The organism is Acinetobacter sp. ANC_7513 (assembly GCF_056779915.1).
The window spans coordinates 743,482-785,567 of sequence record NZ_JBWYIW010000001.1 but is presented as its reverse complement, the minus strand read 5'-3'; the positions used below and the strand labels follow the sequence as shown (position 1 = coordinate 785,567).

The window sequence follows — 42,086 nt, the reverse complement described above, 5'->3', positions numbered from 1 at the left end:
AGTTGGAAGAGTCAGCAAGATATACTGATGAAACACGTGATGCACTTCAACAAGAAATTAATGAAGCTTTACAACTCGTTGCTGATGGTCGTGATCCATCAAAAAATGTAACTAAAGAAGAAGTTAAAAAAGCAACTGATGAATTAGACGCTGCAGATGCTGCATTAAAAACCAATGCACAACAAGAAGCAGCTGAAAATGAGAAATTATTAGCAGAATCAATTGAAGATCTTGAAAAACTCGTTGAACAAGCAGAAAACAAGGTTGTTCAAAACGAAACAGCTCGTGATAAGTATACTGAAAACTCTTTAAGTGAATTAACTAAAGAGATTGCAGATGCTAAGGCTGTAATTTCGCAATATAAAGATCCTAATCAACCGAATCCAAGTCTTGAAGGATCTGTATTGCCAGCGCAAAAAGAACTTCAATCAGCGATTGATGGCTTAGTAACTGTAGTTGAAATTCTAGCTGTTGATAATGATGTGAATATAGTGGCAACAGTTGATCCATCAGTTATATCATTTATTGAGTTGGTTGAAGGTCAACCAGTATTAAAGACAGATGTCGTTCAATTATTTGAAGATACAGGATTCGATGGTAATTCAGCAACAGGATTTGGAGTAGCAAAAGTTGGTATTGGTGGTGCTGCCGATGTCAGTGCGCTAGATTTTGATCAATATTTGTCATTCAATATTAAAGAAAATAACACTGCTGATATTAGTTTAAAAGCTGTTAGCGGTGGGATAAGTCTTGGCAATAAATTTAATCTAATTGTATTGAAAGAAGTAGCACCAGATGTTTGGGAAGTCGATCAGCTGTACACAGATTGGTTAGAAGTTGTTGCATTTGGTGGTTCAAAAACAGGCTCTATAACTTTAGATGAAGGTAATTATCGCGTACTAATCCAAAGTAATAGTGGTGTTGCAATTGCTTCAGGTAATCGTCTCGAAGTTCAAGAGCTTAAAATAAACGACGGCAATAACCCAACGAATCTTAGTGGATCAATTTCAGGTAATATTTTATCTGATGTTAATCAGGTTGAAGGCCAATCTGGTCATGATATGTATTACTTAAATACACAAATTGCTGTAAAACCACAGGATTCAACTTCGCAATTTGTTGAAGTTGGACTTAATGGGACTAAAGAATACGCTGGGCAGTATGGAACGTTGACTGTAAAATTCGATGGTTCATATACTTACGTGATTGACAGCTCGAAGAAACCTTCAATTGGTGCAGTTGAAACTTTCATTTACCAAATAAAGGATCCTGAAACAGGTAAGACATCTGAAGCTAAATTGAATATTACTATCAACAATAAAGATGTTGACTACACCGTTATTGATGAAAATTTTATCGTAGATTTGGTCCCTACAGAATTACCTATTCCTGAAGGTGAAGTACTGTCTAAGATTGATCAAGTTATCGTTGCGAGTGTTGGACTTGGTGGTGTAGCCTCAGTAAATGTTGCTAATTTTGAAGATGCCATTGAAATAAATGTTAGTGAAGGTAATTTAAGAGAAGTAAGTTTTAAAGCCGCAGGTGGTGCCCCAATCGGCTTAGGTGCAATTCCTGTATCGCTTGAAATTTATAGACTTAACGAAGATACTGGGCTTTGGGAGCTCTATTCAAATACTCCTGATTGGTTCACGATCGTTGGTGCTGTAGTTGCTTATGGTGAATCTCAGCAAAATGTTGACGTAGTTTTAGAACCAGGCCAATATAAAGCCATTACGACTGGTAGTACAGTTGGTATTGCTGTTTTACCTACCATTACATTAACACCAGTATCGGATAAGATTATTTCTTACGAAACTGTCGTTGAAGGTCAAAAAATAAATGGCGATGTGACTACTGAAAATTTAGATGATTTCATTGTCATCAAAGTAAATGGTTTCAATACTTCTCAAGATTCAGAAGTTCAAGGAAAGTTTGGTAAGCTAACGGTCAATCCTGACGGCACTTATGTATATACATTGAATAAAGATGTTAAAGTAAGTCAATTAGATGTAGAAACATTCTCAATTCATTTGAAAAATCCTAATACAGGTGAGTTAGCAACTACTACATTAAATATTCGTTTAGATTCATTTTTATCAAACGACGACATTAATGATGTGATTAATGTAGAGGCAGAAATCGCTGAGCGTACTTATAGTGAAAATCTTGGTGCAACTAGTGGCTCATCTGTTTCGAAAGCATTTAAAGTCGAAGGAATAAAATCAGGTGATGTTGTCTACTATGAGAAAGATCTTACAGCTGACGTTACATTCACTGTTGGAACAACATTAGCAATTAATGGTGATGGTCGTAAAATGACTTACATCGTCAAAGATAAAGCTGGGAATCCAGTGGCAAGTGGCGATGTAGAAGTGTCTAAAACTACAACAAACACAATCAAAGTTAATAATCTTCCTGCAGGATCTTATACTTTGGAGTTGAATGTTACAGGTTCTTCATATTTCTCTGGTTCTGTTAAAATGGAACAAGTTATTACTGAATATCTACCTACAGACTCACAATCACTTGAACCTGTTACTGGTAACATTTTCGATAATGATCTTGGTTCTGATTCAGTAACTTCAATTCAAGTTCAAAACCAAACTGCTTATACGAAATTTGGTAATGATAAGATCAAAATTCAAGGTGAGCACGGCGTACTTGAAATAGATCATACCGGCAATTATACATACACACCATCTAAGAATTCTTTTGGTGAGGACAAGTTTACTTATGTGACTACTTCGGTTAATGGAAGTCAAGATACGGCTGAACTTGTCTTTGGCTATACTCAAACTATAAATGGCGATGAAAATGCGAATGTAGTAAGCAGTGGTGGGTTAAATGATACTTTCAACCTTGTTTCTGGTGCGGATAAATTAATCTTCAACTTACTTGATGAAGCCGATGCAACGGGTGGAAATGGTTTTGATACGTGGTCAGATTTCGAAGCAGGTGTCGATGTAATTGATGTATCTCAACTATTTGTTGATGCTAATACTTCAACTACATTCTCAACTGATTCGACTGATCAAGTTGCGGATATCTTAAGTAAATACATCACTGTTAAAGATTCTGTAATTTCAATCGATCGCGATGGTGAAGGTACACAATTTGAAGCTACTCAATTGCTGAATATTGGTCCTCAAAATGCAGATCTGACGTTGGAGCAGTTACTTCAAAACGGTCAAATCATTTATTAATTATTTAAAAACGCATACTTCGGTATGCGTTTTACAAAAAAAAGGCGAAACATTGTTTCGCCTTTTTTATACCAATTTAATCTTTTAATTCAGGAGGGAAACCATCTTCAGTCAAAACTTCAGCGATTTTTTCAAAGCTATATGTTGTACGAATATCTGCAATTTTGTTGGCAACATCTACATTGACGCTTGCATTAGGATCAAGTGAAATTACTGAAGCAGTGACACCTTTAGCACAACCAGAACAACTAATATTTTCAATATATAATTTCATAAAAATCTTACCTTAGTTAATACCAATCATCGTTATGATCTAATTAATATACTCAATTTTATTCAGAATACTGCAGTTTGAAGTCGAATCATTTGAGCACATTTGACTTGCAGCCTTTAATTTTAAAATCATTGATTGCATCGAATGAATTTGTTCTGTCAAAAAGTGGATATGTTGATCTGTAATTTTTTTCACATCAGCACTTTTTCTGTCAGGATTTTTCCAAAGCTCAACTAAACTCTTGATTTGAACGATCGAAAAACCAAGATCTTTAGCATGTTTAATAAAACTTAAAGTCGAAAGGTCTTGCTCTGTGTAAACACGATAACCGCTAGTGCTTCTGGTCGGAACAGAAATGAGATCGATTTTCTCGTAATATCGAATCATTTTAGCAGTTAAGCCTGAACGTCGTGCTAATTCGCCAATATTCATGATCTTTCCTTTGCTTTAAGCGTCTAATTTAGTTTCAAAGTTTTGAGTCTTAAAGCATTCGCTAATACAAATATCGAAGAAAGTGCCATTGCGATCGCAGCCAAAACAGGTGAGAGCAGGATACCTGTTAAGGGATAAAGGATACCTGCAGCAATTGGAATCAGACAAATATTGTATAAAAAAGCCCAGAACAGATTTTGATGAATATTTCTAATAGTTATTTCGCTTAATTTGATGGCTTTAGATAAGTTATTCAAATTTGATGACATTAAAATAAGGTCAGCCGTTTCAATGGCGACATCCGTACCTGAACCTATCGCAATACCGACTTGAGCTTGCGCAAGTGCTGGAGCATCATTAATCCCATCACCAACAAAAGCAACATTTCCATATCGCGTTTGAAGGGTCTCAACAATGTTTAACTTTTCATGTGGTTTGACCTGTGCATAAACTGCATTGATATTAAGTTGATTCGCCACATATTGCGCTGAATTTTGATGATCGCCAGTAATCAAAGCAATGTGCTTGTCGTTCTTTTTAAGTTGAGTCATAACCTCGTAGGTTTCAGGTCTTAATTGATCCGTGATTAAAATAATTGATGCAAGCTCACCATCGATGGAGACCGCGATTGGTGTTTGAGCTTCATCTAGTAATCTTTGATGGTGAGAGAGTGCATGAGAAATCTTAGCATTTTCTCGAGTAATGAACTCTACAGATCCAATTTTAATATCCTGACCATTCAATTGTGCTTGGATTCCGAATCCTGAAATACTCTTAAATTCTGAAATTTCGATCATCTTTACACGATGATCGGATGCATATTGAACAATCGCTTTAGCAATTGGGTGCTCGGAATGATATTCAACAGATGCAACAGTTTGTAGAACCTGTTGATGTGTAAATGGTGCGAAAATCTCGATATGACTAATCGCAGGTTGACCTATTGTTAGGGTTCCAGTTTTATCAAATGCAAATGTTGAAATTTCTCGAAGTTTTTGAAGTGAAGTCGCATTTTTAAATAAAATTCCGTGTTCAGCAGCACGTCCCGTCGCAACCATAATCGACATCGGGGTTGCAAGTCCCATCGCACAAGGGCATGCAATAATCAAAACAGAAACGGCGTTAATCATAGCATAGCTGAGATTAGGTTCAGGTCCAATCACCAGCCACGCGATGAAAGTAATCATCGAAATAAAGAGGATAAATGGAACAAACCATAAGGTGACTTTATCGACTAAAGATTGTATGGGGAGCTTTTGTGTCTGAGCATTTTCAACCAACTGAATAATTGACGATAAAATGCTACTTTCAGTAGTATGTTTGGTTTCAATGACAAGAAATCCATTTTGATTGAGGGTTCCACCAACAACTTCTGAACCCATCAATTTTTGGATTGGAAAAGATTCTCCACTGATCATTGACTCATCTACAAAGCCTTCACCTGAAATAACCACGCCATCTACAGGAATTTTTTCACCAGGCCGCACTTCAACCTGCATACCGATTGTAATTTTATCAATCGAGATATCTTCAGTCTGGAGGTCAGATACTCTAACCCGCGCTGTTTTAGGTTGTAAGCCAATCAGATGTTGTATCGCTGCGGAAGTTCGACCTTTAGCTCGTGCTTCTAGAAATTTTCCTAATAAAATAAATGTAATAATGAGTGTTGCAGGTTCGTAATAGACATGCACTGACTGTTGTGGCAATAAATTTGGGAAGAACGTAGCAACAATAGAATATAAATAGGCAGCTCCTGATCCTAAACTCACCAAAGAATTCATGTCAGGATGTAAATTTATCAGTGACTTGATACCTTGTGAGAAAAAATGCCGTCCAGGTATAAAAATAACTAAAGTCGCAAGAATAAATTGGAATAACCAACTCTGATTTTGACTGATGTAAGTACCTATAAAATGATGAAATGAAGGCAAGATGTGCGACCCCATTTCAATGATAAATATAGGTATACTGAGTACAAGTGCGATAATAAAATGCTTGAGAATTTTTTTTGATTCAAGTTCGCGATTTGGAAGTGCTGTGATCGTTTGCTGTTCAAGTACAGCTTCAAACCCTGATCTTTCAATACGCTCAATAACTTGATCAACAGGAACTTGATAAAGTAGATCAATGCTTGCTGTCTCAGTCGCCAAACTTACTTGTGCTGCTAATACACCGGGTATTTTTAGTAAAGAACGTTCAACTCGACTCACACATGCAGCACAAGTCATGCCTAAAATTTTTAATTTTATTGTTGCCCATTTTTTAGTGTTAAAACCTGTTTTATTTACGGCTTGAATGATTTGTTGATCTGTTACGTCTGTTGTTAACACAATTTGAGCTATTTCAGTGGCGAGGTTCACACTGGCATCTTGAATACCATCGACTTTTTTTAATGAGTTTTCAACTCGGCTTACACAAGCAGCACAGGTCATTCCTTCAATTTTGATTTGAATAGATTTAGTTGAAGTAGATGACATACTTAACTCCATATGCTGATTGAAATAAGGTCACGATCATTCTAAACCTTCCCATTGTGGTAAGGTCAATAAGATTTGTTTCTTGTTTCATCATTACTGATTGGAATCCAAATTAGGCGTATGTTCTTTCCTCACTTAAATTAAAAACAATATTCCAAAAATCCATTTAAATTGAATAAATTTTCTTAAATAAAAAATCATCAAAACAAATCAGAATAAAAAATAACCAACAAAAAGAATTATCGATATGATCTAAAGCATTCAATTTAATTGATTAACAATCTTCAAAATTTCAGATATTTATAAAAAATGGGTAATGATATGAATGATAAATTAAGTTTTGGTTTATTCGCGATTTTATTGAGTACCATGGCATTAAGTTCTAATGCGCACAGCGCAGATTATAAATGGAAGATAAGAGGTGCGATTAGCAATATTGATCCCACATCTTCTCCAGGTAGTATTTTTAATCAAACAGCACCCGTCACAATAGATGATGCTTGGGGAGTCACTGGCACGATCTCTTATTTTTATACACCAAATATTGCATTTGATGTATTAGTCGGTTTGCCACCAGAGCATAAAATTAATGTTGCTGGTAATGAAGTCGCAAAAACAAAACATTTACCTCCAATTTTCAGTGTGCAATATCACTTCTTACCCAATGAAAAGTTACAACCTTATGTGGGTCTGGGCTTAAATTATACCTATTTTTTTAATGACCGATTATATAGTGGTGATAAGTTCGATCTCTCAGATTCTTTTGGTTGGGCTGGTCAAATAGGCGTAGATTACCAATTTAACCCTCAATGGAGTGTTGGTGCTGATATCCGATATGCGGATATCAAAACTGATGTAAAAGTAAATGGAGAAAAGGTAGGAAGTGTGGACGTAGATCCAACGGTGTATAGTTTAAATATCGGATATAGATTCTAAATATTAGGGTTTAAAAAAAAGGAGTCAATGATAAGACTCCTTTTTTATAAATATCAACAACAACCTTCAATTAGCCATTGATGATCCCAGTAACACCAGTCACGATCATATCAATGGCAATCGTACCGATAAGCAATGCAGCAACACGACCCACGATATCTACATATAAGTCGATATAATTAGAATATTTATGCTGTAAATTATCATGCAAATATTTCATTAATATCAAAAGACTACAGGTTAAGAATAAGGTCATAAAGATGACTGTGATCGTCTGCCATAAACTTAATTGAATGCCAGTGATTACAGATGCAGAGATTGTTCCTGGACCGATCATAAAAGGCATGGCGATCGTACCAGCCAAATGGTTTGGTGCTCCACGCATGACCCCAATCGTATCAGCACCTTCAAATACATAACGATAACCAATCACCAAGAAAATGATTCCACCAAAAATTTGGAAAGATTCAAATCGTGCATGAAGTACATCATTAAAAAAAGCTTCACCTGTTTTAGCAAAAATGACAAAAACCACAAAGCTAATCAAACTACCTTGGATCAGGGCCATATTAAAAACTTTTGCATCTGAATTTCGAATAATCCCAAGCATATAAATGCTCATTAAAAAGGGATTAAGCAACGAAAAAAATAGAGCAAAGGCGTTTAGACTTTCTGACATGGTCATTTTCCTTGTTTAGATGAGCTACTACTAACTAAATGTCACGATCCGGAAATTGTGGACGTTTACCTGGACTGATTCGGTTAATATGAAGGTACATCATATGACGTTCATATTTGTCCAAAATGTCGTTAATCACTTGTTCTTTGTTGTATCCGACCAAATCATTACCTTGCGAACCTTCAAACAAGTAACTTTCTAAACGATAGTAATAACGCTTTGTTCGTTTAGCACGGGTACTAAAGTTAGGGGTGTCATAACGAACGGGCCAAATCTCATATACGAAATTTTCTTCTTCATTCAAGTGAATAATGAGGTCCAAATGATAAAGCTCAGCATTATCTTCAAGAGGCTTAGTATTCACATCGACTTTGACACCTTTGGATAAAAGTTCCTGTGCCACGGCATCCATTGCAGGTTTACACACGTCATCTAACATTTTTAATGTTTGTTCATGGCTTGGGTGCAGCATTACGCGACTGAGTCGCTTTTTCCAATTGAGAATATCCACATTGCCCACGACTGGCGCAGCATTTAAGCTAGTACTGGCTTGTCTGAAATCTTCCAATCTCAAGGATTTGTACAAACCCGCCATCACAAAGAATATGACAAAGCTAAAAGGCAGACCCATGATGATGGTTGTGTTCTGTAAGGCAGTAATACCATTTGCCATCAGCATCGCCAAGGTGAGTAAACCAATGGCTATAGCCCAAAATACGCTAAGCCATCTTGGAGAGTCATGCTCAATATTGGTGAATTTTGTTGTGAAATTACCCAAAACAAGAGCGCCTGAGTCTGCAGAAGTAACGTAAAATAATAATCCTGTAATTGTTGCTATACCTGCTAAGAACGTAAAACCAGGATATTGTGCAAGTAGGTCATAGAAACCATGCGCTGGATTTTCTAAAACGGTAGTTGCGAGTTGCGCATTGCCATCAAAAATTACATTGTGAAGCGCACTATTTCCAAAGATGGATAGCCAAGTCAGTGTAAATAGTAGCGGAATAATCAACGTACCAAATACAAATTCACGAATGGTACGACCACGAGAAATACGTGCTAAAAACAGACCAACAAATGGCGACCATGCAATCCACCAAGCCCAAAAGAAAAGCGTCCAACTGTTCATCCATTCTTTAGGTTGTTCGAATGGAAAACTCATTAAACTCAATTTTGGGAATTGACTGAGGTAATCACCTAAATTTTGGATTAAGCCTGCGAGCAAGAATTCTGTATTGCCAATCAAAAGAATAAAGAGGAGTAACCCAATAGAGACATAGATATTGATTTCAGAAAGTACGCGAATCCCTTTATTCACACCTGCCGTTACTGAAATTACAGTAATGACCACCGCGATCCCGATTAGACCAGCTTGAATCCACAAATTTTCAGGTAGATCGAAAAGAACATGAAGACCATAATTGAGTTGTACGACACCAATACCACAGGTAGTCGCGATACCAAAAATTGTACCTAAGACGGCTGCTGTATCTACAGTATGACCTATAGGGCCGTTAATTTTTTTTCCAAAAATAGGGTAGAGAGCTGAACGGATCGTAAGGGGAAGGTTATAACGATAACTGAAGTAACCTAAGGCTACACCAACCAATGCATACATGCTCCAACCAGTTAAACCATAATGAAACAAGGTCCATACCATGGACTGACGTGCTGCTTCAAAGGTTTGTCCTTCACCCACAGGTGGGTTCATGTAATGCGATAAAGGTTCAGCCACGGAAAAGAACATGAGATCAATACCAATACCCGCAGAAAAGAGCATTGCAGACCAACTTAGTAAACTAAATTCAGGCTTAGAGTGTTTAGGTCCTAATTTAATTTCGCCATATCGAGAGCATGCGATAAATACAATAAAGACAAAATAGAGTGTCGCAGCCAACAGGTAATACCAACTAAAGGTTCTGCTTACCCAATTGAGGGTTTGTGTAATGACGTTATTAGCAGCTTCATTAAACAAAATTGTGGTGATCGAAAACAAAAGTATCAATGATGCTGATACATAGAACACGACCTTATTCAAACTATCCTGCGTTTGATCATTTTTGTTATGCATAAATTCGTGACCATTCAATGTGTAATGAAATGATCTACAGCGCAGTTCGATTTATATCCTGATAGAAGCTTGCTTGATCCACAATTACAAACTTTTGCAAATACAAAACAAACTGAGCTGTACATCATGGAAGTAATAGCACTATAATTTTTATTGATTGAACGTTCAATTAAAAAAACGTTTACTAATGTTACAGCGTTCTTATTGATAAACGCTAATTATAATCTCCTGTAAGTTTAGGTCATCTTATGCCAAAAGTTGGTATGCAACCCATTCGTCGTCAACAATTGATTGATGCCACTCTCTCCACTGTAAATGAGCTCGGTTTTGCTGATGCATCCATTCAACAGATCGCGCAAAGAGCAGGTGTCTCCACGGGTATTATTAGTCATTATTTTGGTGGCAAGAATGGATTGATTGAGGCAACCATGCGCTATTTACTACAGCAACTTGGAGAAAGTGTAAGGGATCTAAAATCAGAGGTTGGACATTCTCCAGAAGATCGTTTAATGGCGATTGTTAAAGCGAATTTTGCTACTCCTCAGACCAATCAAGCCGCGATGAAAGTATGGCTAGCGTTTTGGGCTATTAGTTTGCATCAACCCGATCTACACCGATTACAGCAAGTGAATCACTGTCGTCTACATTCAAATTTAAAACATGAGTTTTTAAAACGTTTAAGCCCCCTAAAAGCTGAGCAAGCAGCTCAAGGGTTGGCTGCATTAATTGATGGGTTCTGGTTAAGGGGCGCATTAACAAGAAGTGAGATTGATACTGATCTTTCTATCCGTCTTTGCCATGCCTTTATCCAGCAGCAACTTACACAATAATTTTTAATATTTACTATATCTGAGGCTAATCGTATGAATAAATTCCCATTACAACGTCCTTATATTCATGGACAATTCGTCGATGCTCAATCAGGTCAAACTTTTGATTCGATTAATCCAGCCACGGGGCAAGTTCTCGCGACCATTCAAGCATGTTCTCAACAGGATGTGGATCAAGCCATTCTATCTGCCAAACAAGGACAGAAAGTTTGGGCTGAAATGACTTATATGCAGCGTTCAAGAATTTTAAATAAAGCTGTAGCTATTTTACGTGAAAGAAATGATGAACTTGCCACCATTGAGTCCTTAGATAGTGGGAAAGCCTATAGTGAAACATCGACTGTAGATATTGTGACAGGTGCTGATGTACTCGAATACTACGCTGGAATTTTACCTGTACTCGAGGGTCAACAGATTCCTTTAAGAACAGATTCATTTGTCTATACACGCCGTGAACCTTTGGGAATTGTAGCTGGTATAGGAGCATGGAATTATCCAATTCAAATTGCCTTATGGAAGTCAGCACCTGCTTTGGCGGCGGGGAATGCAATGATTTTCAAAGCCAGCGAGATTACCCCATTAACAGCCTTTAAATTGGCAGAAATTTATACCGAAGCTGGAGTGCCAGATGGGGTATTCAATGTTGTAACAGGGGGCGGTGATATTGGTGCCTATTTAAGCCAGCATGTAGATATTGCGAAAATTTCATTTACTGGTGGTGTGAGCACTGGAAAAAAAGTGATGGCTCAAGCTGCTGAATCGAGTCTTAAAGAAGTCACGATGGAGTTGGGTGGGAAGTCACCATTAATTATTTGTGAAGATGCTGATTTAGACTTAGCTGCAGATATTGCAATGATGGCAAATTTCTATAGTTCTGGACAGGTATGTACGAATGGGACACGAGTGTTTATTCCAGAATCATTACAACTAAAATTTGAAGAAAAGCTATTAGAACGTATTCCTTATATCCGCTTAGGTAATCCGCTCGATTCAGAAACAAATTTTGGACCATTATCTAGCTTTGCGCATATGAATAAAATTTTGGCATTCATCGATTCTGCTAAAAGCGAGGGAGCACGTTTAGTGTGTGGTGGTTCTAGAGCAACAGATGATCATTTAAAAAATGGTGCTTTTGTACTGCCTACAATCTTCAGTGATTGTCGAGATGAGATGACCATTGTTCAAGAGGAAATCTTCGGTCCTGTGATGAGTATTTTGACATATACATCAGAAGAAGAAGTGATTCGTCGCGCTAATAATACTTCTTATGGATTGGCTGCTGGCGTGGTTACCCCTGATATTGTCAAAGCACATCGAATCATCCACCAAATTGAAGCAGGTATATGTTGGATCAATACGTGGGGTGAATCGCCAGCTGAAATGCCAGTCGGTGGCTATAAGCATTCTGGTGTAGGAAGAGAGAATGGTTTAACGACTTTACAACACTACACGCAAATCAAATCGGTACAAGTGGAATTAAGTCCATTTCAATCTGTATTTAAAGCCTAAGGAGAACACTATGACATATGATTACATTATCATAGGTGCAGGTTCTGCTGGGAATGTACTTGCAGCGAGACTCACCGAAGATCCAGATATTAAAGTTCTGCTCCTTGAAGCGGGTGGCCCTGACTACCGTTTAGATTTTAGAACTCAAATGCCTGCTGCTTTGGCTTATCCTTTACAAGGTCGACGTTATAATTGGGCATATTTGACCGATCCAGAACCACATATGAATAACCGCCGTATGGAATGTGGACGTGGTAAAGGTTTAGGTGGTTCATCATTAATTAACGGTATGTGTTATATCCGTGGGAATGCCATGGATTTAGAGCAATGGTCTCAAATAAAAGGACTCAGTCATTGGCGTTATGCTGAATGTTTACCTTACTATAAAAAAGCAGAGTCTAGAGATATTGGTGCAAATGAATATCACGGTGATCAAGGCCCAGTTAGTGTTGCTACGCCAAAGTCAGACAATAATGAGTTATTTCATGCAATGGTTGAAGCGGGTGTGCAAGCTGGATATCCACGTACGGATGATTTAAATGGATACCAACAAGAAGGCTTTGGTCCAATGGATCGTACGGTGACACCTCAAGGCAGACGTTCCAGTACCGCTCGTGGCTATTTAGATATAGCTAAAGGTCGTCAGAATCTAACGATTATTACGCATGCCACAACCAATCGAATCTTATTTGAAAAAAAACAAGCTATCGGTATTGAATACATTCTTGGTCAAGATGCAACAAATTTACACAAGGTCTATGCTGAGCGAGAAGTATTGCTGTGCGCAGGTGCTATTGCATCACCTCAAATTTTACAGCGTTCAGGGGTAGGAGCTAAGTCATTATTAGAGTCACTGGATGTAAAGGTTGTGCAAGATTTACCGGGAGTGGGTGAAAATTTGCAAGATCATTTAGAAATGTATCTTCAATACCAATGTAAGAAGCCCGTCAGTCTTTACCCTGCATTAAAATGGTATAACCAACCTAAAATTGGCGCTGAATGGCTGTTTTTGGGTAAAGGAATTGGTGCAAGCAATCAGTTTGAAGCAGGTGGATTCATTCGCTCTAGTGATGAGTTTGAGTGGCCGAATCTCCAGTATCACTTTTTACCAATTGCAATTAACTACAATGGTACCAATGCAATCAATGAACATGGTTTTCAAGCACATGTTGGATCTATGCGATCGCCGTCAAGAGGAAGAATTCGCTTAACCTCGAAAAATCCTTTTGATCATCCGAGCATTTTATTTAACTACATGAGCACTGAACAAGATTGGCGCGAATTCCGTGATGCAGTGAGAATTACACGAGAAATTATGCATCAGCCTGCATTAGATCAGTATCGAGGTAGAGAAATTAGTCCAGGTTCAGCATTAAAAACAGATCAGCAAATTGATGAATTTGTAAAAAATCATGCAGAAACAGCGTATCATCCTTCGTGTAGCTGTAAAATGGGCGAAGATGATTTAGCTGTTGTGGATGGTTACGGTCGTGTCCATGAAATAGATGGGTTGCGAGTGGTCGATGCTTCTATCATGCCGCTGATTATTACTGGTAACCTCAATGCAACGACGATCATGATGGCCGAGAAGATTGCAGATCACATTCGTAATCGACCTGCTTTAACCCCTTCAGATGCACCATTTTATCGTGCAGAAACTTCACCTTCATTTTCTTAATTATAAATTTTATGATGATTAAAACGACTCAAGCAGTGCTGTTGAGCACTGCTAGCTTTATTATTTTACCCAGTTATGCAAATTCTACGAATCAAGAAACAAATTCACCAATTCAATTTGATGGATATGTCACATTAACCTCCAATTACATTTCACGTGGTTTAACAAATGCACCAGAAAATGATGACCTCGCAATTCAAACAGGTCTAAACCTCAGTTATAACAACTTCTATGTCGGGTATTGGGGTTCTACACTAGGCTACTCTTATGCTGAACTTCAAGGTGATAAGCGCCGTAAAACTGATAAATTAGAGCACGACTTTATTGTCGGCTACAGTTTTGATACTGGTAGGACAAATTGGAATATTTGGAATGCCACTTATTTCTATCCGAACGCGTCAAATACAACTTCCAATGAAATGGGGGTAACTGCCACACACCAACTCAATGATAAAAACTCTTTATCAACCAGTTTATCTGCATATACATATGATGTCGTGTATGCAAACCAAGGGGATACTTATCTAAACGTAATATATACCCACCAACTCAATGATAAATTATCTGCTACAGCAAGTGCTGCAGCGAGCTATTTTAATGATAATGGGAAATATGAAGGTCTAGAGCTCGGTGATACAAAACGAGAATTTGCTTATCGCTTCTCATCTATCGGGCTAGATTATGCCTTGACACCAGAACTCGGATTGAGTGGACAATATATTTTTGGTGGTAAGAACCGCTATAACGAAAAACAGAAAAATTTAGGTGTAGTGGCTTTCACCTATAGTTTCTAATTTAAGAAAATCTTCAAATGCTTAGGCTTAAATTTTGAATACCAAAATAGCCTAAGCAAAAGTGTAATTTTTAAATTAGACTCATCAATAAATAAAAACTCGACACATAAAAGATTATTAAAAAAACTTATCAACTTAGTATTTATTTAATGAGTAATAGAAGTGAAGATTGACCAAAAAAAGGTCATGAATATCACGAGGAGAGTAAAATTTTACGCAAAATTTTTCAAGAATCTATTTAGAAATAGTTGTTGTGAAAAAGTTCACTAAGGTTTTTTTGAGGTTACATAGATGACTATACTCAAGTACTCAATCATTTCAGCCAAATTCATAAATCAACTAGATACTTATAACTAGTGAAGGGCAATGCATTGAAAAATAGAACTATGAATGTTCATTTTAACCGTAAGATTAGAGTTTTATTCTATCCAATATTAACAAGGGCTTTTGATTGTCATCTTCAGTGATAAACAAAAAATCTAATCTCATTTATTAAGTTTTATATTTTGAAGAATTTTTTTCTCATCCTTAACGGCGCTATCGGAAAAATAGCAAAGATTTATGAAGAATAGTTTTAATTATTTTTATTTTATTGCTGTCATCAATATTACAATATACCTTAGACAAATATCTCCCTAAAATCATTGAACTTATTTCGTTTTTTGAGCCAGTATTAAGAATGCTTTTAACCTGAGTGAGCTGGCTTATCTATGAGTAAAATCACTAATTTAGATATCAAATTGTACTAAAATTAGTACGAGTCACTCAAAGAAAGCAAAAAAATTAAAATTTCAGCATTAAAATTCAGAGCTTTAAATGCTAAAGCTCTGAATTTAATAAGTTAACGTGTAATTTTCCACGTTTGATATGAATTATTGCTTTGACATCCAATCATTTGTAGGCGTGCCATACTATTTGCACCATCAGCGGCATCAAGGCATAGGCCTGTTCTTAAGTTGATATATTGGCTTGTGTGGCGACTATACATCCATCGTTGACTACTATCATTATTGCACGGCGCAACTTTAACGAAATTATCTTTAACATCACCCATCAAACACGCATCCCGATGAGTTAAGTATAAGCGATGTGTGTGATCCGTACTCAGACGTTGATTACCGTTGTTAGGATCGCATGAATACAATCCCATTTGTTGACCACCATCCAAGCTATCTGCACAAAAACCTCGTGCGCCATTTTTCAAAATGAAAGGTTTTTGCTGGGTATAATTGGCATTATTCACAGTAGAAATACAAGTAGAATCATCCGTGCAATGCGCTGATGCCACTTGTGCACAGTTTCCATAAGTTTTAGTCGTTTGTGAGTTAGACTTGATTGAAGAATTTGCTATTGCAGGATAGGTCGCAGAAACAGATGTATGAACATCAGCACAGCTGTTATAGCCATAAATGCCATTGGCTTGTTTGTGTTGTCTGAAATTTTCGGTAAATGTAGTTAGGCTGTCAAAACCACCCCAAGATTGTGGCACATTGATTTTTGCAATTTCAAGTTGTTTACCAGTACTCATGTCTTTAACAAAGGTTGAGACTGTACTGTCATTATTTTTCACTATCTTAAAATTATATTTCGTTCCTTCCTTCCATTCATAAGGTAAGTCACATTGAACGCCATCACCTTCGTGATCGAATTGTCTGCAATACGCAGGGTATCCTGTTTTCCAAGATGTCGCTTTCCAGATTGAGAAATTTAAATATTTCTGATCATTGCTTCGTTGTTGCAATCCAACATAGCCACCATCTCCATGCTTGATAGAAAATTGATTTGCCCAAAATGTATTACCATCATTTCCTGGCTCATTGGTAATGATGATTTGATTTTCAAGTATTGCAAAGCCGTTAGCAGGAATATTGTTCCAATGGTAGTCAGTAGAAACCATTCCGCCTGCAACCACGGCATACGTATTCGAAACTCCAAGTAACAGAGAAGTACTTAAGGTGGTACGAATAATAAGATTGATTAAATTCATTGTTATATGCTCATATGATTATAAAAATTAAGACTTAGATTCTTAGTTTTACTTATGATTCTACAGTGATGAATACAATTTAGAATCACTATAAATAAATTTTATTTAAGTTTAACTAAACATTAAACATGTTGAAATGTTATAACATAACAATTATGATTTAGTTACATCAAAAATCAAGATCATTCATTGATTGCAATAAGCGATCAAATGATGTGGTTGAACATGAAAACGAGTAACTCACCATGAATATTGATTCTTCACAACCGTATAAATTACCTGTCACTGTGCTATCTGGATTTCTTGGTGCAGGAAAAACCACACTTTTAAATCATATTTTAAATAATAGAGAAGGAAAACGTGTCGCAGTAATTGTGAACGATATGTCAGAAGTCAATATTGATGCGGCTTTAGTCAGAGAAGGTGGGGCGGAATTATCACGAACGGAAGAAAAACTCGTTGAAATGAGTAATGGATGTATTTGCTGTACTTTGAGAGAAGATTTATTAGTAGAAGTAAGACGATTAGCGGAAGAGAAAAAATTTGATCAACTCGTCATTGAATCTACCGGAATATCAGAGCCTCTACCTGTAGCCGAAACATTTACGTTTGAAGATGAAGACGGCGTATCTCTAAATGAGTACGCTCGTTTAGATACCATGGTGACCGTAGTCGATGCATTCAATTTTTTACGTGATTATCGTTCATATGATCTTCTTCATGATCGTGGCGAATCACTTGGAGAATTTGACCAACGTACTGTTGTGGATTTACTGATAGATCAAATCGAATTTTGTGATGTTATTATTCTAAACAAAACTGATTTAATCGATGAGCATCAGAAGTCCCAGCTTTATGCGATTCTCAAAAAGCTTAACCCTAGAGCAAAAATTGAGTCATCTACATTTGGTCAGGTTGAACTCGATAAAATACTCAACACACAGCTTTTTAATTTTGATGAAGCCTCACAAGCACCTGGTTGGTTAAAAGAGTTGAGAGGAGAGCATAAGCCTGAAACTGAAGAATATGGAATCGAAAGTTTCGTATATAGAGCAAGAAGACCCTTTCACCCACAACGTTTTTACAATTTTATCCATTCAGAATGGAAAGGTGTTATACGCTCAAAAGGATTTTTTTGGCTTGCTGCGGAACCAACAATGGCTATGGCTTGGTCACAAGCTGGAGGTATGGCTCGGCATGGTCAAGCAGGATATTGGTGGGCTTCGGTACCACAAGAGGAATGGCCACAAGATACGCAATCTATTCAGGAAATTGAATCGAGTTGGCATCCAGAAACGGGTGATGCCAGACAGGAAATTGTTTTAATTGGACAAGAGATGGATAAAGAGCAATTAATCCAAAATTTTGATCAATGTTTACTTACTGATTCGGAGATGAGTTTAGGACCAATCGTTTGGTGTAATTTCTTTAATCCATTTGAAGCTGAAAAAGAATTACTCGCCTAAATTGAGCAAGGAATTCCTTAACAAATTAAGAGTAATCTGAGTTCTCCTGCATTTTCTTTTGGAGCACGGTGAACACAAGGAAGTACTTTCTGATCAGGATGATCTACAGCCAAACGCCAGAGATGACCGATTCCTAAATTTAAAGGTGTTGCACCATTTTTAGGTTGATAGTGAAGATCCATATAGGTCTCTTTAAGAAAATCCTCAAACTCATGGTCTTCGCCATCAAACAATGATTTAATTTTTTGACGGATTTCTGGAATATGAATTTTTTGTTCAACCTCATCATTGGAAATAATATCGCTAGCCGCCCCGTAATAGGTACATAGATATGTATCCGTTGCTAATGGCGATCGATCTACATGAAAAGAATATACATCAGTGCTGATAAAATCCAATTCTTCATCACGCTGATATTCTTTGATTAAGTTTAAAGACGGCGATGCACCCAATTCGGTGAGCAACATTATATCATTAATAATAACGTCTCTCGCTTTGCTTGCAGAGTCTGAAAGTTTGAGTTGCTCTAATTGTGCGATGGAAATTTCAGTAATATCTTCTATGAGTGTAAGTTTTTCAACGATTTCTTTGAAATTGTAATCTAAATGCCTATACCAACATAAAGCATTGACATGGTCTTCAAAAACTTCATTCGCTAATGCTTGGAAAGTATTCACCAATTTGGCTTGAGGATATGAGTGAATGAGTTCGAGCATATGATCTAAAACTTTTTAAAAACATATTATAGCTTTTAGCTCTAGACTTGATAAGACTGGATTTAGATGATTGATCGTCGTTCAATGTAGTAGGAGAGTGGGGCTTCCACCCATAACTACACGATGTGAACAAAAACGATAGATACTCATTAAGGCTATTCTACAATTGGGTATAAAAAGTTAAACATATCTTAAGTTTTTTGTTGGCTAGAATTTCTGTTTAGCTTTTTGACGGAGAACATACAAATATAAGCTTTCTACTTTTTCACGTGCCCATGGTGTAGTCCGCAGGAATCGTAAAGATGATTTAACACTTGGATCGATGCAAAAACAACGAATTTCAATTTTACGACTTAATCCTTCAAATCCTCCGTAGTAATCCAATAACTCATCTAAAATGTCAGCGAGTTTTTTGCCATGTAAAGGGTCATTGGATGTGTTCATAATTGATCAACTAAATTGTGTAAGATGAGCATTATAACCTGAGCTAGACAAAAATTGAGAACGTTGCTTTCTATACTCAATGGTCCATCAAAAATGACAGATTGTGTTTTGGTTTTTCATTTAGTCGCTAATATCGTTACTTAATATAGCCTCACCCATGCCAGGATGTTTGTAAACCTACTAAATCTACAAAAAGATAATTTAAATATACGACAATGTTTTAAGTTTCTAATTATAAAGATAATTCAGTAATTTAAAAATTGAATAAAAAAATAACCAGTTCGTGTAAAAACACAGATACTCATAGTTTGACTGCGAAAGAAGGACTTCAACCCCCGATTTATAATATGCGGGTAATAAATTCACAATAGGCATCTTAACAATGAGCTTTCACAAGATTTAAAGGTCATAGACACGCAGACCTGCGTTAGGCTTAGACAAATACACAAGTTTAGTAGCGGTCTAATTTCTGCATAACTTATATTATGTTTCTTGGGATACACTTGACGGGAAGATTATTTATTATCGAAACCGTCAAGTGCAGCACCAACTGCAAGTAATGTTTAGGGTGCTGTCCCTAGATATCCTATTTAACATAAAATGAAGTTGCGACTTCAGAATGACTACTTATCAATAATTTCCAAAATTTGCTCTTTTGATAACTCATATTCTTTATCGAATTTTTCCCACTTTTGTAGCATTTCTTGGTATTTACGAATCATTGGGCAGTGTTAATTTAAGTTACCTTTTTCAATAACTTCACAAAAGCGACCATCTTCACTAAGTGCTTCCGCAAAATACATCAGTGAACCTTCATTATTACCATCAAAACCTTTAAAAATAACATCTTTTTCTTTTATATCACTCTTATCATCTAATTCTTCATAGCTAGATAAAAGTGCTCTATGCAATGAGAGTACGTTTACAACAAATTCAGCATTTTCATTGTCTAAGTCATCATCAATATATTCGAAAATTTGTTCATATAGCCATTTGTGACCATCTCTTAACTGTTTTGCAGTTCTAAGAAATTTTACAGTGTCATACTCATTATCAGTTTGTTGGCTCAAAATTTCATATTGATTCGCAAGAATTAGACGTTCTACATTTGTTAACGTTGTTGATCTTGACATTTTTTTGTCCTATGGGGTAATTATTAAATGTATATTGGTGTTTTTTATTTATTTTTCTAATTTTTATTTATTTATTTTTGAGTTTTTATGGATACTGCATTTGATAAAGATGGTCACCTTGTTAACGGTGAAGATTTATGGGAATTGAATGGTGATGTTGATAGGGATGGTTATTATTGTATTGGATGTGGTGTGAATGTTACACCTGCATCATACGATAAAGAGTTTAATGTTCAGCGACCGCATTTCAGAGAACATCGTAGCCATCCTCATAAAATTGATTGTGATGTAATTGGTGAAAAAGAATCTAAAAGTAATGGTAGAAAACGAAAAGTTTTTAATCCGAATGAAACTTTGCCAAGTTTCATTCCCACAATTTTAAAGCTCATAGATACTAATTCTAAAACAGATGGAACAGGAATAAGCAATTCTCAAAATATTTCTTCTGGTGTGGAAAAGGGAATTGATTCAGAAAATGAAAGAGTTGTTAGGCGGTCAGGAGGGGTAGTACAGTCTATACGTAGACTATGTTCTGTATATATAGACTATCCTTTTGATCGTGAAATACCATTAAAAATACCTAATAATGAATTATCGACTTATAAGGATTTATTCAAAAAAATACCTAGTGATTTTAAAATAGCTGATACCTCAAAAATACTTATGTGTCAGATGCGTTTTACTAGATTAGAAGTTACAGAAAATGAAATACGTATTGAGTTATCTCAAGGTTTTTGGAGTTATGATGATAAAATACAGAAAAAACGTGTAACTAAACATTCATTTCTAATTATTGATATTAGTAATTGGAGTAAAAATAGAAAAACAGTTATTACTAAAGAGTTAGATTTTGTCCGTCGTGAAGGGATCAACGCTTATAGTAAGAATAATAAAACGAAACTAAAAAGTTGGGTATTTTTTATTGGCTCTCAAGATTTAGATGATCCTAGTATTTATCGTGTCAGTGATCATCGACTTATTTGTGCTATGTCTGCTGACAATATAATATAAAAAAAGAGTCCACATTATCTAATAGTGGGCGCTAGTCTTAAATTTAGAATAAAAAGGGCTGTTAATCCTCTTAACCCAAAACTTATTATTGGTATTTTACAGCTTCTTTTGGCTTTAGATTCTTCAAGTAATATTTAATCAGAGCATGTATTACATCTGATTCTTTCATCAAAACTTATTTCTCAATGACGAATTTCATCGAAGATTCTTTAATGCCGAATGCTTAGCCATCACAAACTATATAAACCAATGTTAAGGGTTGTTGTTCCAGATATTCTATTTAACATAATATACATTATGCGAAATTATGGAGAATCAATCTCTGGTCAATCGACAAATCAATATTTCATGTGTATACATATGCTTAGTCAATTTTAAAGAAAATCGATTATGGATAATCAAAAAAGAATTCATGCTTTCACGGATGATATATTAGGTACAAGTGATGCGATTGAGCTCTCAAACAGAATTCAATCTAAAGACATCTCAATTGATGAAGTTTTAAGAGCTACGATTGAACGCGCAAAATTCGTAAATCCTCTGCTAAATGCAATTGAATTCGAAAACTTCGAACAATTACTTAAATCGCCTACTTTTAAACCAAATCAGATTTTTTCTGCAATCCCTACATTTATTAAGGATAATTTGGATCTTATTGGTTTTCCTACGCAACAAGGATCAACATCGTTCAAATCCAAGGAAAAGATCAAAAACTCTAAAATTACTCAACAAATGTTAGATACAGGCTTAATTGCACTGGGTAAATCCAAAATGCCTGAATTTGGCTTAAATGCTTCAACAGAATTTAAGTCTGGGGATTACACACGCAATCCTTGGCATACTGATTATTCGTGTGGAGCTTCTTCAGGTGGAGCTGCGGCACTCGTTGCATCAGGCGTAGTACCAATTGCACATGCAAATGATGGTGGTGGTTCGATACGAATTCCTGCAGCAAATTGCGGTTTAGTCGGTTTAAAGCCGACACGTGGTCGTTGGCATCCAAATGAAGGTTCGCAGTATTTACCAATTGACCTTGTTTCAGATGGTGTTTTAACACGTTCTGTGCGTGATACCGCGTTTTTCTTTGCTGAAATGGAAAAACAATATAAGCCAAAAAAATTAACCGAAATTGGCTTAATCCAGCATCCATCCAGCAAACCTTTACGGATTGGTCTTGTTTATGATTCATTGCAAACCAATACTGATGCTGAGACGCGTCAAACTGTTGAGTCTACTGCTCAATTACTCAGGAATTTAGGTCATCATATTGAAGAATTTTCACTTCCTATTTCAGATTCGTTTGTAGATGATTTCAGCCACTATTGGGGTTTTTTATCATTTATGATTCAACAGTTTGGAAAACCGCTACTTGGCAAAGATTTTAACGTGAATGAGTTAGATCATCTAACAGTTGGGCTTGCAAACTTGTACAAGAAAAATTTCTATAAAACCCCTTTATTTTTATACCGTTTAAAGCAAATCCAGCGCATCTATCAACAAATCTTCCAACAATATGATGTCATCCTTTCGCCAGTTTTAGCGCATGTTTCGCCTCAAATTGGATATCTTTCACCTCAACTCGAATTTGATGTTTTATTTGAGCGTTTAAGGAATTATGTGGCATTCACACCTATTCAAAATATCGCTGGAGCGCCTGCGATATCATTACCAATGGGTATGACCAAATTAGATTCAAGACCGATAGGTATTCAGCTTTCTGCTGATTTGGGACAAGAACGTTTACTGATAGATCTCGCTTATCAGCTTGAACAGATACAACCTTTTAAAAAAATATACGATTAAATTCATACACTAAGGATCATTAATCAAATTCTTGATGATCCTTATCAACAATACTCAGTGCTTGTTTATCACTTTTTATGCATAATATATACATAAATGTGATTTAGAGATTTGTATGGATTTAACGAAGCATTCTGTGGAACGAATCATCCCAGCTTGGAAATGGTTAAAAAAATACAATACTCAAGATTTTAAATCTGATCTCCTTGCATCTGTGATCGTACTTGCAATGCTTGTACCACAAGGCATGGCATATGCCATGATTGCAGGCTTACCTCCAATTATGGGGTTATATGCCAGTATTATCCCTATGATTGCTTATGCATTGATTGGAGGGAGTACTACCCTTTCAATTGGTCCAGTTGCATTAATCTCCATGATGACTTTTGCCACGCTACAGCCATTATATGAAGTGGGTTCACCAGTCTATATCCAAGCTGCCTATTTGCTAGCAGTAATGGTTGGCATAATTTCATTTTTATTGGGACTGTTTAGATTTGGTTTTTTGATTCGTCTCATAAGCCATCCTGTGATTAAGAGTTTTATCATTGCTTCTGCCGTCTTAATTGCGTTAGGTCAAATAAAATTTATTCTTAATATTCCATTGCAATCCAGCAATTTAATCGAATTTTTTGCAAGTTTGGCTCAATACATTTCTTTATATGATTTGGCCAGCTTATCTTTGGGTTTAGCTTCAATTTTAGCGCTCATTTATTTACCTCAATTACTTAAAATTTCAGCATTTTCAAATCATCAAAAATTAATGCAATTTGTACAAAAAGCATTACCGTTATGCTTAGTGCTATTTTCAATCTTACTGGTTCAATCCTTTAATTTAACTGCCTATGGAATTAAGACAGTAGGTGAAATTCCAAGTGGATTACCCCCTATTCAAATGCCGTACTGGACATGGGACATGGTGAAAATACTGCTTCCTGGTGCAGCAATGATCGCTATGGTGAGTTTCGTTGAATCTATTTCGATCGCGCAAGCTACGGCTTTTCAATCACGTAGCAATTTGAACAGTAATCAAGAGCTTGTTGCACTCGGTGTTGCAAATTTTGGCGCTGGAATCAGTGGCGCATTTCCTGTCACTGGTAGCTTATCACGTACAGTGGTCAATGCTGATGCTGGTGCTAAAACACCTATGGCTGGCGTTTTATCCTCCCTACTTATTATTGTGGTCAGTCTATATTTTACAAGCCTATTTGAATATTTACCTTTAGGAGTATTGGCTGCAACAATCATTGTGTCGATATGGAAACTTGTTGAAATTAAACCCTTTATAGAGGCTTGGAAATATTCCAAAGCAGATGGTTTGGCAATGGCTCTTACATTTTTAGGGGTGCTGTGTGTAGATATTACAACAGGCTTAATGGTGGGTATTATTTCAACATTTGTGTTGCTGTTATGGAGAATTAGTCGTCCACATATTGCAGTGATTGGTCTCGTTGAAGGTACGCAGCATTTTAGAAATATTTCAAGACACCAGGTTATTACCAGTAAAAGGCTCGTTTCGGTGAGAATTGATGAAAATTTGAGTTTTCTCAATGCAAACACCCTGAAGGAATTTATTATTTCAGAAGTTAGCCAACATGATGAGCTTCAACATGTTGTCATTAACTGTTCCAGTATCAGTAATATTGACTACTCAGCTTTAGAGACTCTTGAGGAAATGAATTCTGAGTTATCTAAACTCAATATTCAACTACACTTAAGCGAAGTCAAAGGTCCTGTTATGGATCGCTTAAATTCAACCAACTGGATACAACATCTGACAGGTAAAATATACCTCACTCATTTCCAAGCAGTATATGAATTAGACCCGCATTTCAGCCAAAATAAATCATCTTTTGCATAAGAATTTGATATTCTTAAGTAAGAATTATCAAAAAAAATCCAGTGATTTGATTCACTTAATTTTTATTATGAATAAGTTTTATATTTAAAATCATTTTTAAGTATAGAATACCCGACTTATTTATCCGATTTTAAGCCAGACTCGGCATTATTAGGTTCAGTTATGTTCACTGCTCTAGCACGTTTGAGTTTAGTCACCAAAATCATTATCGCCATTATTCTTGGCGTTTTGGTGGCTATATTTTTTCCTCAAGTTGCACCACAATTAAGCTTGCTGGGTGATTTATTTATTAAAGCCCTTAAATCTGTTGCACCAATTCTTGTTTTTGTTTTGGTCCTTTCTTCGATTGCAAACTTTAAAGTTGGTGATAGCAGCAGTGCGAAAATCAAACCCATTATGATGATGTATGCCGTAGGTATGTTTTTATCTGCGTTAACTGCTGTCATTGTGAGTAATCTATTTCCAAGCACTCTTTTCTTAGATGTCGCTGCGCAAGCTGATTTACAACCACCTGGCAGCTTGACTGAAATTCTTAAAAATTTATTACTCAGTTTTGTTGCGAATCCTATCGTTGCATTAAGTGAAGCAAACTTTATTGGGATTTTGGGTTGGGCTGTTGCACTGGGTATAGCATTTCGTCATGCCACAGACACCACAAAACAGTGTCTGACGGATGCTGCGAATGCCGTGAATCACGTGATTCGTCTTGTCATCAGTTTTGCACCTTTCGGTATTTTTGGACTTGTTGCGGTTACTTTTGCAGATGCAGGTCTTAAAACCTTAGCAAGTTATGCACAATTATTGTCTGTTCTATTAGGGACTATGTTCTTTGTTGCACTTGTAATTAACCCAATTATGGTGGCATTTGTTATGCGTTCAAATCCTTATCCATTGGTTATTCAATGTCTACGTGAAAGTGGGATCACCGCATTTTTCACCCGTAGTTCAGCAGCAAATATTCCGGTGAACTTGGATCTTGCCAAGCGTTTGGGCGTGAATGAATCGACAGCGAGTGTAGCAATCCCTTTGGGTGCTGCAATTAATATGGCGGGCGCATCAGTAACGATTACCGTATTAACATTAGCAGCGGTGAATACACTTGGTATTTCTGTTGACTTTACCACGATGCTTGTTCTTTCTGTTGTTGCTACAGTTTCTGCTTGCGGGGCTTCTGGTGTAGCAGGTGGTTCACTGTTATTGATTCCTGTCGCTTGTGGGCTCTTCAATATCTCACCTGATGTGGCTATGCAAGTTGTAGCCATCGGTATGGTGATCAGTGTTCTACAAGATTCAACTGAAACAGCACTCAACTCATCTACAGATGTATTGTTTACTGCTGCGGTTGATCGCGCTCCTTCAAAATAATATATTCATGGCATAAACTTTTAGAATGAAAGATATGCCATTTCAATTCCTTCCAAACTGGGTACAATTTGGGGCTTTCATGCTTGCAGTAAATGCAGGCATGATCAACGTTTTGGGTCTCATTTCTCTATTACATCAGTCAGTTTCACATATGACAGGCAATGCAAGTCTGCTTGCGATCGGTATTATTGACCATGATTTCAAAGCTGTATTTTTTCTGATTCTTATTATCCTGAGTTATGTTTTAGGCTCTAGTTTTAGCGGTCTGATATTGGGGAATAGTCAATTTAAACTCGGACGCAGATATGGTCTACCATTGAGTTTAGTGACTTTTTTTATTCTGCTCTGTTGGGTATTTATTCCCTATTATCCTCGTTATGCACTGCTATGGGCATGTTGTGCGATGGGTGTACAAAATGCCATGGTAAGTCATTATAAAGGTGCGATTATTCGCACGACTCACCTTTCTGGTGTCTTAACCGATCTTGGTTTAGCATTTGGATATTTTGTAAGAGGTCTTACAACGGAATCCAGAAAAGTTATTTTGCATTTAGTGATTTTATTTGGTTTTATTATTGGCAGTACTGTTGCGGCATTCAGCTATCCTTATTTACAATTAGAAGCGTTTTTAATTCCTGCAGGTTTAAGTTTTTTACTGACCCTGATCTATTGGATTTTATATTTCCATCATTGTTATTTTCAAAAATCGTAGTTGGTATTACTCATGGTAAAAAATGCCTTGCAAGCACAATTGCTCAAAGCTGGTTTAGTCGATCAAAAAAAGGCTAAAAAACTTTCTAAACAAGCTGTGCATGAGCAACGCACGGGTCAAAGCAATGAAGCTGAAATTAAAGCTAAAATTGAACAAGATTTAAAGCAAAAATTAGAAAAAGATCAGAATCTTAATCTTGAAATCAAACGCCAGCAAGATGAGAAAGCATTGCGTGCAGCAGTAGTGCAAATGATTGGTCAGCATAAAATCAAGGATATTGATGGTGAAATCAGCTACCAGTTCGTTGATGTAAATAAAATCAAGAAAATTTATATTAATCAACAAGTTTACAATGCACTCGTGGCAGGCACGTTAGTTATCGCCAAAGATCAAGCAGGTTATGCTGTTCTACCAAGAGCGTTATCTGAGCGGATTAATGAAAAAGTCGAAGGATTTATTATTGTGAATAATGCTGAGAAAAATGAGGCTATTACAGATGAGGAAGATCCATATGCAGCTTATGTTATTCCAGATGATTTAATGTGGTGAATTCCTCAAAAGCCTAATTTATTAGGCTTTTTTACCCTTAATGTGTGATTCAGATTGCGGTGTAGCAGCTATAAATTCACGATTAAAGATGCTTTGAAGTTATATTGCTTTTTCTAACCAACACTAGATGAATCTGTCAAATTTCGGCGCTCTTATTCTATTCTCTGATTTGTTTTTCAATCGATGTTGTTTTGGAGAGCTTTAAAAAAATAATGGATTGATTTTCTCACATTATTTTTTCATTTTATAAATGCTGAAAATGCACAAGTTCAATAATGCTTCTTTGAGGAGCTTTCGCAAAAAGCAATGAACACAGAGAGATCGATATAAAAAAGATTAAATTAGATTTAAACATGGGTTTTATAATTTGAAAATGTAATGACGATAATCTACGAAATTTTATAGTGTGCCTTACTTCACTTTAATTTTATTGAAAATAGAAGTTCATAAAATGTATTTAGTAATTTATTTAATCTATTCTGTTTGATAAACGTTAACTCTAATAAATTTAATAACTTAAACCATTAAGCTAATGCCAATTCATTTAGAGGTGATCAAGTTGGACAGATTAAATTTTGTAACTCAAATCCAAGAATGGTCAGATCAATTTCCTTGGTTAGAGATGTTGACCTCTCTGAGCATTCTTATTCTCATTGCATTTATCGCAAATTTTATTGCTAAACAAGTGGTCGTCCGTGGTATTCGCAAAATTATTAGCAAACTACGTTTTAGTTATAGTGATGTCTTAGCGGAACATAGCGTTATTCGAAGAATTGCAAACATTGTCCCAGCATTGGTGATTATGAATGGAATTGTGACGGTTCCTCACCTGTCTGAAAAAGTCATTACATTGATTCAGATGTTTGCACAAGCCTTCATTTTCTTAACCATTGCCTTGGCAATTAGTCAGCTTCTCACCATTTTTAATATTATTTATCAACGTAATCCTAAATCTCACAATAAGCCAATTAAGGGTTATTTACAGTTAGTTAAACTCATTATTTTTGTTGTTTGTGCACTGATGGTAATAGGAACATTTCTTAAAAAAGATGTTTTCACGCTATTGGCAGGTTTCGGGGCAATGGCAGCAGTGCTCATGCTGGTTTTCCAAAATACAATTCTATCTCTAGTGGCTTCAGTTCAAATCTCTTCATATGACATGGTTCGGATTGGTGATTGGATTGAAATGCCAACCTTAAATGCGGATGGCGATGTCATTGATATGTCATTACATACGGTGACCGTACAAAACTTTGATAAGACCTATACCACTATTCCGACCAATCGTTTGGTGACAGATACTTTTAAGAACTGGCGAGGTATGCAAGAGCAAGGTGTTCGTCGTATTAAACGTGCACTCTATATCGATCAAAATAGTGTTCACTTCTTATCTGCAATGGAATACAGCAAACTTAAAGAATTTCTGATTTTAGAAAAATATCTGGATGAGAAACAAACTGAGTTAAAAAACTTTAATCAGCAATACGCAAATAATGGGGTCAATAACCAACGTCGTTTAACCAATTTAGGAACATTCCGCGCATATATTGAATACTATTTAAAAAATCATCCAGGTATTGCACAAAATCAGTCCTTAATCGTTCGTCAATTACAACCGACAGGTGAAGGTTTGCCTATAGAAATTTATGCTTTTACAAATACGACAGCATGGGTGGCTTATGAGGCGATCCAATCCGATATTTTTGATCATCTTTTGGCGATTCTTCCTGAGTTTGGATTAAAAATATTCCAGATTCCTTCTGGGAATGATTTCAAGATTCCTCAAGACACAGTAAACTGAGTTTTGATTAGATGAATTAAGATTAGTCGTATGCTGCAGTGGTTTGAAAGACTCGTTGATCCATATCCATCCAAAGATTTAAATCAGCCCTTGCCGAAGAAATTTTTTCCATTTGTTTGGCAAGCAGCATCAGGAGTTAAGCGTTATCTCCTGGCGTTGGTGTTATTTACTGCAGCAACAGCTTCATTTGAAGCTATTTTCTTCTCTCAAATTGGTCATTTAGTTGATTGGTTATCCGCATCGACGCCTGAAAATTTTCTCGAAAATAACCAAACAAATCTAATGATTTTATCTGGTTTTCTACTGGCTAATATTTTCTTTGCAAGTTTGCAATCAATCATAAGGCATCAGATATTATTCAGCAGCTTTCCAATGCGCTTGCGTTGGCGTTTTCACAATTTATTACTTCTTCAAGGCTTGGACTTTTTTCACAATGATTTTGCAGGTCGATTGTCAGCTAAAGTCATGCAAACTTCACTTGCTGTTCGTGAATTTTGGGTAATTTTGGGGGATATCGTTACTTATGTGGTGATTTATTTTATTACCATCAGTGTGGTTTTAGGAAACGTCTCCCCTCTACTCCTTATTCCCCTGATGGCATGGTTGATTTTATTCATTGGCGCGGCATCCTTCTTTATCCCGCGACTTGGAAAAATTTCAAAAAAGCAGGCTGATGCACGCGCGGTGATGACTGGTCGTGTGACTGATGCTTATACAAATATACAAACAGTAAAATTGTTTGCACATGCTGGTCGTGAAAGCCAATATGCCAAAGAGTCTATGCAACTTTTTATGAAGACGGTGTATACCCAGATGCGTCTGGGAACTGCTTATGAAATTAGCATTAATCTACTGACCGCAATTTTATTCTTTGGCGTTTTAGGTACAGCAGTTTGGCTTTGGTTTATTGGTGAAGCAAACATCGGTGTGATCGCCGCAACGACAGCCATGATTTTAAAGCTGAATAGTATGGCTTCTTTTATGATGTGGCAAACTTCAGCCTTATTTGAAAATATTGGTACCATCCAAGATGGGATGACCACGCTAGCAAAACCAATAGCAATTCAAGACAAAGAAGCTGCACTGCCACTCGAGGTACACTCTGGTGCGATTAAATTTGATAATGTGAGCTTTGCATATAATCAAAAAAATGTTATTAATCACTTGAATTTAGAAATTAAACCGGGTGAAAAAATTGGAATTGTCGGTCGGTCTGGTGCTGGAAAATCGACACTGATCCAACTACTACTTCATTTTTATCAAACCCAACAAGGTAAAATTTATATCGATGGCCAAGCGATTGATGAAGTCACCCAAGATAGTTTAAGAAAAAACATTGCTCTCGTGACGCAGGATACTTCTTTGCTGCATCGAAGTGTTGCTGAGAATATTAAATATGGTCGACCTGAAGCGACTGATGAAGAAATGTATGAAGCTGTCCGTAAAGCTCGAGCAGAAGAGTTTATCCCTCAGCTTACAGATCTACGTGGTCAGACAGGATATGACGCTTATGTGGGTGAACGTGGTGTAAAATTATCTGGTGGGCAAAGACAGCGTATAGCAATTGCACGGGTATTCCTAAAAGATGCTCCAATTTTGATTTTAGATGAAGCAACCAGCGCACTCGATTCAGAAGTGGAGGCTGCGATTCAGGCAAGCCTTGATGACTTGATGGAAGGTAAAACGGTAATTGCAATTGCACACCGCCTTTCAACAATTGCTCAAATGGATCGATTAATTGTTTTGGATCAAGGAAATATCGTAGAACAAGGATCTCACGATGAGCTGATCCAACAGAATGGAATTTATGCCCAACTTTGGCAACGCCAAACGGGTGGATTTTTAGTTGAACAAAAAGTGAAAGACAAGGAATTAGACGAAGATGCTTTATCTTGATGATTTAAAAGTGGGTGATCAGTTTAAAAGTCGTGAATATGAGTTAACACTCGAAGAAATTAAAGAATTTGCACAAAAATACGACCCTCAAGTCTTTCATACTGATGAAGAGGCTGCTAAAGATCATCCTATTTTTCAAGGTATCGCAGCCAGTGGTTGGCAAACTTCAGCCATTACCATGCGTCTCTGGACTGAATGTTTTCCAATTGCCAAGGGGCTTATCGGTTCAGAGTCAAGCTTAAGATGGCCAAAACCAGCTCGTGCAGGTGATCGTTTGCATGTGGAAGTTGAAATTGTTGCTATCAATCCTTCAAAAACAAAGCTAGATCGTGGAATTGTGAGTTATGTCACACAAACAAAAAATCAGCATGGTGATGTTTTGTTGATTTCAACCACAAAAATTGTCGTTTTTAAGGCTTAAACATCGGTTTCACACTAGATTTGTCCGACAAAATTGGTATTTTCTATCTGGAATTTATGTCAGTATTATTTTCACCAAAAATTATGAAAAAAATTGTGTAAAGCAATGGATCGCACATGAAAACAGTTTCAGTTCGCCCAGATTTAGGCATTCCAGGTGTTTACGGACTCTTACTTTTAGATGTTGTTTCTCGTTGGGGTTATAGTGCTGAGTCGCTATTCGCTCCCTTTGGATTCACCAACGAGCAACTTGCCGATCCTGAATTTAGAATTCCACTACATGTAGCGAATGAGATGATTATTCTCGCGCGCAAAATGACAGGTGAAAGTTCTCTTGGTTATCATCTTGGTAACCAAATGCGGATTTCTATCCATGGTTTTATTGGCTATGCCATTATGACCTCGAATGAGATTACTGATGCACTTATTTTAGCCAATCGCTTTATACAACTGCGTATGCCTTTTCTGCAATTTCATTTCTCGACATTTACAGAACAAGTTTCTTTGCAGTTACAATGTGATATTGATCTTGAACCGCTGAGAACTGAAATTGTCATGGCTTTGACTTTTGGTGTCATTACCATGGCAAAAGCACTGACAGGCATTAATGATTTGTATGGCGAAATTAATTTTGACTTCCCGAAACCTGAAGGCTTTGACAAATACATCAGTCGTCTACATCCCAAAACGATTATTCATTTTGACCAGACTCATTTTCTTGCCAGTTTCGATAAAAGTTATTTAGGCTTGAAGATGGTTAACGCAGATCCGATTGCCAGTCAAATTGCAATTAATCAGTGCGAAGCAGAACTATCAGAGCTGGGCGAACGCCGTCGAATTTCAATGCGTGTTCGCGATATTTTGACACATTCTGAACAACACTATTTAAGTATTGAAAATGTGGCAGATCGCTTGCATATGTCTGATCGTACACTGAAACGTCAGTTGGCTGCAGAAGGAACTTCTTTTTCAACCTTAGTGGATGAAGTTCGATATCGTCATGCAACCTCCCTACTGTCACGTACTGACTATTCACTTGAACAAATCGCAGATGAACTCGGTTATTCAGATGTTGCGAATTTCAGTCGTGCATTTAAACGTTGGAGTGGTCGAAGTCCAAGCAGTTGGCGTAAAGATCCATATTTATAGAACTTTCGTTTTTAAATAAAACACTGTATAACACAAGAAAATTTTTCAAATCGAATTGAGGAGTCGTGATGAATCATCCTTCAGAGCTTAAATATGCTCGCACACACGAATGGGTACGTATTGAAGGTGATCTCGTTGTTACTGGGATCTCAGATCACGCACAAGATGCATTGGGTGATCTTGTCTATGTAGAAGCACCTGAAGTAGGTCGTGAATTGACTGCTGGTGAACAAGCGGGTGTAGTTGAGTCTGTGAAAACAGCTTCTGATATTCATGCTCCTGTAAGTGGTGTAGTTGTAGAAATTAATGAAAATCTAGAAGATGATCCAGATTTTGTAAATGATGATCCCTATGGCAAAGGCTGGATCTACAAAATTAAACCATCTAATTTGGCAGATGTAGAACAACTTCTCTCAAATACAGATTATGAATCAGGTTTGTGATATTTATGACCAGTCTACGGACTGGTTTTTTATTTATACATTTTCGGATGAATGGCTCACTTTTTGCTGTAATTTTCATGTAATTTGATTATAATTAATTCAACTTCTCTCCCTACTTCATTGCTGACCAAAACCAAAAATAATTTTATTTGGCACAGATTGAAGCTTTTAATGGTTCAATATTTCAAGGTTGTCTATGTCTTCTATACATGCTGAGCATCTATGGAATAAATCTTTTATTCTGTGTCTAATTAATAACTTATTTATTTTCATCTTCTATTTTGCTCAGACAACGATATTGCCAATTTATATTCTTAATGATTTAAATGGTAATATTACCCAAGCTGGGCTTGCACTGACTTTGTTTCTAGCTTCATCGATCGCAATACGACCGTTTACCGGTCTCATTATCGAGAAGATTGGGCTTAAAAAAGCACTTTATATCTCTGAGTCATTTTTTGTACTGCTCTCTTTCGCTTATATCTTTGCTGATAATCTAACCCTATTACTGGTCATTCGGTTACTACAAGGAATTTGGTTCAGTATTTTGACCACTGCCATGATACCAATCGTCAATGACTTCATTCCAAATCAGCGTAAAGGTGAAGGCATGGGCTATTTTGTCATGTCAGTCAATCTTGCCATTGTACTAGGACCCATGTTGGGCTTGATTCTCATTCAACCATGGGGATATATTCCAGTGGCTACACTTTTAGCTGCAATTGTTTTTATTGGTTATTTGTTCTGCTTTTTGATTCCGATCCAGACACAATTTCAAACTGTTAAGCGCAAAACAAAAATTAGTGTTCATGATTTTGTTGAGATTAAAGCTTTACCTGTTGCGATGATGGCGATGCTCATCTCATTTTCTTATGCAAGTATCATGTCTTTTATCTCGACATATGCTGAATCAAAAAATTTATTGACCTATGCGAGCTTATTCTTTGCTGTTTTTGCAATTTCCATGATGCTTCTAAGACCCTTCACAGGAAAGTTATATGACTCTAAGGGTCCTGCCTACGTTGTCTATCCAGCGATTGTGAGCTTTAGCATTGGGCTATTCATTCTAAGCCAAATTCATTCTGCTTCCGGATTATTGATATCTGCTGTCTTTATTGGTATAGGCTTTGGGTCTGCTCAGCCATGTCTCCAAACGCAAGCCATTCAAGCTGTAGCACGTGAACGAGTTGGACATGCGAGTTCAACTTTTTACACCTTTTACGATATTGGCATCGCATTAGGTTCTTTTATTCTAGGTATTGTGATCACACACTATCAGTATTCGATTGCATATATATTATGCGCGATATTGACGCTATTAAGCTTGCTGTTTTACCGCTTCGTTGTTCAAACTAAAGTAAAAGTGGTCTAGAGAGCTAAAAATTTGTCCAAAAAAAGCCTTCAGATGAAGGCTTTTTTATTCAATTAGCTCTCTGCATCTTCATCAAACATACTGAAGGTTTGTGAAGAGGTTTCAGCATTCTCTCGGACGCGTGTACTTTTTAGCTTAATCTGTAGACGTAATTCATTTTTAGAGTCAGCATTACGAATGGCTTCATCATAACTGATCGCACCTTCGTTATATAAATCAAATAATGCTTGGTCAAATGTTTGCATACCAAGTTCTCGCGACTTGGTCATAATTTCTTTCAACTCATGAAAGTTACCTTTCAAAATCAAATCAGAAACTAAAGGTGTATTTAGCATGACTTCTACAGCAGCTCTACGTCCGACACCATCTTCAGTTCGAACTAAACGTTGAGAAATAATGGCTTTCATATTTGATGAAAGATCCATAAGCAACTGATTGCGCCGTTCTTCAGGGAAAAAGTTGATAATTCGATCCAAGGTTTGATTGGCATTATTCGAATGCAACGTGCCTAAGCACAGATGACCAGTCTCTGCAAAAGCGATCGCATGCTCCATGGTCTCCGTATCACGGATTTCGCCAATTAAAATTACATCTGGTGCCTGACGAAGTGTGTTTTTAAGCGCATTATGCCATGAGTGACAGTCCACTCCGACTTCTCGGTGAGTGACCATTGATTTTTTATGTTTATGCACGTATTCAACTGGATCTTCTACAGTAATGATGTGCCCTGCTGAGTTCTCATTACGGTAATCAATCATGGCAGCAAGTGAAGTAGATTTACCCGATCCAGTGCCACCAACCACTAGAATTAAACCTCGCTTTTCCATTACCACATCTTTCAATGTTTCTGGTAATTTCAACTTTTCAAAGTTTGGAATTTCAGAGGTAATGGTACGAATGACCATCCCTACATTAAGTTGCTGTTGAAAAACATTCACGCGAAAGCGCGATACATCTGGGACATTAATGGCAAAATTACATTCTAATTCACTCTCAAATTCTGCTCTTTGTTTTTCATTCATTAAGCTATAAGCGAATAGTTTTGTTTTTTCTGCAGTCAAAGCTTGAGAACTTAAAGGCTTCATTGAACCTTGATGTTTCATACTTGGAGGAAAATCAGCTGAAATAAATAAATCTGATCCCTCATGTTCAAAAACGCTTTTAAGCAATCTGAACATGAATTGCCGAGCTTCGCTAAGTAATTCATTACTGAACATTAATTTCCCCAAGTTATAAATATTAAATACTTAAAATACTAATAGAAATATAAGGTTATTTCAGCTGTTTCATCAAATATTTAATGCTTTAAACAAACATTCAAATCTTAAAGGCAAAAAAAAGAACCCATATTTCATGGGTTCTTTTTTATAAATTATATTAGGAGAGTTGTTGAGCAACATCCAAAATCAATTGCTCTGTACTTAACCAACCCAAGCATCCATCAGTCACTGATTGACCATAAGTCATGTGATCAGAAATTTTCTGATTGCCATCGACTAAAAAGCTTTCTAGCATGACGCCACGGACTTGTGTTTGAGGTCGTTCATTCACAATTTGCTTTAATACAGCAGGTTGATTCAATGGATTTTTAGCACTATTCCCATGGCTACAATCAATAATCAAAGCTGGTAATACATGGTTATTGTTTTCTTGAATCTTTTTAATTTCAGCGAATTGGTAATTTGTACCCTGATTCGATCCACGTAAGATCAAATGTGCGTGCGGATTACCCTTTGAAGATAAAATGCTTGGACCACCATCTTGACTTAAACCAAGAAATTGATGCGGTTGTGAAGCGGACTGAATGGCATCCAATGCAATTTGGATTGATCCATCTGTACCATTTTTGAACCCAATGCTATAAGGCATATGGCTAGATATTTCACGGTGAATTTGCGACTCGCTTGTTCTCGCCCCAATCGCGCCCCATGAAATCAAATCATCAAAATATCCTGTTGCCATTGGGCTTAAGATTTCTGTGGCCAACGGCAAACCCATTTCAGCAATTTGAATGAAGAGTGATCTAGACTGTTCAAGTCCTTTTTGCATATCTGCTGAACCATTTAAATCTGGATCATACAAGAAGCCTTTCCATCCTACAGTGGTGCGAGGTTTTTCAATATAAGTACGCATCACGATGAAAATCTGATCTTTGACTTGTTCTTGCAGTTGTTTTAATTTTTGTGCGTATTCGAGGGTTGCTTTAGGATCATGAATCGAACATGGACCAGTAATGACCAATAAACGTGGATCATGACCCGCTAAAATGTCTTGTATTGTTTGGCGATGTTGACGAATTTGAAGTGAAACTATCGGACTAACTGGTAAAGCTGATTTTAGTTCTAATGGTAAGCTTAATTTTTTTTCTAAAGTATGTTGAGCTGTGGTTATAAGCTGAGAATTAATTGCATTCATCTTGAATTCCTTTGGGCAGCAATTGCCCTATCTTTTATTTGAGCGTGAGGTGTCTATTGGCTGGGTTTTGTTCTTGACTAAAATAGAACCAATAACCGTTGCTAAAATAAAAAGTATTCAATGTTTTCATGAGATGCTCCTATATTTGTTGAGATGAAAAAAAACCTGATTGGTGTTGCCAATCAGGTATAAACTTGATGGGCAACATTTTTGTTGCCCGAACGCGTCTAGGCAACTAGATGTTAAATTGCCAAAAATAATAATAAGCGTTAGTAATCAAGTGTGTCGTTTTCATCAAATTATCTAAAATATAACCCTTAAAAGTAAAATACGCATAAATAGACTGATTGACAAGCAATTTATATAAAAAATATTGTTATATCAATCATAACTCAAATATATCAATGGTTTATTGCTTATCTGTAGGAAGCCAATCTTTTATAGCACATACTTGTTTGAGCATCAGTTGCTCAGCCTCAGACTTACAAATCGCTTGGCTAAATAAAAAGCCTTGACCATATGCACAGCCAACATCCTGAAGACTTAAGAGCTGTTGGCATGTTTCGACACCTTCTGCGATCACATCCAATGACAGAATAGGTCCGAGCTTAGCAATGCCCTCTACAATTGAATTGATTGACTTCTCCTCATTCATTCGATTCACAAAAGCATAATCAATCTTGAGACAGTCGACAGGATAATCTCTTAAATGCGTCATTGAAGAATGACCGGTTCCGAAATCATCCAATGAGATTCGAAGACCATAATTTTTGAGCTTTTGTAGTGCTCGAATCACAAATTCTATTCCACGCTCAGCCAGAATATGTTCTGTAATCTCAACCTCGATTAAATGAGCAGGAATTTGATGTCGTTCTAAACGTTGAATTAACAATTCTGCATAATTGTCACGCATGAATTCAACTGGAGAGGCATTAATTGAGATCGGTACAAGTTGAACGCCCTTAGACATCCAATCTGCCATGTCACTGAAAATCTTTTGATGCATGATTTCACTGATTTTACTAGCCAGCTCATAATCGTTAAACGCTTCTGAGATTGAAGCTGGATAATGAAGTTGCTGCTGTGTATCATGCCAACGCATCAAAGCCTCAAATCCGATTAGCTGACAGTTATCTAAGCGAACCTTAGGTTGATAATACGGTTCGATTAAATTGTCCTGTATGATATAGCGAGCAGTATCAAGTTGTTGCATCTTCTTTTCAGCAAGTGCAAACATTTCGTCATCATACATACGATACCCACCACGACCTTTTTCTTTAAGATCATTTAGAGCGGTATCCGCACATTTCATCAATCCGAATACATCTTGAGCATCTTTAGGATAAATGGCACATCCAATACTCATCCCACTATTAATCACTTTTCCTGCATAAGTAATGGGGGCAATATTTTGTTTAAGCACTTTCTGTGTAGTTTGATGTAATTCTTCTTCTGAGGTCATCCCTGAGACAATAATTGCAAATTCATCTCCACCTAAACGTGAAACAATACACTTGCGATCCAAACTCTTTTGCAGACGTTTAGATAAGACTTTAAGTAGATGATCTCCAGCAGGATGACCTAAAGTATCGTTAATGTTTTTAAAATGATCGAGATCAATAAACATCATACCAATAAGTGTTTTTTCACGATTTGCTTGTGAAATCGCCGCTTTTAATTTATTTTTGAAGGCACGACGATTCATCAGACCCGTCAGATCATCATATTCACTGCTGATTTTTAGTTTAGCTTCGGCAACACGTTGACGGGTAATATCACGTGATACACAGAGAATACTGGTCGTATTTCCTTGTTCATCATGCACAGGTGTTAAAATATTATCCCAATACATCACAGTATCGCCGTGTGTGCTCATCCCCGCAAAACGGGCATTCTTCCCTCGAGCTGCTGTTTTAATCGCTTTTGCCCCCTGTTCACGTACTTCAGGTGGTAACAGCGTTAACCAATCCATTCCAAATTTCTTAACACGCTCTTGACCCAGTAATGCCATGCATCCAGATTTGTTCATGTGTTCAAGCTTGCCATCTGGTGTGATAATTTTTATACAGTCTACGCTGACATCGAGCATATCTGTATTCGCACGCAAGGCCTCAGCAGTTTCACGCATTTTGATTGTACGATCATGGATATTTGTGCAACTTATCATCCAATTTTGCTGGTTGGATTGAATCACCTTAGGTTCAGCAAGCATTAAGAACCAAAGATATTCACCTGATTTATTTTTTATACGACACTCTTTTTCAAATTTCTGACCGTTTTTTTGAGCATCATTCCAAATCTGATAAAGATGTTCAGCATCATCAGGATGAACAAATTTAAGCCAGTCTACGTCACGTAAGATTTGCGTATCCGCACCGATATATTGTTTAAGTGCGAGATTACAATACCCTGAGTTGGTGTGACTGACCCAAATCAAATTGGGCAGTAAATCGAGTGCAAATTTAAAGTCATCTGACAGTGTTAGATGCAAAGGCACAGCTTTGGACTGTAAATGATCAGCTCTATTCAGATCCAGAATGCTCATAGTTCACCTATTCGAAAATAACAACCCATCAAAATGACGAATACAAAAATCAGCGTAAAAATTTAGAATTTAATTAATCAGTATTTAAATTTAGTTAATAATGATTATTAATCATCATTAATTTTAAAATACGTGATAATAATAACACTTAAATGGACTAAATTAATACAAATACCATTTCTGCATGATACATAATTTTTATCACTTGTGAATATTAAATAGACAAAATGCATAAAAAATAATGAAATACGACACAATAATGAATTTATTTGATAATTCGACATCTTAGAATTAAATAATTCCGATTTTAATTAAAAAAATACCTACTTATATTAAGTAGGTGTTGAATAATATAAAAATAATCTAAACTTATTATTAATTTATTATAAAAAATCTTTAATGTTTTTGATCACCTCACTTGGTTTTTCTGCATGTAACCAATGTCCAGTGCCATCAATCGTCACAAATTTAGCTTTAGGATATTGGAACCGAATAAGATCGTTATCACGCTCGAGATTAATATAATCGGATAATTCTCCTTTTAAAAACAAAGTTTCATTCGATTGTGGATTAAGACGTTCCCATGACAAAATCTGAAAATATTGTTGTTTAAGTGCATCTAAGTTGAATAGCCAATGTCCATTGCGGAAAGATTTGAGCAGAAATTGAATAACGCCAATTTCATTAATATATTTCTGCATCAACTCGGTTGCCTCCTTTCTTGAAACAACTTGAGCTTTTTGAACTTCTTCTAAAGCTTTGAAAATTTGATCATGATGAGATTTTTGATAAGCGACGGGTGCCATATCAAGTACAATCAACTTAACTACTCGATGTGGTACAAGGTTTGCTAAGTGCATGGCAACTTTCCCCCCCATCGAATGACCAATGATGTGAAATTGTTGCACATTCATATCATCTAAAGTTTCTACAACATCTTGCGCCATGAGTTGATAACTCATTTGATTAGAATGAGGTGATAAACCGTGATTACGCAAATCAATTTGGATGACATCATGCGTTTCCTGAAATGCTCTCGCGAGCATGCCGAGGTTCGATAAACTACCAAAAAGACCATGAATCAGAACAAGAGCAGGTTGACGTTGATTCGCATTTGATTTGGTGATCTCAGCATTTAGTCGCATATATATACTCAAATAGCTTTAAAAATGTGATTCAAATTCTAACAGTAGAGTTTGTATTTTGGTGTTAGTTTAATTTTTATTTATATAATTCAGTAAATTAAAGACAATCAAAAAAATTCGGTTATAAGTAAAAGTATTGAGTTTTATAAAAATTAGTCCTGTAATTCGATCTTGTGATCGTGCGGAAATTATATATATTATCCGATTAAACTTTTTACTTTGAACATTTTAGGAAATTTAGACCATGTTTCATCATGTAGATGCTTATGCAGGTGACCCTATTCTTTCACTTATGGAAGAATATAGTAAAGATGAGCGTACTCAAAAAGTGAATTTGAGTATTGGTCTATATTATAACGAAGACAGTATTGTACCTCAGTTAAATGCGGTCAAAGCTGCGTACAAAAATATTGAACCGAGCAACGATAAAGTTAAACTTTATTTACCAATGGATGGTTTGAAATCTTATAACGAAGCGACTCAAGCATTAGTTTTAGGTCCTGATAGTCAAGCACGTAAAGATGGTCGTGCTGTCACGATTCAGACACTTGGTGGCTCAGGAGCACTTAAAGTCGGTGCTGATTTTTTGAAAAAATATTTCCCTGAGTCAGATATCTGGGTAAGTCAGCCAACTTGGGATAACCATATCGCAATTTTTAATGGCGCTGGTATCCAATCTCATTTCTATCCTTATTTTGATGCTGAAACAAATGGCGTTAACGTTCCAGCAATGCTTGAGGAATTAAAAACACTAAAAGCAAAAAGTATTGTATTACTTCATCCTTGCTGCCATAACCCAACTGGTGCAGATTTAACGCCAGCAGAATGGGATCAAGTGATCGAAGTACTTAAGACGAATGATCTTATTCCATTCCTTGACATCGCTTACCAAGGTTTCGGTAAAGGTCTTGAAGAAGATGCATACCTTATTCGTGCTTTAGATAAATCAGGTATGAATTTCATTGTGAGT

32 protein-coding genes and 1 pseudogene (1 of these 33 running past the window's edge) are annotated in these 42,086 nt (G+C 36.5%); 20 read left to right on the top strand and 13 right to left on the bottom strand.

What is annotated here, in order from left to right; translation table 11 throughout:
• A partial coding sequence (locus AC1M9B_RS03905) for a BapA/Bap/LapF family large adhesin (RefSeq protein WP_481595250.1) occupies nucleotides 1–3,203 on the top strand: 3,203 nt, incomplete at its 5' end.
• 76 nt (nucleotides 3,204–3,279) lie between these two features.
• Here the strand turns inward: AC1M9B_RS03905 and AC1M9B_RS03900 are convergent.
• From AC1M9B_RS03900 to AC1M9B_RS03890, 3 genes are read right to left on the bottom strand one after another with little or no spacing between them, the layout of a single operon-like run.
• Nucleotides 3,280–3,477 carry a heavy-metal-associated domain-containing protein gene (locus AC1M9B_RS03900; RefSeq protein WP_481608631.1) on the bottom strand — a complete coding sequence of 66 codons (198 nt, stop codon included), beginning with the start codon at nucleotides 3,475–3,477 and terminating at the stop codon, nucleotides 3,280–3,282.
• Between the two features lie 39 nt (nucleotides 3,478–3,516).
• Nucleotides 3,517–3,909 (bottom strand): MerR family transcriptional regulator, encoded by a 393-nt coding sequence (locus tag AC1M9B_RS03895; RefSeq protein ID WP_481608630.1) that lies wholly within the window; start codon nucleotides 3,907–3,909, stop codon nucleotides 3,517–3,519.
• A 23-nt stretch (nucleotides 3,910–3,932) separates the two neighbouring features.
• Complete coding sequence (locus tag AC1M9B_RS03890; RefSeq protein WP_481608629.1) at nucleotides 3,933–6,398, bottom strand: heavy metal translocating P-type ATPase; 2,466 nt, start codon at nucleotides 6,396–6,398, stop codon at nucleotides 3,933–3,935.
• A gap of 309 nt (nucleotides 6,399–6,707) precedes the next feature.
• Between AC1M9B_RS03890 and AC1M9B_RS03885 the strand changes: the two genes are divergently transcribed.
• Nucleotides 6,708–7,322: an OmpW/AlkL family protein gene (locus AC1M9B_RS03885; RefSeq protein ID WP_481607322.1), complete on the top strand. Its 615-nt coding sequence runs from the start codon at nucleotides 6,708–6,710 to the stop codon at nucleotides 7,320–7,322.
• 70 nt (nucleotides 7,323–7,392) lie between these two features.
• Here AC1M9B_RS03885 and AC1M9B_RS03880 read toward each other — a convergent pair whose 3' ends face one another.
• Nucleotides 7,393–8,001 (bottom strand): MarC family protein, encoded by a 609-nt coding sequence (locus tag AC1M9B_RS03880; RefSeq protein WP_035268656.1) that lies wholly within the window; start codon nucleotides 7,999–8,001, stop codon nucleotides 7,393–7,395.
• A 34-nt stretch (nucleotides 8,002–8,035) separates the two neighbouring features.
• Nucleotides 8,036–10,072 carry a choline transporter gene (locus AC1M9B_RS03875; RefSeq protein WP_481608628.1) on the bottom strand — a complete coding sequence of 679 codons (2,037 nt, stop codon included), beginning with the start codon at nucleotides 10,070–10,072 and terminating at the stop codon, nucleotides 8,036–8,038.
• A gap of 248 nt (nucleotides 10,073–10,320) precedes the next feature.
• Here AC1M9B_RS03875 and betI point away from each other — a divergent pair, with 248 nt between their 5' ends.
• The 4 genes from betI to AC1M9B_RS03855 are packed head-to-tail and all read left to right on the top strand — an operon-like array spanning nucleotide 10,321 to nucleotide 14,883.
• Entirely contained in the window at nucleotides 10,321–10,902 is a 582-nt protein-coding gene (betI, locus tag AC1M9B_RS03870) for a transcriptional regulator BetI (RefSeq protein WP_035268653.1), read from the top strand.
• 33 nt (nucleotides 10,903–10,935) lie between these two features.
• Nucleotides 10,936–12,411, top strand: coding sequence for a betaine-aldehyde dehydrogenase (gene betB, locus AC1M9B_RS03865; protein WP_481608627.1), 1,476 nt, complete (start codon nucleotides 10,936–10,938; stop codon nucleotides 12,409–12,411).
• A gap of 10 nt (nucleotides 12,412–12,421) precedes the next feature.
• The gene (gene betA, locus AC1M9B_RS03860; protein WP_481608626.1) at nucleotides 12,422–14,089 is read left to right on the top strand and encodes a choline dehydrogenase; all 1,668 of its coding nucleotides are present in this window, start codon (nucleotides 12,422–12,424) and stop codon (nucleotides 14,087–14,089) included.
• A 14-nt stretch (nucleotides 14,090–14,103) separates the two neighbouring features.
• Entirely contained in the window at nucleotides 14,104–14,883 is a 780-nt protein-coding gene (locus AC1M9B_RS03855; protein WP_481608641.1) for a TorF family putative porin, read from the top strand.
• 841 nt (nucleotides 14,884–15,724) lie between these two features.
• Here the strand turns inward: AC1M9B_RS03855 and AC1M9B_RS03850 are convergent.
• Nucleotides 15,725–16,870 (bottom strand): RICIN domain-containing protein, encoded by a 1,146-nt coding sequence (locus AC1M9B_RS03850; RefSeq protein WP_481608625.1) that lies wholly within the window; start codon nucleotides 16,868–16,870, stop codon nucleotides 15,725–15,727.
• 245 nt (nucleotides 16,871–17,115) lie between these two features.
• Here AC1M9B_RS03850 and zigA point away from each other — a divergent pair, with 245 nt between their 5' ends.
• Nucleotides 17,116–18,336: a zinc metallochaperone GTPase ZigA gene (gene zigA / locus AC1M9B_RS03845; protein WP_481590045.1), complete on the top strand. Its 1,221-nt coding sequence runs from the start codon at nucleotides 17,116–17,118 to the stop codon at nucleotides 18,334–18,336.
• Between the two features lie 17 nt (nucleotides 18,337–18,353).
• Here the strand turns inward: zigA and AC1M9B_RS03840 are convergent, their stop codons facing one another.
• The 3 genes and pseudogenes from AC1M9B_RS03840 to AC1M9B_RS03830 form a co-directional block, all read right to left on the bottom strand.
• Nucleotides 18,354–19,052, bottom strand: coding sequence for a DUF1826 domain-containing protein (locus AC1M9B_RS03840; protein ID WP_481608624.1), 699 nt, complete (start codon nucleotides 19,050–19,052; stop codon nucleotides 18,354–18,356).
• A 207-nt stretch (nucleotides 19,053–19,259) separates the two neighbouring features.
• Entirely contained in the window at nucleotides 19,260–19,496 is a 237-nt protein-coding gene (locus AC1M9B_RS03835; protein WP_481592470.1) for a VF530 family protein, read from the bottom strand.
• Between the two features lie 623 nt (nucleotides 19,497–20,119).
• Nucleotides 20,120–20,629: pseudogene (locus tag AC1M9B_RS03830) on the bottom strand (YfbU family protein).
• A gap of 87 nt (nucleotides 20,630–20,716) precedes the next feature.
• On the opposite strand from AC1M9B_RS03830, the gene AC1M9B_RS03825 reads away from it, so the two are divergent.
• The 12 genes from AC1M9B_RS03825 to AC1M9B_RS03770 all read left to right on the top strand — a co-directional run bounded on the left by AC1M9B_RS03825 (nucleotide 20,717) and on the right by AC1M9B_RS03770 (nucleotide 35,011).
• Complete coding sequence (locus AC1M9B_RS03825) at nucleotides 20,717–21,640, top strand: hypothetical protein (RefSeq protein ID WP_481608623.1); 924 nt, start codon at nucleotides 20,717–20,719, stop codon at nucleotides 21,638–21,640.
• Nucleotides 21,641–22,030: 390 nt separating this feature from the next.
• Complete coding sequence (locus AC1M9B_RS03820) at nucleotides 22,031–23,443, top strand: amidase (protein WP_481608622.1); 1,413 nt, start codon at nucleotides 22,031–22,033, stop codon at nucleotides 23,441–23,443.
• 115 nt (nucleotides 23,444–23,558) lie between these two features.
• Nucleotides 23,559–25,304 (top strand): SulP family inorganic anion transporter, encoded by a 1,746-nt coding sequence (locus AC1M9B_RS03815; protein WP_481608621.1) that lies wholly within the window; start codon nucleotides 23,559–23,561, stop codon nucleotides 25,302–25,304.
• 162 nt (nucleotides 25,305–25,466) lie between these two features.
• Entirely contained in the window at nucleotides 25,467–26,669 is a 1,203-nt protein-coding gene (gene sstT, locus AC1M9B_RS03810) for a serine/threonine transporter SstT (RefSeq protein WP_035267513.1), read from the top strand.
• A 34-nt stretch (nucleotides 26,670–26,703) separates the two neighbouring features.
• A complete protein-coding gene (locus AC1M9B_RS03805; protein ID WP_481608620.1) occupies nucleotides 26,704–27,381 on the top strand; it encodes a YoaK family protein in 678 nt (225 codons plus the stop codon).
• A 12-nt stretch (nucleotides 27,382–27,393) separates the two neighbouring features.
• A complete protein-coding gene (locus AC1M9B_RS03800) occupies nucleotides 27,394–27,930 on the top strand; it encodes a DUF2058 domain-containing protein (RefSeq protein WP_481608619.1) in 537 nt (178 codons plus the stop codon).
• 559 nt (nucleotides 27,931–28,489) lie between these two features.
• Nucleotides 28,490–29,731: a mechanosensitive ion channel family protein gene (locus AC1M9B_RS03795; protein ID WP_228143075.1), complete on the top strand. Its 1,242-nt coding sequence runs from the start codon at nucleotides 28,490–28,492 to the stop codon at nucleotides 29,729–29,731.
• 30 nt (nucleotides 29,732–29,761) lie between these two features.
• Nucleotides 29,762–31,627, top strand: a complete 1,866-nt coding sequence (locus tag AC1M9B_RS03790) for an ABC transporter ATP-binding protein (protein ID WP_481608618.1) — start codon at nucleotides 29,762–29,764, stop codon at nucleotides 31,625–31,627.
• Nucleotides 31,614–32,048, top strand: coding sequence for a MaoC family dehydratase (locus AC1M9B_RS03785; RefSeq protein ID WP_035267505.1), 435 nt, complete (start codon nucleotides 31,614–31,616; stop codon nucleotides 32,046–32,048). The genes AC1M9B_RS03790 and AC1M9B_RS03785 overlap by 14 nt, the downstream gene beginning before the upstream one ends.
• A gap of 116 nt (nucleotides 32,049–32,164) precedes the next feature.
• The gene (locus AC1M9B_RS03780) at nucleotides 32,165–33,196 is read left to right on the top strand and encodes an AraC family transcriptional regulator (RefSeq protein WP_179997980.1); all 1,032 of its coding nucleotides are present in this window, start codon (nucleotides 32,165–32,167) and stop codon (nucleotides 33,194–33,196) included.
• 68 nt (nucleotides 33,197–33,264) lie between these two features.
• Nucleotides 33,265–33,639 (top strand): glycine cleavage system protein GcvH, encoded by a 375-nt coding sequence (gene gcvH / locus AC1M9B_RS03775; protein WP_035267502.1) that lies wholly within the window; start codon nucleotides 33,265–33,267, stop codon nucleotides 33,637–33,639.
• A gap of 196 nt (nucleotides 33,640–33,835) precedes the next feature.
• Entirely contained in the window at nucleotides 33,836–35,011 is a 1,176-nt protein-coding gene (locus AC1M9B_RS03770) for an MFS transporter (RefSeq protein WP_481608617.1), read from the top strand.
• Between the two features lie 53 nt (nucleotides 35,012–35,064).
• Here the strand turns inward: AC1M9B_RS03770 and AC1M9B_RS03765 are convergent, their stop codons facing one another.
• From AC1M9B_RS03765 to AC1M9B_RS03750, 4 genes are all read right to left on the bottom strand, one after another.
• Nucleotides 35,065–36,228, bottom strand: a complete 1,164-nt coding sequence (locus AC1M9B_RS03765) for a PilT/PilU family type 4a pilus ATPase (protein ID WP_035267499.1) — start codon at nucleotides 36,226–36,228, stop codon at nucleotides 35,065–35,067.
• A gap of 160 nt (nucleotides 36,229–36,388) precedes the next feature.
• Nucleotides 36,389–37,426, bottom strand: a complete 1,038-nt coding sequence (locus tag AC1M9B_RS03760; RefSeq protein ID WP_481608616.1) for a 3-deoxy-7-phosphoheptulonate synthase — start codon at nucleotides 37,424–37,426, stop codon at nucleotides 36,389–36,391.
• 409 nt (nucleotides 37,427–37,835) lie between these two features.
• On the bottom strand, nucleotides 37,836–39,971 hold the full coding sequence (locus AC1M9B_RS03755) for a sensor domain-containing protein (RefSeq protein WP_180027846.1): 2,136 nt from the start codon (nucleotides 39,969–39,971) through the stop codon (nucleotides 37,836–37,838).
• Nucleotides 39,972–40,354: 383 nt separating this feature from the next.
• Complete coding sequence (locus tag AC1M9B_RS03750) at nucleotides 40,355–41,116, bottom strand: alpha/beta fold hydrolase (protein WP_481587912.1); 762 nt, start codon at nucleotides 41,114–41,116, stop codon at nucleotides 40,355–40,357.
• A 244-nt stretch (nucleotides 41,117–41,360) separates the two neighbouring features.
• Between AC1M9B_RS03750 and AC1M9B_RS03745 the strand changes: the two genes are divergently transcribed.
• A protein-coding gene (locus tag AC1M9B_RS03745) for an amino acid aminotransferase (RefSeq protein WP_481608615.1) crosses the window boundary here: on the top strand, nucleotides 41,361–42,086 show its 5' portion. 480 nt of this gene lie beyond the right edge of the window; 726 of the gene's 1,206 nt are visible here — the first part of the coding sequence; the start codon lies at nucleotides 41,361–41,363; its stop codon lies beyond the right edge, outside the window.

What these genes read in the sequence shown, in the direction of transcription:
- AC1M9B_RS03900 (WP_481608631.1), bottom strand. Translation starts at nt 3,477, where the DNA reads ATGAAATTATATATTGAAAATATTAGTTGTTCTGGTTGTGCTAAAGGT.
- AC1M9B_RS03895 (WP_481608630.1), bottom strand. Translation starts at nt 3,909, where the DNA reads ATGAATATTGGCGAATTAGCACGACGTTCAGGCTTAACTGCTAAAATG.
- AC1M9B_RS03890 (WP_481608629.1), bottom strand. Translation starts at nt 6,398, where the DNA reads ATGGAGTTAAGTATGTCATCTACTTCAACTAAATCTATTCAAATCAAA.
- AC1M9B_RS03885 (WP_481607322.1), top strand. Translation starts at nt 6,708, where the DNA reads ATGAATGATAAATTAAGTTTTGGTTTATTCGCGATTTTATTGAGTACC.
- AC1M9B_RS03880 (WP_035268656.1), bottom strand. Translation starts at nt 8,001, where the DNA reads ATGTCAGAAAGTCTAAACGCCTTTGCTCTATTTTTTTCGTTGCTTAAT.
- AC1M9B_RS03875 (WP_481608628.1), bottom strand. Translation starts at nt 10,072, where the DNA reads ATGCATAACAAAAATGATCAAACGCAGGATAGTTTGAATAAGGTCGTG.
- betI (WP_035268653.1), top strand. Translation starts at nt 10,321, where the DNA reads ATGCCAAAAGTTGGTATGCAACCCATTCGTCGTCAACAATTGATTGAT.
- betB (WP_481608627.1), top strand. Translation starts at nt 10,936, where the DNA reads ATGAATAAATTCCCATTACAACGTCCTTATATTCATGGACAATTCGTC.
- betA (WP_481608626.1), top strand. Translation starts at nt 12,422, where the DNA reads ATGACATATGATTACATTATCATAGGTGCAGGTTCTGCTGGGAATGTA.
- AC1M9B_RS03855 (WP_481608641.1), top strand. Translation starts at nt 14,104, where the DNA reads ATGATTAAAACGACTCAAGCAGTGCTGTTGAGCACTGCTAGCTTTATT.
- AC1M9B_RS03850 (WP_481608625.1), bottom strand. Translation starts at nt 16,870, where the DNA reads ATGAATTTAATCAATCTTATTATTCGTACCACCTTAAGTACTTCTCTG.
- zigA (WP_481590045.1), top strand. Translation starts at nt 17,116, where the DNA reads ATGAATATTGATTCTTCACAACCGTATAAATTACCTGTCACTGTGCTA.
- AC1M9B_RS03840 (WP_481608624.1), bottom strand. Translation starts at nt 19,052, where the DNA reads ATGCTCGAACTCATTCACTCATATCCTCAAGCCAAATTGGTGAATACT.
- AC1M9B_RS03835 (WP_481592470.1), bottom strand. Translation starts at nt 19,496, where the DNA reads ATGAACACATCCAATGACCCTTTACATGGCAAAAAACTCGCTGACATT.
- AC1M9B_RS03825 (WP_481608623.1), top strand. Translation starts at nt 20,717, where the DNA reads ATGGATACTGCATTTGATAAAGATGGTCACCTTGTTAACGGTGAAGAT.
- AC1M9B_RS03820 (WP_481608622.1), top strand. Translation starts at nt 22,031, where the DNA reads ATGGATAATCAAAAAAGAATTCATGCTTTCACGGATGATATATTAGGT.
- AC1M9B_RS03815 (WP_481608621.1), top strand. Translation starts at nt 23,559, where the DNA reads ATGGATTTAACGAAGCATTCTGTGGAACGAATCATCCCAGCTTGGAAA.
- sstT (WP_035267513.1), top strand. Translation starts at nt 25,467, where the DNA reads ATGTTCACTGCTCTAGCACGTTTGAGTTTAGTCACCAAAATCATTATC.
- AC1M9B_RS03805 (WP_481608620.1), top strand. Translation starts at nt 26,704, where the DNA reads ATGCCATTTCAATTCCTTCCAAACTGGGTACAATTTGGGGCTTTCATG.
- AC1M9B_RS03800 (WP_481608619.1), top strand. Translation starts at nt 27,394, where the DNA reads ATGGTAAAAAATGCCTTGCAAGCACAATTGCTCAAAGCTGGTTTAGTC.
- AC1M9B_RS03790 (WP_481608618.1), top strand. Translation starts at nt 29,762, where the DNA reads ATGCTGCAGTGGTTTGAAAGACTCGTTGATCCATATCCATCCAAAGAT.
- AC1M9B_RS03785 (WP_035267505.1), top strand. Translation starts at nt 31,614, where the DNA reads ATGCTTTATCTTGATGATTTAAAAGTGGGTGATCAGTTTAAAAGTCGT.
- AC1M9B_RS03780 (WP_179997980.1), top strand. Translation starts at nt 32,165, where the DNA reads ATGAAAACAGTTTCAGTTCGCCCAGATTTAGGCATTCCAGGTGTTTAC.
- gcvH (WP_035267502.1), top strand. Translation starts at nt 33,265, where the DNA reads ATGAATCATCCTTCAGAGCTTAAATATGCTCGCACACACGAATGGGTA.
- AC1M9B_RS03770 (WP_481608617.1), top strand. Translation starts at nt 33,836, where the DNA reads ATGTCTTCTATACATGCTGAGCATCTATGGAATAAATCTTTTATTCTG.
- AC1M9B_RS03765 (WP_035267499.1), bottom strand. Translation starts at nt 36,228, where the DNA reads ATGTTCAGTAATGAATTACTTAGCGAAGCTCGGCAATTCATGTTCAGA.
- AC1M9B_RS03760 (WP_481608616.1), bottom strand. Translation starts at nt 37,426, where the DNA reads ATGAATGCAATTAATTCTCAGCTTATAACCACAGCTCAACATACTTTA.
- AC1M9B_RS03755 (WP_180027846.1), bottom strand. Translation starts at nt 39,971, where the DNA reads ATGAGCATTCTGGATCTGAATAGAGCTGATCATTTACAGTCCAAAGCT.
- AC1M9B_RS03750 (WP_481587912.1), bottom strand. Translation starts at nt 41,116, where the DNA reads ATGCGACTAAATGCTGAGATCACCAAATCAAATGCGAATCAACGTCAA.